The 55,331-nt window shown below is 68.8% G+C and carries 53 protein-coding genes, 1 pseudogene and 2 riboswitches (1 of these 56 running past the window's edge); of the genes and pseudogenes, 21 read left to right on the top strand and 33 right to left on the bottom strand.

Translation table 11 applies throughout. From position 1 onward, the window contains the following. The 7 genes from I8J34_RS15505 to I8J34_RS15475 form a co-directional block, all read left to right on the top strand. Positions 1-583: the 3' portion of a branched-chain amino acid transaminase gene (locus I8J34_RS15505; RefSeq protein WP_214362536.1), read on the top strand. Its footprint begins 338 nt before the window's first position; 583 of the gene's 921 nt are visible here — the last part of the coding sequence; its start codon lies beyond the left edge, outside the window; its stop codon occupies positions 581-583. 18 nt (positions 584-601) lie between these two features. Further along, a complete protein-coding gene (locus tag I8J34_RS15500) occupies positions 602-802 on the top strand; it encodes a zinc-finger domain-containing protein (RefSeq protein ID WP_214362535.1) in 201 nt (66 codons plus the stop codon). 59 nt (positions 803-861) lie between these two features. Then, a complete protein-coding gene (locus I8J34_RS15495; protein WP_214362534.1) occupies positions 862-1,290 on the top strand; it encodes a YybH family protein in 429 nt (142 codons plus the stop codon). A gap of 24 nt (positions 1,291-1,314) precedes the next feature. Continuing rightward, on the top strand, positions 1,315-2,286 hold the full coding sequence (locus tag I8J34_RS15490) for a YheT family hydrolase (RefSeq protein ID WP_214362533.1): 972 nt from the start codon (positions 1,315-1,317) through the stop codon (positions 2,284-2,286). A gap of 81 nt (positions 2,287-2,367) precedes the next feature. Continuing rightward, a complete protein-coding gene (locus tag I8J34_RS15485; RefSeq protein WP_214362532.1) occupies positions 2,368-3,744 on the top strand; it encodes a phosphomannomutase/phosphoglucomutase in 1,377 nt (458 codons plus the stop codon). 112 nt (positions 3,745-3,856) lie between these two features. Beyond that, positions 3,857-4,672: an HDOD domain-containing protein gene (locus tag I8J34_RS15480; protein ID WP_214362531.1), complete on the top strand. Its 816-nt coding sequence runs from the start codon at positions 3,857-3,859 to the stop codon at positions 4,670-4,672. A 70-nt stretch (positions 4,673-4,742) separates the two neighbouring features. Beyond that, positions 4,743-4,936: riboswitch (cobalamin riboswitch) on the top strand. 131 nt (positions 4,937-5,067) lie between these two features. Next, the gene (locus I8J34_RS15475) at positions 5,068-6,378 is read left to right on the top strand and encodes a cobyrinic acid a,c-diamide synthase CobB (RefSeq protein ID WP_214362530.1); all 1,311 of its coding nucleotides are present in this window, start codon (positions 5,068-5,070) and stop codon (positions 6,376-6,378) included. Positions 6,379-6,418: 40 nt separating this feature from the next. Here I8J34_RS15475 and I8J34_RS15470 read toward each other — a convergent pair whose 3' ends face one another. The 12 genes from I8J34_RS15470 to I8J34_RS15415 form a co-directional block, all read right to left on the bottom strand. Then, positions 6,419-7,099, bottom strand: coding sequence for an energy-coupling factor ABC transporter permease (locus tag I8J34_RS15470; protein ID WP_214362529.1), 681 nt, complete (start codon positions 7,097-7,099; stop codon positions 6,419-6,421). Between the two features lie 34 nt (positions 7,100-7,133). Further along, complete coding sequence (locus I8J34_RS15465; protein ID WP_230411861.1) at positions 7,134-7,733, bottom strand: VWA domain-containing protein; 600 nt, start codon at positions 7,731-7,733, stop codon at positions 7,134-7,136. Positions 7,734-7,798: 65 nt separating this feature from the next. Next, a complete protein-coding gene (locus tag I8J34_RS15460; RefSeq protein ID WP_214362527.1) occupies positions 7,799-8,806 on the bottom strand; it encodes a magnesium chelatase ATPase subunit I in 1,008 nt (335 codons plus the stop codon). Next, on the bottom strand, positions 8,803-12,567 hold the full coding sequence (gene cobN / locus I8J34_RS15455) for a cobaltochelatase subunit CobN (RefSeq protein ID WP_214362526.1): 3,765 nt from the start codon (positions 12,565-12,567) through the stop codon (positions 8,803-8,805). Before cobN ends, I8J34_RS15460 begins: the two co-directional genes overlap by 4 nt. Continuing rightward, complete coding sequence (gene cobW / locus I8J34_RS15450; RefSeq protein WP_214362525.1) at positions 12,567-13,637, bottom strand: cobalamin biosynthesis protein CobW; 1,071 nt, start codon at positions 13,635-13,637, stop codon at positions 12,567-12,569. The genes cobN and cobW overlap by 1 nt, the downstream gene beginning before the upstream one ends. 29 nt (positions 13,638-13,666) lie before the next feature. Then, positions 13,667-14,038, bottom strand: coding sequence for a DUF1636 family protein (locus I8J34_RS15445; protein WP_214362524.1), 372 nt, complete (start codon positions 14,036-14,038; stop codon positions 13,667-13,669). Beyond that, positions 14,035-14,835, bottom strand: a complete 801-nt coding sequence (locus tag I8J34_RS15440) for an ABC transporter ATP-binding protein (protein WP_214362523.1) — start codon at positions 14,833-14,835, stop codon at positions 14,035-14,037. The genes I8J34_RS15445 and I8J34_RS15440 overlap by 4 nt, the downstream gene beginning before the upstream one ends. Beyond that, on the bottom strand, positions 14,832-15,842 hold the full coding sequence (locus I8J34_RS15435; RefSeq protein ID WP_214362522.1) for a FecCD family ABC transporter permease: 1,011 nt from the start codon (positions 15,840-15,842) through the stop codon (positions 14,832-14,834). The genes I8J34_RS15440 and I8J34_RS15435 overlap by 4 nt, the downstream gene beginning before the upstream one ends. Continuing rightward, positions 15,839-16,702, bottom strand: a complete 864-nt coding sequence (locus tag I8J34_RS15430; RefSeq protein ID WP_214362521.1) for an ABC transporter substrate-binding protein — start codon at positions 16,700-16,702, stop codon at positions 15,839-15,841. Before I8J34_RS15430 ends, I8J34_RS15435 begins: the two co-directional genes overlap by 4 nt. Next, positions 16,702-17,313, bottom strand: coding sequence for a cob(I)yrinic acid a,c-diamide adenosyltransferase (gene cobO / locus I8J34_RS15425; protein WP_214362520.1), 612 nt, complete (start codon positions 17,311-17,313; stop codon positions 16,702-16,704). The genes I8J34_RS15430 and cobO overlap by 1 nt, the downstream gene beginning before the upstream one ends. Positions 17,314-17,463: 150 nt before the next feature. Continuing rightward, a riboswitch (cobalamin riboswitch) is annotated at positions 17,464-17,682 on the bottom strand. A gap of 56 nt (positions 17,683-17,738) precedes the next feature. Further along, positions 17,739-18,437, bottom strand: a complete 699-nt coding sequence (locus I8J34_RS15420) for an alpha/beta fold hydrolase (RefSeq protein WP_214362519.1) — start codon at positions 18,435-18,437, stop codon at positions 17,739-17,741. 71 nt (positions 18,438-18,508) lie between these two features. Then, positions 18,509-18,739 carry a TIGR02647 family protein gene (locus tag I8J34_RS15415; protein WP_214362518.1) on the bottom strand — a complete coding sequence of 77 codons (231 nt, stop codon included), beginning with the start codon at positions 18,737-18,739 and terminating at the stop codon, positions 18,509-18,511. A gap of 317 nt (positions 18,740-19,056) precedes the next feature. Between I8J34_RS15415 and I8J34_RS15410 the strand changes: the two genes are divergently transcribed. Both I8J34_RS15410 and I8J34_RS15405 read left to right on the top strand, forming a co-directional pair. After that, on the top strand, positions 19,057-20,058 hold the full coding sequence (locus tag I8J34_RS15410; protein ID WP_214362517.1) for a cytochrome-c peroxidase: 1,002 nt from the start codon (positions 19,057-19,059) through the stop codon (positions 20,056-20,058). Between the two features lie 133 nt (positions 20,059-20,191). Further along, positions 20,192-20,608: a Fur family transcriptional regulator gene (locus I8J34_RS15405; RefSeq protein WP_214362516.1), complete on the top strand. Its 417-nt coding sequence runs from the start codon at positions 20,192-20,194 to the stop codon at positions 20,606-20,608. 56 nt (positions 20,609-20,664) lie between these two features. On the opposite strand, the gene I8J34_RS15400 is transcribed toward I8J34_RS15405, so the two are convergent. Then, a complete protein-coding gene (locus I8J34_RS15400; RefSeq protein WP_214362515.1) occupies positions 20,665-20,886 on the bottom strand; it encodes a hypothetical protein in 222 nt (73 codons plus the stop codon). A 93-nt stretch (positions 20,887-20,979) separates the two neighbouring features. After that, the gene (locus tag I8J34_RS15395; RefSeq protein ID WP_214362514.1) at positions 20,980-21,573 is read right to left on the bottom strand and encodes a helix-turn-helix domain-containing protein; all 594 of its coding nucleotides are present in this window, start codon (positions 21,571-21,573) and stop codon (positions 20,980-20,982) included. Positions 21,574-21,692: 119 nt separating this feature from the next. On the opposite strand from I8J34_RS15395, the gene I8J34_RS15390 reads away from it, so the two are divergent. Continuing rightward, entirely contained in the window at positions 21,693-22,892 is a 1,200-nt protein-coding gene (locus I8J34_RS15390) for a benzoate/H(+) symporter BenE family transporter (RefSeq protein ID WP_214362513.1), read from the top strand. Between the two features lie 4 nt (positions 22,893-22,896). On the opposite strand, the gene I8J34_RS15385 is transcribed toward I8J34_RS15390, so the two are convergent. The 4 genes from I8J34_RS15385 to I8J34_RS15370 all read right to left on the bottom strand — a co-directional run bounded on the left by I8J34_RS15385 (position 22,897) and on the right by I8J34_RS15370 (position 27,844). After that, on the bottom strand, positions 22,897-23,415 hold the full coding sequence (locus tag I8J34_RS15385; RefSeq protein ID WP_214362512.1) for an NUDIX domain-containing protein: 519 nt from the start codon (positions 23,413-23,415) through the stop codon (positions 22,897-22,899). Next, positions 23,399-24,445 carry a threonine aldolase family protein gene (locus I8J34_RS15380; protein ID WP_214362511.1) on the bottom strand — a complete coding sequence of 349 codons (1,047 nt, stop codon included), beginning with the start codon at positions 24,443-24,445 and terminating at the stop codon, positions 23,399-23,401. The genes I8J34_RS15385 and I8J34_RS15380 overlap by 17 nt, the downstream gene beginning before the upstream one ends. 98 nt (positions 24,446-24,543) lie before the next feature. Continuing rightward, a complete protein-coding gene (gene alaS, locus I8J34_RS15375) occupies positions 24,544-27,174 on the bottom strand; it encodes an alanine--tRNA ligase (protein ID WP_214362510.1) in 2,631 nt (876 codons plus the stop codon). A gap of 202 nt (positions 27,175-27,376) precedes the next feature. After that, positions 27,377-27,844, bottom strand: coding sequence for a hypothetical protein (locus I8J34_RS15370; protein WP_214362509.1), 468 nt, complete (start codon positions 27,842-27,844; stop codon positions 27,377-27,379). A gap of 145 nt (positions 27,845-27,989) precedes the next feature. Between I8J34_RS15370 and I8J34_RS15365 the strand changes: the two genes are divergently transcribed. Beyond that, a complete protein-coding gene (locus I8J34_RS15365; protein WP_214362508.1) occupies positions 27,990-28,541 on the top strand; it encodes a cob(I)yrinic acid a,c-diamide adenosyltransferase in 552 nt (183 codons plus the stop codon). A 136-nt stretch (positions 28,542-28,677) separates the two neighbouring features. Here the strand turns inward: I8J34_RS15365 and I8J34_RS15360 are convergent, their stop codons facing one another. Further along, on the bottom strand, positions 28,678-30,705 hold the full coding sequence (locus I8J34_RS15360) for a methyl-accepting chemotaxis protein (RefSeq protein WP_214362507.1): 2,028 nt from the start codon (positions 30,703-30,705) through the stop codon (positions 28,678-28,680). A gap of 206 nt (positions 30,706-30,911) precedes the next feature. On the opposite strand from I8J34_RS15360, the gene msrA reads away from it, so the two are divergent. Continuing rightward, a complete protein-coding gene (gene msrA, locus I8J34_RS15355) occupies positions 30,912-31,514 on the top strand; it encodes a peptide-methionine (S)-S-oxide reductase MsrA (protein ID WP_214362506.1) in 603 nt (200 codons plus the stop codon). A gap of 13 nt (positions 31,515-31,527) precedes the next feature. On the opposite strand, the gene I8J34_RS15350 is transcribed toward msrA, so the two are convergent. Then, on the bottom strand, positions 31,528-32,451 hold the full coding sequence (locus I8J34_RS15350; protein ID WP_214362505.1) for a pyridoxal-phosphate dependent enzyme: 924 nt from the start codon (positions 32,449-32,451) through the stop codon (positions 31,528-31,530). A gap of 302 nt (positions 32,452-32,753) precedes the next feature. On the opposite strand from I8J34_RS15350, the gene I8J34_RS15345 reads away from it, so the two are divergent. From I8J34_RS15345 to I8J34_RS15335, 3 genes are all read left to right on the top strand, one after another. Beyond that, positions 32,754-33,356, top strand: a complete 603-nt coding sequence (locus tag I8J34_RS15345) for a hypothetical protein (protein WP_214362504.1) — start codon at positions 32,754-32,756, stop codon at positions 33,354-33,356. Positions 33,357-33,642: 286 nt separating this feature from the next. Beyond that, positions 33,643-34,692: an RNA methyltransferase gene (locus tag I8J34_RS15340; protein WP_214362503.1), complete on the top strand. Its 1,050-nt coding sequence runs from the start codon at positions 33,643-33,645 to the stop codon at positions 34,690-34,692. Positions 34,693-34,869: 177 nt separating this feature from the next. Further along, positions 34,870-35,784, top strand: a complete 915-nt coding sequence (locus I8J34_RS15335; RefSeq protein WP_214362502.1) for a PEP-CTERM sorting domain-containing protein — start codon at positions 34,870-34,872, stop codon at positions 35,782-35,784. A 204-nt stretch (positions 35,785-35,988) separates the two neighbouring features. Here I8J34_RS15335 and I8J34_RS15330 read toward each other — a convergent pair whose 3' ends face one another. The 4 genes from I8J34_RS15330 to I8J34_RS15315 are packed head-to-tail and all read right to left on the bottom strand — an operon-like array spanning position 35,989 to position 41,399. Further along, the gene (locus I8J34_RS15330) at positions 35,989-37,080 is read right to left on the bottom strand and encodes a lipocalin-like domain-containing protein (RefSeq protein WP_214362501.1); all 1,092 of its coding nucleotides are present in this window, start codon (positions 37,078-37,080) and stop codon (positions 35,989-35,991) included. After that, positions 37,077-39,578 (bottom strand): ABC transporter permease, encoded by a 2,502-nt coding sequence (locus tag I8J34_RS15325; protein ID WP_214362500.1) that lies wholly within the window; start codon positions 39,576-39,578, stop codon positions 37,077-37,079. The genes I8J34_RS15330 and I8J34_RS15325 overlap by 4 nt, the downstream gene beginning before the upstream one ends. Further along, the gene (locus tag I8J34_RS15320) at positions 39,565-40,230 is read right to left on the bottom strand and encodes an ABC transporter ATP-binding protein (RefSeq protein WP_214362499.1); all 666 of its coding nucleotides are present in this window, start codon (positions 40,228-40,230) and stop codon (positions 39,565-39,567) included. Before I8J34_RS15320 ends, I8J34_RS15325 begins: the two co-directional genes overlap by 14 nt. Positions 40,231-40,238: 8 nt before the next feature. Further along, the gene (locus I8J34_RS15315; protein ID WP_214362498.1) at positions 40,239-41,399 is read right to left on the bottom strand and encodes a ChaN family lipoprotein; all 1,161 of its coding nucleotides are present in this window, start codon (positions 41,397-41,399) and stop codon (positions 40,239-40,241) included. A gap of 1 nt (position 41,400) precedes the next feature. Between I8J34_RS15315 and I8J34_RS15310 the strand changes: the two genes are divergently transcribed. After that, complete coding sequence (locus tag I8J34_RS15310) at positions 41,401-43,530, top strand: M1 family aminopeptidase (RefSeq protein ID WP_214362497.1); 2,130 nt, start codon at positions 41,401-41,403, stop codon at positions 43,528-43,530. Positions 43,531-43,549: 19 nt separating this feature from the next. Here I8J34_RS15310 and I8J34_RS15305 read toward each other — a convergent pair whose 3' ends face one another. Continuing rightward, positions 43,550-44,449: a LysR family transcriptional regulator gene (locus I8J34_RS15305; protein WP_214362496.1), complete on the bottom strand. Its 900-nt coding sequence runs from the start codon at positions 44,447-44,449 to the stop codon at positions 43,550-43,552. 131 nt (positions 44,450-44,580) lie between these two features. On the opposite strand from I8J34_RS15305, the gene I8J34_RS15300 reads away from it, so the two are divergent. Both I8J34_RS15300 and I8J34_RS15295 read left to right on the top strand, forming a co-directional pair. Further along, entirely contained in the window at positions 44,581-45,129 is a 549-nt protein-coding gene (locus I8J34_RS15300; protein ID WP_214362495.1) for a carboxymuconolactone decarboxylase family protein, read from the top strand. A gap of 57 nt (positions 45,130-45,186) precedes the next feature. Next, on the top strand, positions 45,187-46,482 hold the full coding sequence (locus I8J34_RS15295; RefSeq protein ID WP_214362494.1) for a pyridoxamine 5'-phosphate oxidase family protein: 1,296 nt from the start codon (positions 45,187-45,189) through the stop codon (positions 46,480-46,482). 137 nt (positions 46,483-46,619) lie between these two features. On the opposite strand, the gene nrtS is transcribed toward I8J34_RS15295, so the two are convergent. From nrtS to I8J34_RS15275, 4 genes are all read right to left on the bottom strand, one after another. Next, entirely contained in the window at positions 46,620-46,844 is a 225-nt protein-coding gene (gene nrtS / locus I8J34_RS15290; RefSeq protein WP_214362493.1) for a nitrate/nitrite transporter NrtS, read from the bottom strand. Between the two features lie 91 nt (positions 46,845-46,935). Beyond that, a complete protein-coding gene (locus I8J34_RS15285; RefSeq protein WP_214362492.1) occupies positions 46,936-47,397 on the bottom strand; it encodes a nuclear transport factor 2 family protein in 462 nt (153 codons plus the stop codon). A gap of 51 nt (positions 47,398-47,448) precedes the next feature. After that, positions 47,449-47,715, bottom strand: coding sequence for a glutaredoxin 3 (grxC, locus tag I8J34_RS15280; RefSeq protein ID WP_214362491.1), 267 nt, complete (start codon positions 47,713-47,715; stop codon positions 47,449-47,451). 96 nt (positions 47,716-47,811) lie between these two features. Next, positions 47,812-48,654, bottom strand: a complete 843-nt coding sequence (locus I8J34_RS15275; RefSeq protein ID WP_214362490.1) for a cysteine hydrolase family protein — start codon at positions 48,652-48,654, stop codon at positions 47,812-47,814. A 106-nt stretch (positions 48,655-48,760) separates the two neighbouring features. Between I8J34_RS15275 and I8J34_RS15270 the strand changes: the two genes are divergently transcribed. Continuing rightward, a complete protein-coding gene (locus I8J34_RS15270) occupies positions 48,761-49,588 on the top strand; it encodes an AraC family transcriptional regulator (RefSeq protein ID WP_214362489.1) in 828 nt (275 codons plus the stop codon). A 64-nt stretch (positions 49,589-49,652) separates the two neighbouring features. Here the strand turns inward: I8J34_RS15270 and I8J34_RS15265 are convergent, their stop codons facing one another. Beyond that, positions 49,653-50,420 (bottom strand): SDR family NAD(P)-dependent oxidoreductase, encoded by a 768-nt coding sequence (locus I8J34_RS15265; RefSeq protein ID WP_214362488.1) that lies wholly within the window; start codon positions 50,418-50,420, stop codon positions 49,653-49,655. A gap of 152 nt (positions 50,421-50,572) precedes the next feature. Between I8J34_RS15265 and I8J34_RS15260 the strand changes: the two genes are divergently transcribed. Then, entirely contained in the window at positions 50,573-50,875 is a 303-nt protein-coding gene (locus I8J34_RS15260) for a winged helix-turn-helix transcriptional regulator (protein ID WP_214362487.1), read from the top strand. Between the two features lie 485 nt (positions 50,876-51,360). Beyond that, entirely contained in the window at positions 51,361-52,071 is a 711-nt protein-coding gene (locus I8J34_RS15255) for a hypothetical protein (protein ID WP_214362486.1), read from the top strand. On the opposite strand, the gene I8J34_RS15250 is transcribed toward I8J34_RS15255, so the two are convergent. The 3 genes and pseudogenes from I8J34_RS15250 to I8J34_RS15240 form a co-directional block, all read right to left on the bottom strand. After that, on the bottom strand, positions 52,056-53,699 hold the full coding sequence (locus I8J34_RS15250; protein WP_214362485.1) for an electron transfer flavoprotein-ubiquinone oxidoreductase: 1,644 nt from the start codon (positions 53,697-53,699) through the stop codon (positions 52,056-52,058). The two genes, I8J34_RS15255 and I8J34_RS15250, sit on opposite strands and share 16 nt — an antisense overlap. A gap of 22 nt (positions 53,700-53,721) precedes the next feature. Beyond that, positions 53,722-55,155, bottom strand: a complete 1,434-nt coding sequence (locus I8J34_RS15245; RefSeq protein ID WP_214362484.1) for a DHA2 family efflux MFS transporter permease subunit — start codon at positions 55,153-55,155, stop codon at positions 53,722-53,724. A 27-nt stretch (positions 55,156-55,182) separates the two neighbouring features. Continuing rightward, positions 55,183-55,331, bottom strand: a pseudogene (locus I8J34_RS15240) (electron transfer flavoprotein subunit alpha/FixB family protein); the annotation flags it as partial.

Genomic DNA, 55,331 nt, shown 5'->3' with positions numbered 1-55,331 from the left:
CCGCGGCGCCACGGTGCACGTGGCCGTCGCCGCCTGGCCGTGGGGCGCCTACCTGGGCGAGGAAGGCCTGGAGAAAGGCATCCGCGTCAAGACCTCGTCCTACCAGCGCCACCATGTGAACGTCACCATGCCGCGCGCCAAGGTGGCCAGCACCTACGCCAACTCGATCCTCGCCAACCTTGAAGCCACGCAGGACGGCTACGACGAGGCGCTGCTGCTCGACGTGCAGGGCTTCGTGGCCGAAGGCGCCGGCGAGAACCTCTTCGTCATCAAGGACGGCAAGATCTACGAGCCCGAGATCGCCTCGGCGCTGACCGGCATCACCCGTGACTCGGTGATCCAGGTCGCCCGCGAGTTCGGCCTCGAAGTCACCGCCCGTCGCCTGACGCGCGACGACATCTACATCGCCGACGAAGCCTTCTTCACCGGCACCGCCGCCGAAGTCACCCCGATCCGCGAGCTCGACAACCGTGTCATCGGCGAAGGCAAGCGCGGCCCGGTCACCGAGAAGCTGCAGGCCCGCTTCTTCGAGATCGTCAACGGCCGCGCGCCCGAGTACGACCACTGGCTCACTTACGTCTGATTTCACGAGAGACCCATCATGGCTGACAACAAGGACGCCTTCCGCCGCATCGACGTCACCGCCAAGGACCTGCCGCTGCACTGCCCGCAACCCGGCGCGCCGCTGTGGGCCCGCCACCCGCGGGTCTTCCTCGACGTGCTGACCGAAGGCGAAGTGAGCTGCCCCTACTGCAGCGCCACCTACGTGTTCACCGGCGAGCGCCCCAAGGGCCACCACTGATCGACCGCGCCGCCGGGCACCGTACCCGGCGTGGCGCCTCGTTCCCCAAGGAATCCGACGTGTCCGACATCGCGTTTACCTCGCCCCATGAGGTCGAGGTCGCCTTCTATGCCGCGCTCGCGCGTGCCGACCTGGAGGCCATGATGGCCGTCTGGTCGGAAGACGAAGACATCGTCTGCGTCCATCCCGGTGCGCCCCGCGTGGTCGGCTTGGCCGCCGTGCGCAACACCTGGCAGCAACTGTTCGCCAGCGGCCCGCGCCTGAAGATCGAGATCTCTCAGCAAGTCATCTCGGCCGGCTCGGTGATGGCCATGCACAGCGTGCTCCAGCATGTGCACCTGGAGGGCGACGACGAGCTTCACCCGCCCATCGTCGCCACCAACATCTTCGTGCTCGGCGCCCGCGGCTGGCGCATGGTGGCCCATCACGCCTCGCCGACCCCCGACCTGCATGCGGGCGATCCCGATGCCCCGATGCTGGTGCACTGACGGCGCCGCGCCGGACGGCACTGCATGACCGACACCCCCTACCGCGCCCCCGCCTGGCTACCCGGCGGCCATCTGCAAACCATCTGGCCGCTGGCGCGCAGGCCCGGCGTGCCCGGCTACACCCGGGTGCGCTGGGAAACCCCCGACGACGACTTCATCCACGCCGACTGGCTGCCGCGCACGCGTGGCGCCCCCTTGGTGGTGCTGTTTCACGGGCTCGAAGGCAGCAGCGACTCGCATTACGCACGCGCCATCATGGGCGCGCTCGCCGCCATCGGCTGGAACGGCGTGGTGCCCAACTTTCGCGGCTGCTCCGGGCGGCCCAACCGCCTGCTGCGCGCCTACCACTCCGGCGACAGCGCCGAGATCGGCTGGATCCTGGCACGCATCGGCGCGCGCTACCGCGAGGCCCCGGTATATGCCGTCGGCGTCTCGCTGGGCGGCAACGCCCTGCTCAAATGGCTCGGCGAACAGGGCGAGGACGCGCGCCGGCACATCGCCGGCGCCGCCGCGATCTGCCCGCCGCTCGACCTGACCGTCTCGGGCACCGCGCTCGGCCAAGGCTTCAACCGCATCTACACCCAACGCTTCCTGCGCACACTCAAGGCCAAGGCGCTCGACAAGATCGCCATCCACAAGGCCGCGCTCGACGCCGATCGCATCCGGCGGGCGCGCACCCTGTATGACTTCGACGACGCCTTCACCGCGCCGGTGCACGGTTTCGACGGCGTGCTCGACTACTGGCAGCGCGCCTCCAGCCGGCCCTGGCTCAAGCACATCGCCACGCCCACCTTGTTGCTCAACGCCGCCAACGACCCTTTCGTGCCGCCGGCCGCCCTGCCGCAGCAGGGCGACTGCTCGCCCGCGATCACGCAGGAATTACCGGCCGGCGGCGGCCATGTCGGCTTTCTGTCGGGGCGCTTTCCGGGCAGGCTCGACTGGCTGCCGGCACGGTTGATCGCGCACTTCGACTCGCTGACTCGCCGCAAGGGCTAAGCCACGCGTCACACGAAGTGCGCACAAATCCGGGATAATCACGCCCGTCCTGTCCATTCGTTCAGCATTCCTGGAAATCCCATGCAACTCGCACCCGAAATCTTCAAGGCCTACGACATCCGCGGCATCATCGACAAAACCCTGACCCCCGAGGTGGCCCGCGCCATCGGCCACGCCCTGGGCTCCGAAGCCCGCGCCCGCCAACTCAAGACCATCGCCGTCGGCCGCGACGGCCGCCTCTCCGGCCCCAGCCTGGCCGGCGCCCTGGCCGAAGGCATCTGCGCCGCCGGCGTCGACGTGATCGACATCGGTTGCGTGCCCACCCCGCTCACCTACTTCGCCGCCTACCAGCTCGAGGCCGACGGCTGCGTCAGCGTCACCGGCAGCCACAACCCGCCCGACTACAACGGCTTCAAGATGGTCCTCGGCGGCCAGACCCTGTTCGGCGAGCTGATCCAGGACCTGCGCCAGCGCATCGAGACCGGCAATCTCACCCATGGCCAGGGCACCGTCACCCGCCACGAAGGCATCATCGACGCCTACCTCGAGCGCGTGCTCGGCGACATCCGCCTCGCCCGCCCGATGAAGATCGTCATCGACTGCGGCAACGGCGTGGCCGGTGCCGTCGCGCCGCAGCTGTTCCGCCGCCTCGGCTGCGAGACGGTCGAGCTGTTCTGCGAGGTCGACGGCAACTTCCCCAACCATCATCCCGATCCGTCCAAGCCTGAGAACCTGCAAGACGTCATCCGCGCCCTGCGCGACACCGACGCCGAACTCGGTCTGGCCTTCGACGGCGACGGCGACCGCCTCGGCGTGGTCACCAAGGACGGGCAGATCATCTACCCCGACCGCCAGCTCATGCTCTTCGCCGCCGACGTGCTCTCGCGCGTGCCGGGCGGGCAGATCATCTACGACGTCAAATGCACCCGCAATCTGGCCGGCTGGATCCGCCAGCACGGCGGCGAGCCAGTGATGTGGAACACCGGCCATGCGCTGGTCAAGGCCAAGCTCAAGGAAACCGGCGCCCCGCTGGCCGGCGAAATGAGCGGCCATGTGTTCTTCAAGGAGCGCTGGTACGGCTTCGACGACGGCCTCTACACCGGCGCGCGCCTGCTCGAGATCCTCTCCGCCCGGCCCGACGCCAACGCCGCTCTCACCGCGCTGCCCGACGCCACCAGCACCCCCGAGCTGAACCTCAAGATGGCCGAGGGCGAGCCCTTCGAGCTGGTGCGCCGCCTGCGCGAGCAAGCCGCCTTCGACGGTGCCGACGAGATCATCACCATCGACGGGGTGCGCGTCGAATACCCCGACGGCTTCGGCCTGGCCCGCCCGTCGAACACCACGCCGGTGGTCGTCTTGCGCTTCGAGGCCGATTCGCAGGCCGCCATCGAGCGCATCCAGGGCGCCTTCCGGCGCGCCATCGAGGCCGTGTGGCCAGGGCTCGCTCTGCCGTTCTGAATCGCGGATTTATTCCCCGAGGTTGAAACGGCGGTAGCTATAATGTGTGTGGCATGCCGCGATGCAGCACCTGCATCGCGGCCCTCAGCCGAGCATGCATCGGAGCCCCGCCATGTCGACCGCCCTCGACGATCTGTTCCAGCATCTTCCGCCGCTGCCCAGCCTGCCGAAGGTGGTCGCCGACCTGATCGACAGCCTCGGCCGGGACGACGTCAATCTCGAACGCATCGTCGACGACCTGCGCCATGACCCCCACCTCGGCGCCCGCGTGCTGCGCATGGCCAACTCCACCTTCTACGGCGCCAGCCGCAAGGTCGGCGCCATCGACGACGCCATCGCCCTGATCGGGCTCAACACCCTGCGCTCGCTGGTCATCGCCTCGGGCATCACCGGCACCTTCCACGACATCCCCCAATTCGACCTCAAGGCCTTCTGGCATGACGCCCTGGTGGTCGCCGCGCTGGCCCGGCGCATTGCGCGGCGCACCCGCGGCAAGGCCAACCCCGAGTTCGCCTATACCGCCGGCCTGATGTACCGCATGGGCGTGCTGCTGATCCACGCCGCCTTCCCCGACGCCGCCGCCCGCATCGCCCAGGCCTGCCACGACACCACCGTCGGCGAACGCAGCGCCATCGAGCGCGCCGAGCTCCAGCTCTGTCATGCCGAGGTCGGCGAGCAGCTGGCCATCCGCTGGCACTTTCCCGACGAGATCGCCACCGCGCTGCGCTGGTATGCCGAGCCCGACGCCGCCGAGGCCTCCCACACCGCCCGCGTGCTCACCCTGGCGGCCCAGATCACCCTCGACCACGCACACGGCGCAGAGCTGCCAGCCACGACCATGGACGCCCTCGGCCTGCCGCCGGACGCGCTCGACGACGACATCGCCGCCGTCCCCGACATCGAGCGCGACGCCGCCACCTTCCTCTGAGCCGGAAACATCCGACGCGGGTAGTCGCTCGCCCCCGTCGTCGATGTATGGCATGATCCGCCGCATGCGATCTGGTGTTCCCCGGCGACGACCCGGGGAATCAACGGGAAGTCGGTGAGCGGCGCGCCTCTGGGCAACCGCGATCCCGACACTGCCCCCGCAACGGTAAACGAGTCAAACATCGCCACATGCCACTGTGCCTGCGCACGGGAAGGCGCGATGCCGGCGCAACACTGCCACTCGTGAGTCCGGAGACCGGCCCGACGCACACGAGCGGCATCGCGGTGGGCGATCCGGCGGGCTGGCGGAACCTCGCTTCCGGCCACGGCCGACGGACCTTTCCCTGCATGTCGCAACAATCCACTTTGCACGCGGGTGAGCGTGCGGAGAAATGCATGACGCCTGCCAATTCGCCGGCCGCCAGCCATCGCTGCCCGGCCCTCCTCATCAGCGCCCCGGCCTCCGGCCAGGGCAAGACCACCGCCACCGCTGCGCTGGCCCGCTGGCACACCCGGCAGGGCCGCCGCGTGCGCGTCTTCAAGACCGGCCCCGATTTCCTCGACCCGACCATCCTGGCCCAGGCCAGCGGTCATCCGGTGTATCAGCTCGATCTGTGGATGGGCGGCGAAGCCCATTGCCGCGCCCTGCTGCATGCCGCAGCGGCCGATGCCGACTTGATCCTCGTCGAAGGCGTGATGGGCCTGCATGACGGCATCGCCTCCAGCGCCGCATTGGCCGAGACGCTCGGCCTGCCGGTGCTGGCGGTCATCGACGCCGCGGCCATGGCCCAGACCTTCGGCGCCATCGCCCTCGGTCTGGCCAGCTATCGCCCCGGGCTGAATTTCTACGGCGTGCTCGCCAATGGCGTCGGCAGTCCGGGCCATGCCCAGATGCTGCGCGAGAGCCTGCCGGCCGACATGGCCTGGCTCGGTGCCCTGCCGCGCAATGCCGAGGCGGCCCTGCCCTCGCGTCACCTCGGCCTGCTGCAGGCCGATGAAATCACCGACCTGACGCAGCGCATCGACCGCGCTGCGGATGCCCTCGATGCGGTCAATCCGCCGCTGCCCGCGCCCGTCGACTTTTCCGCGCCGCGCAGCGAACCGATCCCGCGGCGGCTCGACGGCGTCACCATCGCCGTCGCCCGCGATGCCGCCTTCGCCTTTCTCTATCCGGCCAATCTCGACACCCTGCGCGCACTCGGCGCCGAGTTGCGCTTCTTCTCACCGCTGGCCGAACCCAGCCTGCCGCGGGCCGACGCGCTCTACCTGCCTGGCGGCTATCCCGAGCTGCACCTGCATGCCCTCGCCGGCAACGACGGCCTGCGTCAGGCCCTGCATGCCCATCACCGTGCCGGCAAACCGATCGTTGCCGAATGCGGCGGCATGCTCGCCCTGCTCGACACGCTAACCGATCACGACGGCCACTGCGCCGCCCTGTTCGGCCTGCTGCCGGGCGAAGCGGCGATGGCCGGCAGCCTGGTCAATCTGGGCATGCACAGCGTGCTCACCGCCGAGGGCGAGGTCCGCGGCCACACCTTCCACCACGCGCGCGTCCAGTGCCAGCGCGAACCGGCCGCCCACAGCATCGCCCAGCGCCACAGCGGCACGCCGGAAGCGATCTGGCGCGACGGCCGGCTGTTCGCCTCGTTCATGCATCTGTACTTCCCGTCGAACCCGACCGCCACCGCGGCCCTGTTCCTGCCCTGACCCGCGGTGCACGGGCCGGGGCAGCGGGTGGCGCCCGGTCTCAGGCGTGGGCGTGGTACAAACGCTTGTCGACCGCGATGCTGCCCTTGAGGCGATGCAGTTGCTTGGCGATGGCCAACACGGCCAGATCGACCAGCGGTTCGAGCAACACCACGCTCATGTAGGCGGCACCGAAACTGCTCACGCTGGCCAGCGTATCGGCACCGACGCCCTGACCGTAGAACGCCCAGAACGCCACCCAGGCGACGATGCCGCCCTGGTAGGCGAGCGACAGCTTGAGCGCCTGGCCATAGCTCACATCCACATACGCGGTGCTCGCCGGAATGATGCGCCGCGCCAGTGCTGCGGTGGCGAACAGCGGCACCAGCAGCGTGGTCACGTTGATGCCGTACTGCGGCAGATCGAAGGGCGCGAACAACACCCCCTGAATCAACAGCCCGCCGGCCAAGCCCAGCGCCGCGGGCGCCGTGCCGAACAGCAACATCAGCGTGGTGCCCAGGATGAGGTGCACTTCGGAGACGCCGACCGGATGGTGCGGCAACACCTCGAAGAAGCTGAACACCAGCGCCGTTGTGAGCAGCGAGCGCAACAGCAGCGAGGCGGCACCGTCCCGGCGGACGGTGTCGATCGCCAGTTTCAGGCTTACGCCGGCGGCCGCGGCCGCGGTGCCGTAGCCCAGCAGCAGTTTGGATCCTTCAACGATACCCGGTTCGATATGCATGTTTTGTTCCTCCTTGTTGAACACACAAACACATTCACGCGCCCCGCGCACCGAGCAGTGCGCGGACATGAACACAGTCGGCCTGCCAGTGGCGGGCCAGTTGCGCCGCGCGGCCAAGCCGCACGGCACCTTCCTCGAAATCGACCACGGTCACGCCGTCGGTGCGACGCGGCCGAGGCGGTTGCGCGGCAAAGCGTCCGTCGGTGAGCACCCACAGCGCGATCACCTGATCGGGCGCCATCCGTCGTTGCTGGGCGATCAGCCGCTCGGCCTGCGCGATCGCCGCCGCCGCGGGCGTGCCGCCACCGCCGCCGATCGCCGCGATCCAGGCGTCGTTGAAGGCCACGGCCCGGGTCGGCGCCCGCAGCACGCCCGCCCGATCGCCCGAGAAGCCGATCACGGCCAGGCGCTCGCGGCGGCGGTACATCTGCGCCGTCCAGCGCGACAGCAAGCCCTTGGCCAGCGCCAACCGCCGTCCGGCCAGCATCGAGGCCGAGCAGTCGAGCACGATGCAGTGCAAGGTGGCGCTGCCCGCCGGTTGCGGGCGATAGCGCAGATGGGCGCGCTGCAGGCGCCGGTCGGCCTTGGCCGACAGGGTCTTGAGCCAGTCGATGCGCGTGCCGGCGCGGCGCACGCGCCCCTTGCGGGACGAATCGGGTGCGCGCCCGCCGACCGCCCGCCCGGCGGCCCGCGGACGCGTCAGAACTTTTTTGCCTGGAGGGGCCTCACCGTCTTCACCGCGTCGATCGGCACCGGCTGCGGGGGCAACTCGCCCCATGGCGGCTCGGCAGCGGGTGTGTCGGCTGCCGCGCCCTGGGGCGCCTGCCCCGCCGCCGGTGGCTCGGCGGGCTGGCGACGCCGATGGGCGAGCACCAGTTCGCTCACCGCGTCGATGTCCGCGGCGCTCAGCGCGTCGCGCCCCTCGAAAGCCGCATGCGCCCGCGCCGCGCGCAGCATCACCAGATCGGCGCGCACGCCCTCGACATCGGCCTCATGGCACAGCGCAGCCACCCGCGCGTGATCCGCATCGCTGAAGCGGATCGCTTCGACACGCGCCCGCGCACCGGCCAAGCGCTCGGCCAGCGCCCGCTGCTCGGCGGCGATGCCCGCGACGAAGCCGGCGGGGTCGGCATCGAAGGCCAGGCGAGTGCGCACGATGCGCTCGCGCTCGGCCGGCGAGGGGGTGTCGTCGAGTTGCACGAAGAGGCCGAAGCGGTCGAGCAGTTGCGGACGCAACTCGCCTTCCTCGGGGTTCATGGTGCCGACCAGCACGATGCGGGCGGCATGGCTGTGGCTGATGCCGTCGCGTTCGATACGGTTGATGCCGCTGGCGCAGACGTCGAGCAGCAGGTCGACCAGGGCATCGGCCAGCAGATTGACCTCGTCGACATACAGCACGCCCGCGTGGGCGCGTGCCAGCAGACCGGGGCGAAAATCCACCCGGCCCTGCTGCAGGGCGGCTTCGAGGTCGAGCGAGCCGACCAGCTGCTCTTCGCTCGCGCCCAGCGGCAGGTTGACGAAGCGCCCACCGGGCAGCAGTTCGGCCAGGGCCCGCGCACTGGTCGATTTGGCCGTGCCGCGCGGCCCGGACACCAGCACGCCGCCGATCAGCGGATCGATGGTGGTCAGCAGCAGGCTGCGCTTGAGGCGCGACTGGCCGTGCACGGCGGTGAAGGGAAAGACGGGGGCGATCGGGCGGTCGGTCATCGGCGCTCCAGGTGGTGTTCGGCGGCGAGCAGGTGGGCCTCGATCCGCTCGCGGTAGTCTCCGGGCGACTGCCACAGGCCGCGCTGCATCGCTTCGAGCAGGCGTTCGCACATCTCGTGCAGGGCATCCGGGTTGTGTTGCTGGAGAAAGGCGCGGGTGGCGTCATCCTCCAGATAGGCGTCGGTGACGCGCTGGTACTGGTCGTCGCGCACCACGCGGGCGGTGGCGTCGAAGGCGAACAGGTAGTCGACGGTGGCGGCCATCTCGAAAGCGCCCTTGTAGCCGTGCCGCTTGACGCCCTCGATCCACTTCGGGTTGGTGACCCGGCTGCGCACCACGCGGCTGATCTCCTCTTCGAGCGAGCGCACCTTGGGCGACTGCGGGTTGCTGTGGTCGCCGAACAGCACCGTCGGCTGGCTGCCGGCGAAGTGGCGCACCGCGGCCGTCATGCCGCCCTGGAACTGGTAGTAGTCGTCGGAATCGAGCAGATCGTGTTCGCGGTTGTCCTGGTTGTGCATCACCAGGTCGATGCCGGCCAGGCGGCGGGCGAAGGTCTCGTGGGCCGCGCTGCCGTCATCATGCTGGCCATAGGCATGGCCGCCCCATTCGAGATAGGCGCGCGCCAGGTCGGCGTCGTCGTTCCAGTGGCGGCCGTCGATCAGGCCCTGCAGCCCGGCACCGTAGGCGCCGGGCTTGGCACCGAAGACGCGATGGCCGGCGGCGCGACGGGCGCTGTCAGCATCCAGCCCGGCCTCGCTCAACGCGGCGGCCTCGCGCAGAATGCGCGCGCGGATCGGGTTGATGTCCTCGGGCTCGTCGAGGGCGGCGACCGCCTGCACGGCGGCATCGAACAGGCGGATGACGTTGGTGAAGGCATCGCGGAAGAAGCCCGACACCCGCAGCGTCACGTCGATGCGCGGCCGGTCGAACAGCGCCATGGGGAGGATCTCGAAATCGCCGACCCGGTGGCTGCCGTCGGCCCATTTCGGTCGCACGCCGATCAGCGCGAAGGCCTGCGCGATATCGTCGCCGCCGGTGCGCATGGTGGCCGTGCCCCATACCGAGAGGCCGATGGCACGCGGGTAGTCGCCATGCGCCTGCAGGTAGCGCTCGATCAGCCGCTTGGCCGAGCGCAAACCGAGCGTCCAGCTCGTCGGGGTGGGAATCGCCCGGGTGTCGACCGAGTAGAAATTGCGCCCGGTGGGCAGCACGTCGGGGCGCCCGCGGGTCGGCGCCCCGCTCGGCCCGGCCGGCACGAAGCGGCCGGCCAGGCCGCGCATGAGTTGGTGCATTTCCTGGGCGCCGCAGACATCCAGATGCGGTTTCAGGGTCTCGTCGATGCGTCCGAGCACGGCGCCGGTCGCCGGCCACTGCGCCGTCGGCGGCAGCGCGCCGGCCAGCACCTGCAGCGCGAACAGTTCGAGGCGCTCGCGGGTGTCGCCGGTGTTGCGCCACGGCCCCTCCGCCAGCGTAGCCAGCGCCTCGGGCCGAGGGCCGCACCACGGCGCGGCCCAGTCCGCATCGAGCGGATCGAAGTCGCTCCCGAGGCCGAGGTCGGCCGCCAGCGCGCGCACCAGGCTTTGCCGCGGGCCCTTGCCGTCGCCGACCGGATGACGCGCCAGCGCCAGCAGCGTGTCCTGGCGCAGACGCCCCTGCGGCGACTGGCCGAAGATGTGCAGCCCGTCGCGGATCTGCGCCTCTTTGAGCTCGCACAGGTAGGCATCGGTGTGGCGGAGCAGCGCCTGCGCGTCGTCTTCGCTTTGCGGCGCGCCGAGGCCGAGGTCGCGATGCAGATCGTGGGCCACGATATGCGCAAGAATCTGGCCGCGCAGCAGCGCCGCCCGGCTCGGGTCTAGCGTGGCCGCCTCGTAGTACTCGTCCACCATGCGTTCGAGATCGCGTGTCGGCCCGTAGCTTTCGGCCCGGGTGAGCGGCGGCATGAGGTGATCGACGATCACCGCCTGGGCGCGGCGCTTGGCCTGGGTGCCCTCGCCCGGGTCGTTGACGATGAAGGGGTACAGGTGCGGCATCGGGCCGAACACCAGGTCGGGCCAGCATTCGCCCGACAGCGCCACGCTCTTGCCGGGCAGCCATTCGAGGTTGCCATGCTTGCCCACGTGCACGATCGCATCGCCGGCCCACGGCCCGCGCAGCCACAGGTAGAAGGCCAGGTAGTGGTGCGGCGGCACCAGGTCCGGATCGTGGTAGCTCGCCATCGGGTCGAGGTGGTAGCCGCGCGCCGGCTGGATGCCGACGAACACGTTACCGCAGCGCAGCCCGGCGATCATGAAGCGCCCCTGGCGCAGCATCGGGTCGGCCTCGGGTGCGCCCCAGCGCGTGAGGATGGCCGTGCGGGCCGGGGCCGGTAGGCCCTCGAACCATGCCAGGTAGTCGGCCAGGGCCAGGCTTTGCCGCGCCGGGCGAAGCGCCCACTGCGACGGGTCGTTGGTGACGCCCGCCTTGAGCTCGGTCATCAGTGTGTCGCCGTCGGCCGGCAGCGCGTCGACCCGGTAGCCTTCGTCGCGCAGGCGTTCGAGGATGCCGATCACCGAGGCCGGGGTGTCGAGCCCCACGCCGTTGCCGAGCCGCCCTTCGCGTGTCGGATAGTTGGCCAGGATCAGCGCCAGGCGCTTGTCGGCATTGGGCAGCCGGCGCAGGCGGCACCAGCGCTGCGCCAGTTCGGCGACGAAGCGCATGCGCTCTTCGTGCGCCTGGTAGTGCACCACGTCGGTCTGGGTGCGCGCGCAATGGTGCGCCAGCCCCTTGAAGCTCACCGCCCGCGTGATGATGCGCCCGTCCACTTCCGGCATGGCCACGTGCATGGCGATATCGCGGGGGTTCAGCCCGTGCGGGTCGGCCTGCCAGGCTGCCTCGTTGCCGCCCGAGAGCACCACCTGCAGCACCGGCACATCGCCGGCCAGGGCATGCTCGCCGGGGTCGTCGAGCGCGCTTTGGGCAAAGGCGGTGGTGTTGAGGATGAGCGACACCTGGTGATCGGCGCACAGGCGCCGCAGGGTGTCGACGCACACCGCGTCCTTGAGCGACGCCAGGGCCAGCGGCAGCGGGTTGAGCCCCTGCGCCAGCAGGGTCCGGCACAGGTCGGCGAACACCGGCGTGTTGCCCGACTGCAGGTGTGCGCGGTAGAAGACGATCATGACGCAGGGCGCGCCGGGCAGCCACTCGGCCTGCCAGTCGTCCACGGTGGCCACGCTGTGCGCCGGGTGGAACACCGCCGCCACCGGCAGGGCACGCGGCGGCGGCACCTCGCCGGGCAGCGCGAAGAAAGTGCTGCCGAGCGCCAGGAAGAAATGGCGCGCGTTCACCGGCCCGCCCTCGCGCAGGTAACGCCACAGGCGGCGGCCGACGGCCGGGTCCACCGTGCTCTTCATGAGCAGGTTGAGATCCTCGGTGGTATCGCCCGAGAACATCGCCAGGGCGATCCCGCGGGCACGGCACAGCTCGCCGACACGCTCGGTGCCGTAGGGCCAGTAGCGCTCGCCGCCGAGGTGGTCGATGACGATCACGCGGGCATGCTGGAGCACCTCGTCGATGTACAGGTCGATCGACGCGTTCTGGCGCAGGTGCAGCAGGTTGGCCAGACGCACGCTGGGGTAGCCGGCCTCGGGGCAGGCCGCAGCCAGCAGCGCGAGCGTGCTGTCCGCCGCGCTCAGCACGACGATATCGGCCGGATCCTGCGCGATGCGCGCGATCCCGTCGGCGTCGTCGACGAAGCCGCCCGGCTGCGTGGCGAGCAGATGCATCAGGCCGCCTCGGCCAGCAGCGCGCGCTCAAGCGCCTGCTGCATATCGGCTGCATCGAGCCCCTGGCCGATCAGCACCAGCTGGGTGCGCGGCATCTCGCCGGCCGCCCAGCGCCGATCGTAGTAGCGCTCGAAGCGGTTGCCGACCCCATGCAGCACCAGCCGCATCGGCTTGCCCGGCACGGCGACGAAGCCCTTGACCCGATACACCGTGTGCGCCTGCACCAGCGCATGGAGCGCCTCTTCGAGGCGGGCCGGGTCCGTCGGCGGCAGGTTCACCACGACCGAGTCGAACAGGTCGTGATCATGGTCATGCGCGGTGTCGTCGCCATGGTCGTGATGGCTGGGGCGCTGCGCGATACCCTCCTCGGCCGCCGACCCGAGGCCCAGCAGCACCTCCAGATCCACCTGCCCGCGCTCGCAGGCCACGAGCTTGACGGCGGGCGGCACCTCGGCGCGCACCAAGGCCTCGACGGCGGCGCGGTCCGATGCACTGGCCAGATCGCACTTGGACAGCAGCACCAGATCGGCCGCCGACAGCTGGTCTTCGAACAATTCGTGCAGCGGCGACTCGTGGTCCAGGTTCGGGTCGGCGCGGCGCTGGGCGTCCACCGCCTGCGGATGGGCAGCGAACTGCCCGGCCGCGGCCGCCGGCACATCCACCACGGTGATCACCGCGTCCACCGTGCAGGCGTTGCGGATCTCCGGCCAGTTGAAGGCCTGCACCAGCGGCTTGGGCAGCGCCAGGCCGCTGGTCTCGATCAGGATGTGGTCGATCTGCTCGCGCCGCTCGATCAGCCGGCGCATCACCGGATAGAACTCCTCCTGCACGGTGCAGCACAGGCAGCCGTTGGCCAGCTCGATCAGCTCGCCGCCCGGCTCGTCGGTCTCGCAGCCGATACCGCAGCCGCGCAACAGCTCGCCGTCGATGCCCAGCTCGCCGAATTCGTTGACGATGACGGCAATGCGCCGGCCCCCGGCATGGTCCAGGATATGGCGCAGCAGCGTGGTTTTGCCGCTGCCGAGGAAGCCGGTGACGATGGTGGCGGGGATCTTGTTTGCGGCAGACATAGCGGGTCTCCGGAGTGAGCAGGGTTCGGTCAGTCGCCGTTCAGCGGCGGAATGCGGGCAATGAAATGCCCCTTGATGCCGTCCGGCCATGCCTTGTAGGGCACGAGGCCGTCGGTCGACAGGCGGTAGCCGGCGATGTAGTCGAGCAGCGCCTGCACCGACGCGGCGTCGGGTTGCAGGTCGCCGATGACATAGCCGATCTTGCCCGGCGCGCGCAGCAGCGCCGTGCAGCGTCGCTGGCAGGCCATCAGGCAGGCGGTGCGTTCGAGTCGCAGCAGGCTGTCGCCGCACTCGGCGAGCGCCGCCTCGAGACTGCGTGCCAGCCGCTCGCCGGGCCGGATCGCCTCGGGGCGGGCCGGATCATTGCCGCAGGTGGCGCAAACGGTCAGGGTGGGGGTCATGCAGGGATCTCCGAGGGCGTCAACGGGCGGCACTGCCAGGGCAGCACATAAGACTGGTCATCATGCTCGCCATGCATCGCCTGCACCTGGTACACCCGCTGCAGGTTGCCCGGCGTCAGGACCTGGCGCGGGGTGCCCGCGGCCACGGCGCAGCCCTGGTGCATGAGCAACACCCGGTCGCAGAAACGGCTCGCCAGGGTGAGGTCGTGCAGGACCACCACGATGCTGCCGCCGCGCGCGCAGTGCTCGCGCAGCAGATTCATGACGCTGAGTTGATGGAAGGGGTCGAGCGCGGCGATCGGTTCGTCTGCCAGCAGCAGCGGCGCCTGCACCGCCAGCGCGCGGGCCAGCCGGGCACGGGTCCGCTCACCGCCCGACAGCTGGTCGAGGCGCCGGCCGGCCAGTGCGCCCAGGCGCATGGCAGCCATCGCCGCCTGCACCGCCGCGGTGTCCGCCGCACTCGGGCCGCGCGCCCAGGCCCGGCGATGGGGCAGACGGCCCAGGGCCACGAAATCGGCCACGGACATGGGCCATGCGGCGCGGTCGTCCTGCCCCAGATAGGCCAAGCGGGTGGCCCGCTGCGCGGGCGACAAGGCGGCGAACCAGGCGCCGCCGACACGCACCTCGCCCTCGTGCGGGGTCAGTTGCGCCACCGCGCGCAGCAGGCTGGTCTTGCCGGCTCCGTTCGGCCCGATCAGGCCGAACAGCTCGCCGCGCGCCACCGACAGCGACACCGCATCGACCCGCCGGCACCCGCCGCGCCCGACGCTGACGCCCGTCACATCGAGCGCGTTCATGCCGGCACCTCGCCGCGTGCGCGCATCACCAGCACGAAGAAGAACGGCGCGCCGATGAGCGCAGTCACCACGCCCAGCATCAATTCGGTATTACCGCTGACCAGGCGCGACACCCCGTCGGCGGCGAGCAGCAGCAAGGCGCCGCCGAGTGCGCTGGCCGGCAGCAGCCGCGCCGGATGACTGCCCACGGCATGGCGCAGCATGTGCGGCACCACCAGACCGACGAAGCCGATCGAGCCGGTCACCGCCACGCTGGCGCCGACACACAGCGCCGTGCCCAGAATGACGCGCGCGCGCAACCGGGCCAGATGCACGCCCAGGCTGGCCGCCTCGTCCTCGCCGAGGGTCAGCGCATCGAGGCTGCGCCCGCAACTGAGCAGCACGCCGAGGCCGGTCAGCACGAAGGGCAGGCACAGGCGCACGTCGTCGAAGCTGCGATCGGCCAGCGAACCGAGCAACCACAGCACGATGTCCTGCACATCGGCCGGATTGGGTGCCAGGTTGATGGCCAGCGAGGTCAGCGCCCCGGCCAGCGACGACAGTGCGATGCCGGCCAGAATCAGCGTCAGGTTGCCGGCCCCGCGCCGGGCCACCAGGTAAAGCACGGCCGTGGCCACGGTGGCGGCGAACATCGCGGCGGCCGGCAGCCACCACACGCTGAGCGCGGTGAGGCCGAAATACAGACAGACGACGGCGCCGAGCGAGGCGCTCGCGCTCACCCCCAGCAAGCCGGGCTCGGCCAGCGGATTGCGCAACAGGCCCTGCAGCGCCGCGCCGGACATGCCCAGCGCCGCCCCTACCAGCACCGCGAGCAGCACCCGCGGCAGGCGGATGTCCCACACGATGGCCTGGTGGCGCTGCCCGAGCGCATCGCCGGCCTCGCCGCCCCCGAGCAGCGCCGGCACGAGCGTGTCGGCATCGAGCGCCACCGGGCCGAGGCTCAGGGACACCAGCGCCAGCAGCAGCACCGCCGCGCCCAGCGCGCCGTTGAGCGTGGCCGGCCTCATGGCCTGTGCCCCGCCGGCGCGCCGGCCAGCTGCCACTGTGTTGCCAGCGCTTCGGCGGCCTGCGCCAGCTGCAGGTTGCTGCAGCCCCAATCGTTCTGCGTCATCTGCAACACCGGCCGTTCGGCGAGCAGGCGACGGATCTGCGGATGACGCGCGAATCCGTTGCGCGCGTAGGTCGCATCGCGCTGCAGGTTGCTGACCACGATCACCGCCGGCGGGTCGTTCACCAGGGCTTCGAGCGACAGGGTTCCCCAGCCGTCGAGTCCGAGCGCGGTGGCGTGGTTGCGAAAACCGGCGGCCTCCAGCACGGCATCCACATGCGTGCCCCGGCCGGCGCTGCCGCCGTTCGGGCGCAGATACAGCGCACTGACCGGCTGCGCGTCACGGTGCAGCCCAGCCAGCCGTTGGCGCGCCGTGTCGACCAACGCCTGCGCGGCGTCGGCCCGCCCGATCTGGGCGCCGACCTGTCGGGTGGTGGCGAAAATCTCCGCCCACGTGCGCGGGAACGGAACGCGAACCACCCGGATGCCATGGCGGGCGAACAGGGTCGCGTCCTGGCGCGACAGCCAGCGGCGGGAGGTGAGGAGGATGTCGGGCGCCAGGGCGATCACCTCCTCGGCCGTGGCCCGGTTGCCAGGATAGGCGGCCGCGCGCTCGGCCATCGACGACTGGCGCGGGTCCTGGCTCTTGTATGACACCGAGACGATCTGCGCCGGATCGGCCAGGCTCAGCAGCAGGACATCGGCGCACAGATTGGTCGACATCACCCGCGGCAGCGTCTCGGCCGCCGCCAGGCCGGACAGGCACAGACCGATGACCGCCGCCAGGCAGCGCCCGGCCGGAGGACAACGCCGACGCATCAGAAGTCGATGCCCGCCTGCGCCTTCACGCCCGCGCGGAAGGCATGTTTGCGATCGTCGATCTCGCTCACCGTGTCGGCCAGCTCGACCAGTTCGGGCTTGGCGGCCCGACCGGTAAGGATCACCGTCTGCGTGGCCGGCCGCGCGCGGATCGCCGCGACGACACGCTCGGTGTCGAGATAGTTGTACTTGAGCATGTAGGTGAGCTCGTCGAGCAGCACCAACTGGATGGACGGATCGCGCAGCAGACGCTCGGCCTGCGCCCAGGCGATATCGGCCGCCTGCTTGTCGGCCTCCCAGTCCTGGGTGTTCCAGGTGAAGCCGGTGGCCATCGCGTGATAGTCCACCGCCGCGCCGGCACCGCCCTGTTGCAGGAAGATCACCTCGCCAGTGGCCTGGGTGCCCTTGATGAACTGCACCACGCCGACCCGGTGGCCATGGCCGAGCGCGCGAAACAAGGTGCCGAAGGCCGAGGTGGTTTTGCCCTTGCCGTTGCCGGTGATCAGGATGACGATGCCGCGCTCGTCCTGCGCGCGCTCGATGGCCGCATCGACCACCGCCTTCTTGCGCTGCATGCGCGCATTGTGATTTTGCTTCTTGCCTTCATCCATGACTTTCCCGCCTCCGTATCGAATGGACATCGGCACCGGCGGGGGTCTGCATGCATGTTGAACGCATCGGCAACGATGCACATGCGAAGGCTGGCGGAAGACAGGCGGCTAGGCCTGATACCAGTCGATCTGCCCACACCCCGGGGCGCCTGACGTGTCATTGCTCGGGTCGGTCTTCTGGCTCACCGTCATCCGGAACTGCGCCGCCTTCCCGATCCGGCCGATACAGCGGCCGGCAGTCAGTGGCATCGAGGCGCTTCCGTCAGGCTTACAGCAGCGGGGGCTGCGCCGGAATGGCTGAAGCTTCAGCATCACCGGACTTCCCGTGTTCGCATCGCGCGCGAACGTACCCGATCAATTGCGACGAAATGGTATCACGCTTCGACGGGCGATCAATCACCCCGTCATGGCGCCCGCGCGGGTCATCAGGCCGACCAGCGAGCCACCAGTCGGGCCAGCGCCTGCGGCGCTTCCAGCGGCAGCATGTGCCCCGCGCCCGGCACCTCGTGCACCACCGTACGAGGGGCGCGGACTTGCAGATCCTGCACCCAGCGCCGGTCGACCAACGCATCCTCCGCACCGAAGGCCATCCAGACGGGAATCGACAAGGCCGACAGCGCCGAGCACAGATCGGGCCGCTCAGTCGTGGCGCGCAACTGCTGCTCGAGCACCGCCAGGCCCAGGCTGGCGTCCATGGCCTTCATGCACTGGCCGATGGCCGGATCGGCCAGGCTGGCCGGGGACACCATCTGCGCCACCTTGTGATCGCTCAGGCCTTGGTAGCCGCCCCGCTTGAGCCAGGCCAGCAACTGCTGACGCTGGCGCAACTCGCGCTCCGGCAGCGCGCACGGGCTGTTGGCGCAGATGAACAGGCTGCCGATGCGCCCCGGCAGCCGACAGGCCAGCGCCGCCGCCAGATAGCCACCCAGTGAAAAGCCGAACAGATTCACCGGCCCCGCCGGCAAGGACTCGGCAAGCGCTGACACGAGATGGTCGATATCCGGCCCGTCCGGGATGGGCAGATGCTGCCAGGCGACACCCGGCAGATGCGGCAGCAACCGGTGCCACAGGCGCGCGTCGCACATGGTGCCCGGCAAGGCGACGATCGGAATGGGCGGGCTCACGGTCTGCCTGGCGGCGGGACGGCGCCGCCCCTCGGCGGGCGGGCCGGCCGAAACGGCACGCACAATCGCGGTTAGCCGACGATCCGGCGTACCAGTTGCAGATGCTCGGCGGCCTCGTGCCCCAGCTTGGTCAGATAGCCGCCGTCATGCTGGCTAACCAGCCCCTTGTCGAACAGGCGCTGGGCCGCGGCAATCGTCTCGGGCGCGGCATCGTGGTGCACCTTGAGGCCGGTTTGCGAATCGCTCACATCGTATTGGGCGAGCAGGCTGAGTTCGTGGACAAGATCGGCGGGCAGCGTCATGAAAACCTCGCGATGGCGCCACCGGTGCGGTGGCCATCGGCACTTTACCGCCGCGCGGGCCGGGAGGGCAATTCACGCGTTGTGCGCACGAAGGCCACGCCGGCCCCCCGAGCGCCGACACCGGCGCCGGGGCTGCTCGCGCCTCGCGTCGCATCACATCGCAGCGGACGCTCGTCCGACGCATCGACGCCCCCGAATCAGTGATTCATATCAATATCCATGCCAACGGTATGGTTTTTAATCTCACCATGATTTAGACAGCGTCTAACACCGATACCCGAAATCGATCTCATCGATACCACGTGGAGGAAGTCATCATGAAAGCACTTCGACTGAACGCACTGGCCATTGCCCTCGGGCTTGGTGCCCTGTTGCCCGGCACGACCATGGCCGCATCCGACGAACCCATCTCGGTCATCCAGCCGCCGCAGAGCATCAACATCGGCATGGCGGAACTGGGCAAGAAGCTGTATTTCGATCCGCGCCTGTCCAAATCGGGTTTCATCTCGTGCAACTCCTGTCACAACCTGTCGATGGGCGGCACCGACAATCTGCCCACCTCCATCGGCGACAAGTGGCAGCAAGGGCCGATCAATGCGCCGACGGTGCTCAATTCCAGCCTGAACGTCGCCCAGTTCTGGGACGGCCGGGCGGCCGACCTCAAGGCGCAGGCCGGTGGCCCGATCGCCAACCCGGGCGAGATGGCCTTCACGCACACCCTGGCGGTGGACGTGCTCCAGTCCATTCCGGGCTATGTGCGGGAGTTCAAGATGGTCTTCGGCAAGGACAAGATCGACATCGATGAAGTGACCCTGGCCATCGCCGAATTCGAGAAAACCCTGGTAACGCCCAACGCGCGCTTCGACCAGTGGCTGCTCGGCAAGCAGGATGCCCTGAGCGCCAAGGAAAAAGCCGGCTACGCCTTGTTCAAGGACAGCGGCTGTATCGCCTGCCACAACGGCGAAGCGGTCGGCGGCAACTCCTTCCAGAAGATGGGCGTGGTCGAGCCGTACCAGGCCAAGAGCCCGGCCGAAGGGCGTTCGGCCGTCACCGGCAAGGACGCCGACCGTTTCAACTTCAAGGTGCCGACGCTGCGCAACGTGGAGATGACCTATCCGTACTTCCATGACGGCGCCGCCAACACCCTGACCGAAGCGGTCGACATCATGGGCCGCCTGCAGCTGGGCCGGACCTTCAGTGCCGAAGAGAATGCGAACATCGTCGCCTTCCTCAAGACGCTGACCGGCGACCAGCCCGCCTTCACGCTGCCGATACTGCCGCCTTCGACCGACGCGACCCCGCGTCCCAAGCCCTTCTGAACGTCCCGAACCGGGCGCGGCGCGGGCAAGATCCCGCGCCGCCGGTTTCCAACGCGGCGGCTGGCCCTTACACTGGGCGGCAACCGGCAACGTTGAACAGACCGGACCGACCGCCCACCAAGGAGACCCCCTCATGACCCCCTCGACGATGCGAGAAATGGCGGACATCCTGCGAAACGCGGGTATTCCCGTCACGCTGCAGCGCGTCGAGATTGCGCGCGTCATGCTCTCGCAGCATACGCACCTGTCCGCCGATCAGGTATTGGCCAAGGTTCAACAAAGCGTGCCGGAGACCTCCCGCGCCACGGTCTACAACACGCTTAGGCTGTTCAGGGAAAAGAAATTGGTACGCGAACTGATTGTCGATCCGGAACGCATCGTGTTCGACTCGAACACCGATCCCCACTACCACCTCTACAACGCGGAGCAGGGCACGCTCATCGACGTGTCGGCCGATGAGCTGCAGGTCGTCGGCCTGCCCGACCTGCCGCCCGGCCTGCAACTGGACGAGGTGGACGTCATCATCCGCGTGCGCGACCGCAAGCCCTGACCGGTCCGGCCGCGGTGGCATCATCCGCCACCGCACCGCCCACCGCCGCGACGCCGTCAGAACGGCAAGCGCCGCTTCCTCGCGGGTTCGTCCTTCGCCTTCTTTTCCGCCTCGACCGGCCTTGCCCGACGCGGCTTTCTCGACAGGTTCATCTCATCGCGCGCAAAGCGCACCTTGCCTTCCAGTTCGCAGCCGCGCATGCCGGGCGAGCAGATGGCGCCCTTGACGCGCTGGCAGATACCGTTGAGATCGTGCGGACAGCTCCAGGCAGATGACATGGCGGGGCTCCGGTAGCTCAGGAATTCAGTGCGGCCAGTCTAACCGACGGCCTGGGCGGTGCCACGCCCGACCGTTGCGCGTCGCCCGCGACACTACCCGCCATTCGGCGGGGCGATCCCCCAGCGGTGGGCGTAGTGGATCAGGTTATGAAAGACGACCGGCACCTCGCCCGGGTTGCGATAGCCGTGCGGCTGGTCGGCGGCGAAGCGCACCGCCTCCGACGCGCCCAGCGCCACCCAGCGCCCCGCCACCAGCACCTCCATGGCGCCACGCACCACCAGCACATGCTCGGTGACGCCAGCTTCGTGCGGCTCGGAGCGGCGCTCGTAGCCCGGCAGCAGGGTCAGCTCGAACACCTCGAAACCGAAGCGCGGCTCGTAGGGAAACAGCGGCGCCACCAGCATGCCCTCGTTCGCCGGCTGCATCCGCAGCGTGTCGGCATGGCGGAACACTGGCGCGCAATCGGCCTCCACGGGCGCCGGTTCGAGAAAGGTGGAGAGCGATTCATGAAAGCCGCTGGCGATCTTCCACAGGGTGGCCACCGTGGGGCTGGACTCGCCGCGTTCGATCTGCCCCAGCATGGCCTTGCTGACGCCGGTTTCCGCGGCGGCCTGGTCCAGGCTCCAGTGGCGCTGCCGGCGCAGGGATCGCAAGGTGTCGGCGAGGTATTGGCTGGTGTGTTCCATGGCGGCCCGGACGTGTTGAGGTGATGGCAGATCGCGCTTGTGCGTTTTAGCGCACGTCTGCTAGGCTTCGCTGTGCGCTAAAACGCACACGATGCTACACCATCCGATCAGGAACGCCCATGTTCAAGCACCTCAGCCCCTCACACCTCGTCGCCGGTTTCGTCGCCGTGCTGGTGGGCTACACCAGCTCCGCCGCCATCATCTTCCAGGCCGCCTCGGCCGCCGGCGCCACGGCGGCGCAGCTCGGCTCCTGGATGTGGGCACTCGGGCTCGGCATGGGCGTGACCTGCATCGGCCTGTCGCTGGCCTACCGCACCCCGGTGCTCACCGCCTGGTCGACCCCGGGCGCCGCCCTGCTGGTGACCGCGCTGGCCGGCCTGAGCATGGGCGAAGCGGTGGGCGCCTTCCTCTTCTCCTCGCTCTTGATCACGCTGTGCGGCGTCTTCGGCCTGTTCGACCGCATCATGCGCCATGTGCCGCGCGCGCTGGCCGGGGCCATGCTGGCCGGCATCCTACTGCGCTTCGGCCTGCAGGTGTTCACCGCGATGGGTAGCGAGCTGGCGCTGGTGGCGCTGATGCTGCTCACCTACCTGCTCGCCCGCCGCCTGTTGCCGCGCTTCGCCGTGCCGCTGACCCTGCTCGCCGGGCTGGCGCTGGCCGCCGCCCAGGGCGGGATCCGTTTCGATGCGGTCGACATCGCCCTGGCCCGGCCGGTGTTCACGATGCCGGAGTTTTCCTTCCCGGCCCTGATCGGCGTCGGCCTGCCGCTGTTCATCGTCACCATGGCCTCGCAAAACCTGCCCGGCCTCGCCGTGCTGCGCGCCAACGGCTACGACACTCCGGCCTCGCCGCTGATCGGCTGGACCGGTGCCACCGGCCTGGTGCTGGCGCCCTTCGGCGGCTTCGCCTTCAACCTGGCGGCCATCACCGCGGCCATCTGCATGAGCCGCGATGCCGACCCCGACCCGGCGCGCCGCTACCTGGCCTCGATGTGGGCCGGCGGCTTCTACCTGCTCACCGGTGTTTTCGGCGCCACCGTCGCCGGGCTGTTCGACGCCCTGCCCGCCGCGCTGGTGGTGGCCATCGCCGGCATCGCCCTGCTGGGCACCATCGGCAACAGCCTGGCCGGCGCCCTGGCCGGCGAGCGCGAACGCGAGGCGGCGCTGGTCTGCTTCCTCGTCACCGCCTCGGGGCTCACCCTGTTCGACCTGGGCAGCGCCTTCTGGGGGCTGGTGCTGGGGCTGGCGGCGCTGCATCTGGGCACTGCCCGCGAGGCCGCGCCGCGCGCCGCAGCGGCCGACACCGCGCGCGCCCGGTGAGCGCCTAATCGCCCTCGATCGAGCGGGTCGCCAGCCACTCCATCACGGCGTAACCGGTGCCCCGCTCCCAGCCCTTGAGCTTGTCCTTGGGGATCAGCTTCACCTCGGCCAGCTCTTCGTTGAGCGCAATTTCGCCCGTCGCCTGCACGTGGTACACCAGCAGCACCTGGTTGGCGTCGGCAAAGTTGTAGTTGCCGATCCAATGCACCGCCTGGGTGTCTAGGCCGGTCTCCTCCTTGACCTCGCGGGCGACGGCAACATCCGGCGCCTCGTCGCGCTCCAGGAAGCCGGTGACCAGCGCGAACTTGCCCTCCGGCCAGGCCGCGTTGCGTGCCAGCAGCATGTGGCCGTCGCGGTCGACACACTCGATGAGCGCGCACACCACCGGCACCGGATTGCCCCAGGCGATGAAGCCGCAGGCAGCGTCGGGGCAGACGCGGCGCGGCAGCTCGCCGATGTGGGCGTCGGTCAGGCCCGAGCCGCAGCGCGGGCAGAAGCGCCATTCGTCAGGATCGAATCGCATCGCTCGCTCCGGTGAGGTGGCGGATGTCGGCCAGGATGGCGTCGACCGTGGCCGGCAGCGTGTCCCAGCCACACATGAAGCGCGCGCCGCCCGCGCCGATGAAGGTGTAGAAACGCCACCCCTTGGCGCGCAGGCCGGCCTCGACCGCCGCCGGCAGGCGGGCGAAGACGCCATTGGCTTCTGTCGGGAACAGCAGTTCGATACCCGCCGCCACCAGCCCCGCGCTCAGGCGCTGTGCCATGGCGTTGGCGTGGCGTGCATGCTTGAGCCAGACCTCGTCAGTCAGCATGCCCAGCCACGGCGCGGACAGAAAGCGCATCTTGGAGGCCAGCTGGCCGGCCTGCTTGCAGCGCCAGGCGAAATCCTCGGACAGCTTGCGGTCGAAGAACACCACCGCCTCGCCCACCGGCAGGCCCATCTTGGTGCCGCCGAAGCACAGCACATCGACGCCGGCGCGCCAGGTGATGTCGGCCGGCGCCACGTCGAGCGCCGCCACCGCGTTGGCGAAACGGGCGCCATCCATGTGCACCCGCAGGCCGAGGCGGCGGGCGGTGTCGGCAATGGTGGCGACCTGGTCGGGCCGGTAGAGCGTGCCGACCTCGGTGGTCTGGGTCAGCGTGAGGCCGCGCGGCTTGGGAAAGTGCAGGTCGCTGCGCCGGGTTGCCACCTCGGTGATCGCCTCCGGCGTGAGCCGCCCCTGCTCGCCGGCGGCGGTCAGCAGCTTGGCGCCGTTGGAAAAGAACTCCGGCGCGCCGCATTCATCGGTTTCCACATGCGCCAGCGGATGGCAGATCACGCTGTGGTAGGACTGGCAGAGTGTGGCCAGCGCCAGCGAGTTGGCGGCCGTGCCGTTGAACACGAAATACACGTCGCAGTCGGTCTCGAAGACTTCGCGCAGGCGGTCGGAGACCTGGCGGGTGTAGTCGTCATCGCCATAGGCCGGGGCGTGGCCGGTGTTGGCCTCCAGCAGAGCGGCGGTGGCCTCGGGGCAGATGCCGGCGTAGTTGTCGCTGGCGAAATGTTGTTGCATGGCAGGTCTCCGTTGGATTCACTTTTGGTGAAATCTTAGCGCTGAAATAGAAACGGGCCGGTTGTGCCGGCCCGTGGGTGTTGCAGGATGTGCGCGTGTTACAGGCGCTCACCCACCCACTCGGACACACGCATGAGTGCACCGGGGAGGTTTTCGGGTTGGGTGCCGCCAGCCTGGGCCATGTCCGGCCGGCCGCCGCCCTTGCCGCCGACCTGCTGGGCAACAAAGTTGACCAGCTCGCCGGCCTTGACCTTGGCGGTCAGATCGGCGGTGACGCCGGCGATGAGCGTGACCTTGCCCTCGGCGGCCGAGGCCAGCACGATGGCGGCCGAGCCGAGCTTGTCCTTGAGCTTGTCCATGGTCTCGCGCAGCGCTTTCACGTCGGCGCCGTCGAGGCTCACGGCCAGCACCTTGGCACCCTTCACGTCCGCCGCCTGGCTGGCCAGATCGGCGCCGGCACTGGCGGCGAGTTTGGACTTGAGGCGCGCCAGCTCCTTTTCGAGCGACTTGACGCTGTCCTGCATCTGGCCGATGCGCTCGGGCAGCTCGGTGGCCGGGGCGCGCAATGCGGCCGCGGCGCTGGCGAGCAGGCCTTGCTGGGCTTGCACCCACGCCACCGCGCCCTCGCCGGTCACCGCCTCGACCCGCCGCACGCCGGCGGCCACGCCGCCTTCGGAGACGATCTTGAACAGGCCGATGTCGCCGGTGCGGGCCACATGGGTGCCGCCGCACAGTTCCTTCGTCGAGCCGATGGTCAGCACACGCACCTCGTCGCCGTATTTCTCGCCGAAGAGCATCATGGCGCCGGTTTTCTGGGCATCGTCGAGCGCCATCACCGAGGCGTCGGTGGCGGCGTTGGCGAGGATCTCGCGGTTGACGCGGCGCTCGACCTCGGCGATCTCATCGGCCGTCATCGGCTGGTTGTGGGCGAAGTCGAAGCGGGTTTTGTCGGGGTCGACCAGCGAACCCTTCTGCAGCACGTGCTCGCCGAGCACTTCGCGCAGCGCCTTGTGCATCAGGTGTGTCGCCGAGTGGTTGCGCATGGTGCGGCCACGGGCGGCCTCGTCCACCTGCGCGGCCACGGTGTCGCCCACTGCCAGCTCGCCATTGAAGACCTCGCCATGATGGCCGAAGACATCGGCCTGGATCTTTTGCGTGTCCTCGACCTTGAACAGCGTGAGGCAGGCACCGCCCTTGGACAATTCGCCCCGGTCGCCGACCTGGCCGCCGGATTCGGCATAGAACGGGGTGTGATCGAGCACCACCACGCCCTGCTCGCCCGGCATCAGGCGGTCGACCGGCGCGCCGTCGCGGTAGAGCGCGGTGACGCGGCCCTCGTGCGAGAGCGTGTCGTAGCCGTGGAACTGCGTCTTGATGCCGGTGTACTCCAGCCCCGCCGCCATCTTGAACTTGCCGGCGGCGCGCGCCTGCGCCTTCTGGCGCGCCATGGCGGCGTCGAAGGCGTCGGCATCGACGGTCACGCCGCGCTCGCGGCAGACGTCGGCGGTGAGGTCGAGCGGGAAACCGTAGGTGTCATGCAGCTTGAAGGCGGTTTCGCCGTCGAACTGGTTCACGCCCTGCTCGATCATGGCGGCCAGTTCGTCTTCGAGAATCGCCATGCCGTGCTCGATGGTCTCGAAGAAACGGCTCTCTTCCTGGCGCAGCACCTCCATGATGCGCGCCTGGTCGGTCACCAGCTGCGGGTAGGCCTCGCCCATCTCGCGGGCCAGATCGGGCACCAGCTTGTGGAAGAAGGCGGCGCGGGCGCCCAGCTTGTAGCCGTGGCGGATGGCACGGCGGATGATCCGGCGCAGCACATAGCCGCGGCCCTCGTTACCGGGGATGATGCCGTCGGCGACCAGGAAGGCGCAGGCGCGGATGTGGTCGGCAATCACCTTCAGCGAGGGGCTGTCCATGTTCGCATCAGACGTTTCGCGCGCCGCGGCGGCGATCAGGTTCACGAACAGGTCGATTTCGTAGTTGGCGTGCACGCCCTGCAGCACGGCGGCCACGCGCTCAAGGCCCATGCCGGTGTCGACCGAGGGCTTGGGCAGCGGATGCATCACGCCCTTGTCGTCCCGGTTGAACTGCATGAACACGTTGTTCCAGATCTCGATGTAGCGGTCGCCGTCTTCCTCGGGCGAGCCCGGAGGGCCGCCGGGGATCTCGGGGCCGTGGTCGTAGAAGATCTCGGTACAGGGGCCGCAGGGGCCGGTGTCGCCCATCATCCAGAAGTTGTCGGAGGCGTAGCGCGCGCCCTTGTTGTCGCCGATGCGGATGATGCGCTCGGCCGGCACGCCCACTTCCTTCTGCCAGATGTCGTAGGCCTCGTCGTCTTCGGCGTAGACGGTGACCCACAGCTTGTCGGTGGGCAGACCGAACTTCTCGGTCAGCAGCTCCCACGCGTACTGGATGGCGTCGCGCTTGAAGTAGTCGCCGAAGCTGAAGTTGCCCAGCATTTCGAAGAAGGTGTGATGGCGCGCGGTGTAGCCGACGTTTTCGAGGTCGTTGTGCTTGCCGCCGGCGCGCACGCACTTCTGCGAGGTGGTGGCGCGGGTGTAGGGCCGCTTGTCGAAACCGAGGAACACGTCCTTGAACTGGTTCATGCCCGCGTTGGTGAACAGCAGCGTCGGGTCGTCATGCGGCACCAGCGAACTGGAGGCGACGATTTCGTGCCCCTTGGACTGGAAGAATTCAAGGAAAGTACGGCGGATCTGGGCGCTTTTCATGGTGGCGATTCGGGCTCTGCCGGCGGCGCGCGCCGGTGTGAAATCAAAGCGGGCATCTTAGCATGGCGCTTTGCACAATCGGGACGCCCGCCGGCACCGATATCCGCCCGCGATCCCGCCGCCACGCCGCCTCCGGGCGCGATCGACCCGCAGCACCGGACGGACCGATGGGCGGGTCGCGGAGAGGCCGGCGCAGGCCGGCTTACGGGAGATTGAGGATCAGGGAAATGCTCGGTTCGCGATCGACGATGACACGACGGTGCACCGGCACATGGCGCACCACCGGCCGGTAGCCGTAGTAGCCATAGGCGGGCGCATGCGCGTGGCCGCGATGCCAGCCGCGATCGCCATGCCGCGCGACTTGGCGGTCATGGCGCTCGCGGTAAATGTGGCGATCCTGACGTTTCACTTCCTGATGAATGCGCGCCCGCTCGCGCGGCGTCACACGGCCATCGGCATAGGCCCGGTGCTGCAGGCGGTCGATGCGATCCTGCCCGCGTTCGAGGCGGCGCGCCTCGGGACGGGTCAAATCGCCCGAACGCAGGCCACGCTCGATACGATGCTGCTGGCGATCCTGGCGAGCATCCACCCGGTCACCGCGATCCGCCATCGCCGGCACGGAGAACGTGCATGCAGCGAGAATGGCGCCCAGCGTGATGATTCGTTTCATGGTCAGACTCCTTGTCGTGTTGTGTGAGTGGGGCCCACACCCGCAACAACGCCGACCCACCGCAAACGGAAGACACCCCGGTTGTAAGCATTGGTAAGCCACCCCCGCTACAATCGGACGACTTCAACCAACACACGACACCGCCATGGGACACCGCCTCTCCAAGATCTATACCCGCACCGGCGACGCCGGCACCACCGGCCTCGGCGACGGCAACCGCGTCTCCAAGAACAGCCTGCGCATCCACTCGCTGGGCGAGGTCGACGAGCTCAACGCCTGCGTCGGCCTGCTGCTCACCGAAACCCTGCCCGACGACGTGCGCGCCCTGCTCACCGACGTGCAGCACGACCTCTTCGATCTGGGCGGCGAAGTGTGCATCCCCGGCATGAGCATGATTTCCACCAAGCAGGTCGACAAACTCGAAGCCGCGCTCGACGCCTGGAACGAATCGCTGTCACCGCTCAAGGACTTCATCCTCCCCGGCGGCTCCCGCGCCGCCGCCCAGGCCCACCTCTGCCGCACCGTCTGCCGCCGCGCCGAACGCATGCTGGTCGGCCTGGCGCAGGAAGAAGCGGTGAACGACGGCCCGCGCCAATACCTCAACCGCCTGTCCGACCTGCTCTTCGTGCTCGGCCGTCACCTCAACAAGGTGGACGGGCATGGGGATGTGCTGTGGCAGAAAGGGAAGAATGCCTGAGCGGTGCAAGGCGTGATTCGTAGCCCGGATGCAGGCCGCAGGCCGGAATCCGGGGCCATCGCCTGAGCCACCACCGCCCCTGGATTCCGCTGCGCTGCATCCGGCCTACGGGCCTCAGGAGATCGTGAACAGTCTCTTACACCCGGAAGCGCGCCACATTCCCCTGCAACTGCGAGGCCAGGCCTTCGAGGCGGTTGGCGGTGCTGGCCGTTTCGCTGACGGCGGCGTTGTTTTCTTCGGCCATCTGGGCGATGCGCTCGACGTTGCGGGCGATCTCGGTGCTGGCGGCGCTTTGTTCGCGCAGGGCCAGCGAGATGTCGCTGACCGAGGCCACCACCTGGCGTGCGCCGTCGCGGATCTGTTCCATCGAGCCGCCGGCACGCGAGGTCAGTTCGACGCCGTTGCGCACCCGCGCCACGCCGTGATGCATGGAGGCGACCGCGTCGCTGGTGCCCTGTTGCACGGCGCTGACCATGGTGGAGATTTCTTCGGTGGCACGACCGGTGCGTTCGGCCAGCTTGCGCACTTCGTCGGCCACCACGGCAAAGCCGCGTCCGGTCTCGCCGGCGCGGGCCGCTTCGATGGCGGCGTTGAGCGCCAGCAGGTTGGTCTGGTCGGCGATTTCCTTGATGGCCTTGACGATCGAGGATATCTGCTCGGAGGCGGCGCCGAGTTTTTCGATGACATCGGCGGCGTCATTCACGCCGCGGGCGATCTGTTCCATCTCGGCCACGGTTTCGGACACCACATGCGCACCGTCGTCGGACAGTGCGCCGGAGCGCGTCGAGATGTCCTCGGCCACGCCGGCATGGCGGCTGATCTCGTCGATACCGACGGTCATCTCCTCCACGGCCGCGGCCATGCTGGACGCAGCATCGCTTTGCTGCTCGGAACTGTGTGCCACCTGGGCCGACGATTGCGCCAACGCCGTCGAGGCCTGGCTGACCTGCGCGGCACCGGACTGAACCTGGCGGATCACGTCGGCGAAGGCGTTGGCCATGCCGTTGAACTGGTCGGCCACTTCGCGTAGCTCGTCGCGCGCTGTGAAGGCGATGCGTGCGGTCAGGTCGCCACCGGCGAGGGCCCGGGCACCGGCGCTCAGTTCGCGCACCGAGCCGAGAATCGCCAGATAGGCCGCGGTGGCGACATAGAGCAGCATCAGCACCGCGAACAGCGACACGCCCATGGCGACGACGAAGTCCTGCCGCGCATGGGCATAGCGGGTCTCGAGCAGTTGCTGCACGGTGGGCAGCATCACTTGCGTGGCCTGGCCGAAGACCAGGTCCATGGCTTTGGTGCCGATCTCGAAGAAGGCCGCCGGAGCGGTATCGAAATTGTTTTCGAGAATGCGGGTCAGCTCGCCGCGCATCTGCGCCACGGCCGTGGTCAGCTCCTGGCGCATGCCGCCGATCGCCGCGGTGAGCGCGGGGTTGGCCTCGGCGGCGCGCGCAAGGTTTTCGTCCAGGTCGTCGAGGGTCTTGTTCAGTTCGCCGATCTGGACACTCAGCTGGAAGCTGGTGTCGGCATTGATCAGCATCGCCGACAGCGCACCCGAGCCGATTGCGCGCAGGCGGCCGAGGCGCTCGCCGGTGTCCGGCATGCCGCGCAGCAGGGCGCCGATGAGTATCGACGAATCGGCCGAGGCGTCGGTGGTCAGGCCCAACTCGTCGCCCATCCGGCGCACTCCCTCGAGGGCATGCGCCACCAGCTGCGAATGCGCGGCCCGGTTGTCCACCTGCGCCATCGACATGCCGTTGTCGGCAATGCTCTGCCACTGGGCCTTGCTCTTCGCCCACAGCGCCATCACGCCGTCACTGGCGCCGGCCTGGGCATAGGCGGTGTCGACGGCGGCGATGGCGCTCGCCACCGACTCCCGCGTACTCGCCAGCCGCGCTTCGAGCGCCGCATCCCGCCCGCCCAGCACGGCCGCCGACAGGCCGCCGTGCTGCTGGGCCACCTGTACGAAGTCCATCACTTTGGCCAGCGCCCCCACGGCCACCGTCTCGTTCTGCAAGGCGCGCATTTCGGTGCGCTTGGCGTCGATCAGGCCGGCCAGCAAGAAACCGATGGCAAGCATCGACACCAGGGCCAGGGAAGCGAACTTCCATGGGTAGCGCAGCCGGTTGAGCAGCGCAACGGCAGGAGAGAAAAGAAAGGTCATCATGTGTCCTCGTCCATCTGCGGCACCGGAAGGTCGGGGGTATTCCACACGTCCGGCCCGCCGCACGATGGGAATGCGGTCAAAGGTGTGCCCTATGATCGTCACATTCGGGGGCGAACTTGAGAAATATCAAGTACGCCCCCCTGGCCGCATGGAACGCGCCGAGCGCGGCGCGGTCTTCACTCAAGGTTTGGGATCGGGAGATCTGCATGCACGCTTCGCGACGCATCCGGCGCCTGACCGGCATCCTGGCCGCCCTGTCGCTCGGCGCAGCCCTGCCTGCATGGGCCGCCGACGAGGCCGTGGCCACCTTCGCCGGCGGTTGCTTCTGGTCGCTCGAAGCCGCTTTCGACAAGGTGCCGGGCGTGCTCGACACCACCACCGGCTACATCGGCGGCAGCGACACGGCCCCCACCTACGAGAGCGTCACCTACGGCAACAGCGGCCATCGCGAGGCGGTGCAGGTGCGCTATGACCCGGCCCGGGTCGACTACGAGACGCTGCTCATCGCCTACTGGCACAGCATCAACCCGGTCGACCGCCGGGGGCAGTTCTGTGACGTGGGGCCGTCCTACACCACCGCCATCTACACCCACTCACCGCAGCAGCGGCGCCTGGCCGAAGAGTCGCGCATGGTGCTCGAACAGCTCAAGTTCCGCCGCAAGCTGGCCACCGAGGTGCACGACGCCACGCCCTTCCATCCGGCCGAAGCCGCGCACCAGGACTTCGCCCGCCAGCACCCCGAGGCCTATGCGCGCTACCGCCGCCAGTGCGGCACGGATGCCGCGCTGGCGGCGATCTGGGGGCGCTAGGGGCTGTGGACCTCTAGCCGGGCAGCTCGGCCGACCAGCGCGCCAGCTGTTCGGCGGTGGCCGTGGCGCCGCCGCAGACGATCACCAGCACGCGCTTGAAGTCGGCCAGCGCCGGCAAGGCGTCGTACACCACCGCCAACGCCGCGCCGCAGGCCGGCTCCACCAGCAGACGGTGGTCGTCCAGAAAGCGGCGGCAGGCGCGCACCGCGGCGGCGTCGGACACCTGCACCGGCCGCACCGGATGGCGCTGCGACAGCGCAAAGGCCTGATCGCACACCTGCTTGGCGCCCAGCGAGGTGGCAATGCTGGTGATGGCCTCGATGGCCACCGGCTTGCCGGCAGCCATGGCCGCCTGCAGCGAGGCCGCGCCGTGAGTCTCCACCGCCAGCACCGGCACCTCGTCCCAACCGGCGCGTTGCAGCCCCTCGATCACGCCGGACATCAGCCCGCCGCCGCCGACCGACAGCACCACCGCATCGGGGCGCAGCCCGGCCGCGGCGACCTCGTCGATCATGCTGGCATGCCCCTGCCACAGCAGCGGATCGTCGAAGGGGTGGATGAAGGCATCGCTTGCCTCGACCATCGACTGCGCCAGCGCATTGGCTTCCACCCAGCTGCTGCCATGGACGATCACCTCGGCATCGGCCTCGCGCAACAGCTCGATGGCGCGCGCCGAGGTCGTCTGCGGCACCACGACCACCACCGGCACCGACAGGCTGCGCCCGGCATGCGCCACCGCCAGCCCGGCATTGCCACCCGACGAGGACACGAAACGCATCGCGCCGCGCTGCCGATGGTGCTCGCAGGCCAGCCCAACCCCACGCAGCTTGAACGAGCCGGGCGGCTGCAGCGCCTCCAGCTTGAGCCACACCTGCGTGCCGGCGGCGCGCGACAGGGCCAGGGATTCGAGCAAGGGGGTTTGAATATGGAGGGGCATGGCGGCGTGCATCTCGCAGGATATCGGGAAGACCCGGAGCCTATCACTTCCCTCAGCGATGCCGCACATTGCAGCCCGGCGCCCAAGTCTCACCCCCGCGCCGGCCATGGCTCCCGGACGCATGGGTGACATTACCCCTTACGGTTTATCCGGCAGCCGCGGGCACCTGTCGACAACAACCCTATTCACATATGCACCATTCCTACGTACACTCCCCCGCGGCATGCTTTCCAGACCCGCTTGAGCATGCTCTCAGATGTCATACGAAAGTCGCATTCACAACCTGTTTTTCGGGAGCTCCGATGAATTTCCTTCGCATTCTGCTGATTGCCTCCACCCTCGCACTGGTCGGCTGCGCGTCGACGCCGATGAAAGTGGCCGAGACCCAGACCGTCCCGCAGGCCCGCGCCGACGAATCGCAAGTGGTGTTCATGCGCTCGTCCTTCCTTGGCAGCGCCATCAGCGCATCGCTCTACGATGTGAGCAAGGGCGAGCCGAAGTTCATCGGCATCATCGACAACGGCACCAAGATCGCCTACCCCTCCGAGCCGGGCAAGCGGGTGTTCATGGTGGTGTCCGAAGCGGCCGACTTCATGGAAGCCAACCTGCAGCCGGGCAAGACCTACTACAGCCTGGTCACCCCGCGCATGGGCATGTGGAAGGCGCGCTTCTCGCTGTGGCCGATCCGCAACGACGGCACCACCGAGTACAACACCGGCACCGACGCCTTCAACGGCTGGCTGACCGGCACCAAGCTGGTCGAAAATTCGCACGAAACCCTGGCCTGGAACACCGCCAACATCGACAGCATCAAGTCGAAGTACGCCGAGTACTGGGCCGTGTGGAAGGAAAAATCGGCCGAAGACCTGGCCGCCCGCACGCTGAACGCCAGCGACGGCAAGTAAGCCGGCATCCCCGAAAGAGCGCCCCCGAGCGGGCGCTCTTTTTTTGTCCACCGCCGGCGGCCGGCCAGTCGGTCTACAATCGCGCCCTGCCCTCCCCCGGCATCCGACAGTGCGTAGCCCGGATGCAGGCCGAGGGCCGGAATCCGGGAGCGTCGCTTGAGCCACCACCGCTCCCGGATTCCGCCGCGCTGCATCCGGGCTACGGACCTGTGGCCGATCCGCAATGACGACGCCGGCCACTCGGACTACAATCGCGCCCGACCTTTTCGTCTCATTCGTCCGCCCCATGCGTATCGACACCCTCCGCCAGCAATTACGCGACCTCGGCGCCAAGCCCTGCCACGAGGCGAGGCTGATGCGCGCCTGGACGCAGCGCCTGCCGCTCGATGGCGGGCCGCGTCCGGCCGAGCATTTCCTGCCGCAGGCGGTGCGCGACGCGCTGGGCACCATCACCCCGATGCTCGACGGCCTGGCCACGCTCAAGTCCGAGCATCCCGGCGAGGACGGCGCCTCGCGCCTGTTGGTCGCGCTGGCCGACGGCCAGACGGTGGAGAGCGTGCTGCTGCCGCGCGGCGGGCTGTGTGTGTCCACCCAACTGGGCTGTGCGGTCGGCTGCGTGTTCTGCATGACCGGGCGCGAGGGGCTGATCCGCCAGCTCGGCAGCGCCGAGATCGTCGCCCAGGTGGTGCTGGCGCGGCGCCTGCGGGCGGTCAAGAAGGTGGTGTTCATGGGCATGGGCGAGCCGGCCCACAACCTCGACAACGTGCTTGAGGCCATCGACCTGCTCGGCAGCGAGGGCGCCATCGGTCACAAGAACCTGGTGTTCTCCACCGTCGGCGATCCGCGCGTGTTCGACGCCCTGCCGCGCCAGCGCATCAAGCCGGCGCTGGCGCTGTCGCTGCACACCACCGACGCCGCGCTGCGCGAGCGGCTGCTGCCACGTGCACCGCGCATCACCCCCGAAGACCTCGTCGAGGCCGGCGAACACTACGCCCGCGCCACCGGCTACCCCATCCAGTACCAATGGACACTGATCGAGGGCGTCAACGACAGCCAGGCCGAAATGGACGGCATCGTTCGCCTGCTCAAGGGCAAGTTCGCGCTGATGAACCTGATCCCCTACAACAGCATCGACGGCCTCGGCTTCCGCCGGCCGAGCTGGGAGGCGGCCGCCGCCCATGCGCGCTTCCTGCACCGCGCGGGCATCCTCACCAAGCTGCGCCATTCGGCCGGCCAGGAGGTCGACGGCGGCTGCGGCCAGCTGCGGGCGCGCCAGGTGACGCGGGTGCGCCCGCCCATCCGCCAAGCGCAAAAACAGACCGCTTCCAGCGCCTGAGCGCCCCGCCGTCCGGCCTTTGCGGGCATTTGTCACACTGCCCGGAAAACGCCCTGCCAAACCCGTCACACCCCGCTTTCGGATGCCGCCCCGAGGCCTCTGTCCGCCTCTATCCTCGCGCCGTGTGTATTTCCCGCGCCGCTATGCGGGATGCCGAATTCCGAATCGAGGTGTGTTTTGAAACGACGTACGCGCAAGCGTCTGATGCTCTGCGGCGCGGCCATTGCCGGTCTCGCCGTCCCCGTGTGCACGGCACTGGCCCTGCTCCTGCTCAATCACGGCAAGTCCGCACCGTCGGCCGACGAGGGTGCGCCGGCCGCGAGCGACACGCTGCCCACCGGCTACGCCTTGGCGCCGGCGGCCCGCCCGGCCCTGCCGATGCCGCCACGGCTTCTCATGCTGCCGGCCGAGGACGGCAGCCACCAGCTCGCCGCCCTTGGCATGCCGGATATCGGCAGCCCCGCCGGCCGGCCTCCGGCACCGGCCGGTGCCGCGCCGGCCGTGCCGCCGGGCGCTGCACCGGGGGCGTCCTCGGGCAAGCGTCGCAACGGCACGCCGGGCAAGCTGCCGGGCAGCACGCCGGGCTATCTCACCGCCGGCGGCAACCCACCGGCTGGCAACGGCACCCCCGCGGAGGGCAATGGCAACCCCCCAGCCGGCAATGGCGAAAACACACCCCCGGGTGCCGGGAATCCGCCGTCCGGCGGCAATCCGCCCGGAAACGGTGCGCCCCAAAACGGCGCCCCCGGGAACGGCCCGGGCGGCAACACGCCGCCGCAAACACCCCCCAACACACCGCTTGCCGACGCTGGCAATCCGCCCGGCCCGCAGGGTGACGCGCCGCCCGCCGGCGACGGCCCCGGCCAGTCGCCGACGCCGCCGTCCGATGGCACACCGCCGGAAACCCCGGCCGACGGGCCGAGCTTCACCCCCGACCCGGCACCGGAACCTTTCCAGGATCTGCCGCTGGAGACCATCGGGCTGCCGGTCGAAGGCGAGCAGCCGCTCAACACCGTACCCGAACCCGGCGTGCCGGCGCTGCTGGTCACCGCCCTGGCGGCATTGGGGCTGGCGCGGCGGCGTCAGGTTTGAAGCGGGCGGCCCGGTCGGCGACCGGGCTCTGCTTCTCAACTGTCGTCGCCCCTGTAGGGCGGGTTTCAACCCGCCATGGTCGGCTAAAGGCGACCCTACGCAGCGTCGAGTCTTTGCGGGCGCTGCGCCCGATTGACGGCCCCCACGTTTCCTGGCCCCCTCGGGGGGCCTGACGCAACGCCGCAGGTCTGGGGCACTCGGCATTCAGCGCCCGTAGCCGGTCAGCTCCATGTAGCCCATGCCGCCGGCACCCCCGTCGACCTGCACCACCCCTTCCCAGTAAGGCACGCGCCCGCCCATCCACTGATCGTCGATGAGCGCGCGCACCGTCCACTCGCGCCCCAGCCCCGGCAGTCGCACCCGCCAGACGAGCGGCAGCTCACGGACGGCCTTGGGGTCGGCCGCGGTCGGCGTGCGCACGCGGCGGGTGTCGAGCACCGTGAGCGCGATGTCGTCGGCGCCGAGGGTGCGCGCCGTGCCGTCCGGGGCCACCCAGCTACCGCTCAGCCAATGCTTTCCGTCATCGTGGCGCAGGCGGTACACCATCAGCGCATGGCCGTCAGCCAGGTGCAGCGAGAACCAGTCCCAGCCTTGCTGGTTGTCGGCCAGTGGCTGCGAGCTCCATTCGCGGTCGAGCCAGCCGGTGCCGGTGAGCGCCACCGGGCGCCCGCCCTGCACGATCTGCCCGCGCACCGCGATATGCGGCTGGCTGTAGTAGTAGCTGGCCTGTCCCTGGGCGGACTTGCGGCTGTAGCCGCCCTCGCCCTGCAGCACCGGCGGCGTGTCGCTGCCCAGCTGCATGTCGACCGTCGCCTCGCCGACGCTGAAGCGCAGCCGGCCGGGCAGCACCGACGGCCCCTCGCCGGTCAGCGACCAGTCGTCCAGCCAGGCGGCGAAAGCACCGTTGTCGAGGCGCACATCGGCCTGCCCCACCCCGCCGCGGGCAAAGCGCTGTTCATGCCGGTGGCCCTCGGGCGTGGTGATGGCCGCATGCGCCATCCACATCTGGTTGCTGTCCCAGCCCTCGGTGTCGGTGGCCGGGCTCATGGCCTGGCGGAACAGCGTCCACTGCAGGCCCCAGTCACGACCCTCGGCATCCTTGAGGTTGGCGGTGAGATACCACCACTCGATGCGGTAATCCGGATGCGGCAGATGATCGGCCGGGAAGCTGAAGGCGCGGCCAGGCTCCACCGCCGCATAACCCTCGCCGGTGCTGCGTAGCACCTGGTAGGGGTCGTCCTGCGCGGCGGCCGGGCCGGCGAACAGCATCAGCAACACGAGCCACAGCCGTTTCATGACGCACTCCCCAGCTGCGCCATCGCCTGCGGCAGTTTGCGGGTCAGCTGGGTCAGCACGATCGCCAGCACCAGCGCGACGATGCCGGCGCTGAGCAGGCCGAGCTTGAGCGCCGGCAGCGGCGACCACAGCATGGGCATGCTCCAGCCGAAGGCCATCACGTTGAGGTCATGGATCAGCAGCCATGAGAGCAGCGCGCCGAGCGGGATCGCCAAAAGCCAGGTGAGGCCGACGAAGAGGCCGAGCGGCAGCGCGATCACCCGCAGCAGTTCGCGCCGTGTCACACCGAGCGCGCGCCACTGGGCGAATTCGGGCAGACGCTCGTGCAGGATCGCCAGCAACGCGGTCAGCAGCGCGGCGCCGGCCACCAGCAAGGTGAGCGTGTTCATGGCGGCCGTCATGGCGAAGGTGCGGTCGAAGATCTTGAGCGACAGGCGCTTGATGTCGCCCTGGGCGGACCACTCGCCCGGCTGCACGCCGGCCGCCTGCAAGGCCGCCTCGGCCGCCGCCTCGCTCGCACCGGGCGTGAGCCACAGCGCCAGCCCGGTCGGCTGCACCGCGTGCCAGCGGCGCTCCAGCGCCTCGCGCGGCAGGTAGAACTGGTAGTAGGGATTGCCATAGTCATGGAAGAAGCCGACCACGGTGTAGTCGGCCGGCCCGTCGTCGGCCGGCAGCGTGACTGTCTGCCCCAGTTGCAGGCCGCCCAGATAGTGCGCCTGCTCGTTGGCGAGGATCGGCGGCGGCATGCCCGCACCTGCCGACCAGCGCGCCAGCGCCTGCGGCGCGGCCGTGGCCAGCGGCAGGCGGTGCGTGTCGGGCGTGGTGGTGTCGAGGCCATACACCTTGGCCGGTCGGCCCTGCCAGCGCAGGGTCACGCCTGTGCGCGCATGGCCGGCCGCCAACCACCCGGCATTGGCCGGATCGGCGACGAAGCGCGGCGCATCGAGCCGGGGGCTGTTCACATAGAGATCGGCGCCGAGGCGCTGGTCCAGCCAATCGGCCAGCGCGGTGCGAAAGCTGCCGATCAGCGTCTCGACGCCGAGGTTGGCTGTCAGCGCCAGCAACAGCGCCATCATCGCCGTGCGCAGCGCCGGCAACTGGGCGCGGCCGTCGCTGACGATCCAGCGCCGGGCCAGCGGCGCGCCCGCCAGCGCCCGCCCGAGCCCCCGTTGCGCCGCAGCCAGCAGCGCCGGCAAGGCCCAGGCGGCGGCGAACAGCACCAGTGCCAGCAGCACGAAGCCGCCCACCACGGTGCGCATATGCCAATACACCGCCACGGCAAGCAGCACCATGCCCGCCGCGCCGACGAGCAGCACCCGCCGCGCACGCGCGTCGTCACGCCAGGCGGCGGCCGCCGTGTTGGCGGCGATCACCGGGCCGCGCAGTTGCAGCAGCAGGGGCCAGGCCAGCGCCAGCGCCAGGCCGGCCAGCGTCAGCGCCCAGGCGAGCGCCACGGTGCGCACATCGAGCAGCACCTCGCTGCCGACCACCGCGCCGTAGAGATTCTGCAGGGTGGCGCTCATGCCGGGCAGCAAGGCAAGGCTGATGCCGTAGCCGGCGGCCAGGCCGAGCGCGCAGCCGATCACGCTCCACACCAGGGTTTCGGCCAGCACCGCGAGCGTCAGCGCACGCATGCTGACGCCCATCAGGCGCAAGGTGCGCAGCGTCGGGCGGCGATACCACAGCGAGAAGCGCACCGCGTTGAAGACGATGAACAGGCCGACCGCGAAGGACAGCAGGCTCATGGCCGTGAGCTGGGTGTGCAGGCTGGCGGTGAGCTCGGTGAGGTCGACCCGCTGCTGGTTGGCTTCGAGCTGCAGATCGGCCGGCAGCGCATCGACCAGCCGGGCCGCCTCGGCGGGGGTGATCGCCCCGACCGCCAGGGCGGTGAAATGCTCGCGCCCGAGCAGCGACAGCGCCGCGCCGACATCCATCAGGATCTGCCGCCCCTGCTGTTCGCGCGCGGCGATGACGGCCGGCGGCAGACGGCGGCCGTCGTGCAGGGCCAGCCGGTCGCCGGCGGCGACACCCAGCTCCTGCGCCAGCGCGGCCGGGTACCAGGCCTGGTAAGGCGGCTGGATGAAGGCCAGCCAGTCGAGATCGGCCTCGTCGAGCGCCTCGCCGCCGTCGCCCGTCGGCAGCGCCAGCAGATCGGTGGCGACGATCGCCAGCGGCGCATTGTCGGCAGTGGCCACGCGCGCCTGCACCACCGGGAACACCTGCCGGAAACCGGCCCGGCGCAGCGCGATGTAGTCGGCCGGCGCCACCCCGGCGCCGCTGCGGCTGCGGATCCAGTGCGTGGCCTGCGCGCCGAGCATGTAGTCCGCCTCGGCATAGCTGGCCCGCGCATGGCTGTTGATGACCTGCACCGCCGACCACAGCGCGACGCCGGCCACCAGCCCCGCGAGCAGGAACAGCGCTTGCCACGGGTGGCGCCGGTAGTGGCTGAGCAGCGCGCGCAGGACGCCGCCGAGCCGCTCCGGTTCAGCCGGGCGCATGCTGCAGCCGGCCGTCGTGCAGCCACAGGCGGCGGTCGAGGTAGTCGGCCATGCCGTGGCTGTGGGTGACCATCAGCAAGGCGCTGCCGGCCGCCTGCACCAGCTCGCGAAACAGCGCCATCACCGCCCCGCTGCTGCGCTCGTCGAGGTTGCCGGTGGGCTCGTCGGCGAGCACCAGCGGCGGGCGATGCAGCAGCGCGCGGGCGATCGCCACGCGCTGCTGCTGGCCGCCGGAGAGTTGGTGCGGGTATTTGTCGAGCTGAGCGCCAAGGCCGAGGCGCTCGACCAGTTCGGCCTCGAAGGCCGGGTCGAGCCGGTCGCACAGCGCGGCCTGGAAGCGGATGTTGTCGGCCACCGTCAGGGTGCCGATGAGATGGAACTGCTGGAACACCAGGCTCACGGTGCCGCGGCGCAGCGCCGCCAGCGCGCGCTCGTCAAGCATCGAGAGCGTCTGCCCGCCGACCTCGATACGGCCGGCGTCGGGCGCGTCGAGCCCGGCGGCCAGGTGCAGCAAGGTGCTCTTGCCGCTGCCGCTCTCGCCCAGCAGGGCCACCGCCTCGCCGGGCGCGATGGCCAGGTCGACGCCGGCCAGCACGGTGACCTCGCCCTCGGGCTGGGCATAGCGCTTGACCACCCCGTCGAAGCGCAGCATGGGCGCGCTCACTGCGGCCGGCGCGGCGGCGATTCGCCGTCCAGCATGACCATCACGGTCGATTCGCTGGCGCTGCCGAACCAGTTGCGATGGCGGTAGCGGACCATCACCTTGTCGCCCGGCTTCTTGTCGAGCAGCGCCATCTTGACGGCGGCAAAGCCGGCGGTGGGCGCCCCGTCGATGGCCAGCAGGATGTCGTCCTTGGCAATGCCGGCCATGCCCAACGCACTCTCCTCGGTCAGCGCACCGACACGCACGCCCTCCGGCGTGTTCTCCAGGAAGGCGCCGAGCAGGCCGGCGGGCGGCAGCTCGCGTGGGGCCGAGAGCACGAAGAAATCGGCGATGCCCGGCTCGGCGGTGTGCTCGCCGGCCACCAGCACGGTACGCACCGGCCGCCCGATGCGCCGCTCCAGCCGCGCCGGGATGCCGTCACGAAAGGCGATGTGACCGCTGCCGGCGAAGATGAGCATGCGCCGGCCCGGGTGCGCCGCCATGTAGCGGGCGGCGGAGTCGGCCATGGTTTCGTCCCAGGTCAGCATCACGTCGAGGAAGTGCGCGAAGTTGGCCCCCTCCATCGGGTGCATATTGAAGGCGGTGCGTACCCGCGCCTCGTAGGCCGCGTTGCCGCGCACATAGTCGGCCGGCAGCGTGGCGCGCTCATCGGGCGACAGCGCCGCCAGCCCCTTCTGGCCGATCTTGCGGGTCAGCTCGGCCGGCGCGTTGAGCGCGACGATGGGGATGCGGTTGGCGCGCGCGTATTCGATCACCGGCCGATAGAGCCGATAATCGAAGCGCCAGCGGTCGAAATAGCCGGTGCGCTCGAGCATCTCGGTTTCATCGATGCGCCCGGCCAGGTAGTCGTCCAGCGGTTGCTGGTAGGGCGTCTGGAACCACTCCACGCCAATCGCCAGGTCCGGCGTGCGTGCATGGAGGAACTTCAGCGTTTCGAGCTGGACCAGATGATGGTCGTAGCGCGTGTGGGTTTCGCCGACCAGCACCGTGGCATCATCGGGCAGTGCCGCCAGGGTCTGCTGCAAGCTCGGCGCGCTGTCCAGCGCCAGCACCGGCGGGTTGAAGGGCGGCTCGGCCGACGCCACGGGCAGCGCCCACAGCACGGCAGCGGCCATGAGGGCGCGGCGCAACATCGGCAGAACGTGAGGTTTGATCATCGTGCATTTCCTGAAGCGGACACATTCCTGGCGCATGGCGGCGCTCGGTTGCGGCCTGATTGTAGCGGCTCTGCTGGCCCGCCCGGCGATGGCGCAAACGCCCATCGACCATGAACTGACGGTCCGCCTGCAGCCGGACAGCGGACGGATCGCCGTCACCGACCGGCTCACCCTGCCCGCCGATGCCGGCGGCGCCCTCGACTTCAGGCTCGCCGCCGAGCTGCAGCCCGTCGCCGAGGGCGCGCGTCTCGAGCGGTTGGACGACGCGGCCGACGGACGGTTCCAGCGCTATCGCCTGACGCCGGCCATCGCCGGCGCCCCCGTCACCCTGCGCTATGCCGGCCACATCGCCCCCGGCCCCGCGCGCGCCGACCACGGCATGCCACGCGCGGTAGTCGATGGCGACGGCGTGTTCCTCGACGGCGCCAGCGGGTGGTACCCCCGTACCGATGACCGGCCGATGCGCTTCAGGCTTACCGTCGAAGCGCCCGAAGGCTGGTCCGCCATCAGCCAGGGCCGGCGCGAGAGCGCGCTGCAATGGACCGCCGCCACGCCGCAGGACGACATCTACCTGCTCGCCGGCCCCTACCGGCGCCACGCCGCCGCCCATGGCGACATCACACTCGAGGTCTACCTGCGCAGCGACGAGCCCGCGCTGGCCGGCCGCTACCTGGCGGTGATGGGCCAATACCTCGACCTCTACGGCACGCTGATCGGCCCCTACCCCTATCCCAAGTTCGCCGTCGTCGAAAACCGCTGGCCCACCGGCTACGGCATGCCCTCCTTCACCTTGCTCGGCGCGCAGGTGATGCGCCTGCCCTTCATCCTGCATTCCTCGCTGCCACACGAGATCCTGCACAATTGGTGGGGCAACGGGGTGTGGGTGGATGTGCGCGGCGGCAACTGGTCCGAGGGGCTCACCGCTTACCTGGCCGACCATCTGATCCAGGAAGCCCGCGGCGCGGGCGCCGAATACCGCCGCAAGCTGCTCGAACGCTACGCCGCCTTCGCCGCCGACGGACGCGATCTGCCGCTGCGCGATTTCGTCAGCCGCCATAGCGACGCCAGCCAGGCGGTTGGCTACGGCAAGACGCTGATGCTCTTCCACATGCTGCGCCGGCACATGGGCGATGCCGCCTTCGTCGCCGCGCTGCGCACGCTGTGGCAGCAGCACCGCTTCACGGCGGTCGACTTCGACAGCGTGCGCCGCGTCTTCGCCGCCACCTCGCCGGCCGGACACCTCGACGACCTGTGGCTCGATCGCGCTGGCGCCCCGGCGCTCAAGATCACGCAGCTGGCCGTCACGCCCGGCGCCGACGGCCATCACGTGCTGCACCTGAGCGTGCGCCAGACCCAGCCCGGCCCGGCCTATCCGCTGCGCGTGCCGGTGGCCGTGCAGCTGGCCGGCTCGCCCGCCGTGCAACGCTTCGACCTCGTCTTCACCGGCCGCGAGGCGCGCCTGCGCCAGAGCTTTTCCGCCGCCCCGCTGCGTATCGACATCGACCCGGACTACGACGTCTTTCGCCGGCTCGACGCCGCCGAGCGCCCCGCCTCGCTGGCCAGCCTGTTCGGCGCGCGCCGCCAGTGGCTGGTCCTCCCCGCCGCCGCACCGGCCGCGGCACGCGCCGCCTGGCAGGCGCTGGCCGAGGCCTGGGCGCAGCGCTACGACAATGTCGACGTGGTGATGGACGACGCCCTAGACGCCCTGCCCAGCAAGGACGCCGTGTGGCTGCTCGGCTGGGACAACCGCTGGCGCGATGCCGTCGCCGAGCGGCTCGCGGGCGCCGGGCAACGCGTCGACACCGAGGCGGTGCACGTCGGCGATCAGACCTACCCGCGCGCCGACCACACCACCGTGCTACTCGACGTCGACACCGCCCGCGCCCCGCTTGGCTGGATCGGCGCCGACGCCCCGGCCGACATCGCCGCCCTGGCGCGCAAGCTGCCGCACTACGGCAGCGCCGGCCGGCTGGTGTTCGCCCGAGGCAGCGCCGCCAACCAGCGCCAGGACGCCCTGCCGGTGGCCCGCTCACCGCTGCGCCGGGTGCTCGGCGAACACGACCCCGGCCCACCGCCCGCGCATGGCAGCGCGCTGATCGACGTCACCGGGATGCGGCGGGATATCGACTGAAGCGCCGATCGATTCGACGTCAGTTCAGCGCCTTATTCGCACGCAGCCGATCCACCGCCAGGTCAACGAAACTGCGCACCTTCGCTGGCCCGTTGCGTCCCTCGCGGTGAATGACGTGAACCGGCAAGCCATCCCCCTCGTAATCGGTGAGGACCGTTTTCAACTCACCCGACGCCAGCTGCGGCGCTGCCTGATAGGACAGCACGCGCGTCAAACCATAGCCTTGGCATGCGGCCGCCAGCGCACCGTCGTTGGTGTTCACCGTGATGCACGGCTGCACGCGCACTCTCACCGTTTCACCGGCGCGGTGGAATGACCAGTCGTTCGTCGGAGACAAGCCGCTGGCCGCGACAAGCCGGTGGCCGGCAAGATCGTTGGGCGTTTGCGGGATGCCGTAGCGCTCAAGATAGGCGGGCGCGCCGACCACAACCCGGCGAACCCGTCCGACGCGGATGGCACGCAGCGACGAATCGGGGAGCTGCCCGATGCGGATACCCACATCCATGCCTTCGTCGAGAAAACTCACCACGCGGTCGACAAACAGCGCCGACACGCTCGTCTGCTCGAAAGCGGCCTGATACTCGGCAATGACGGGCATGACGTACAAGCGCCCGAACAGCACCGGCGCCGTCACCGACAACTGCCCGCGCGGCGCGGCGTTGATGCCGGCGGCGGCGGCTTCGGCCTCGGCCATCTCGGCGATGATGCGCCGGGCATCCTCCAGATAACGGGCACCGGCATCGGTTACCCGAACGACTCGCGTGGTGCGGGTGAACAAGCGCACCCCCAGGCGCTCCTCGAGGGCAGACACGGCACGCGTCACCGCGGGCGGCGACATCTTCAGACGGCGGGCGCCGCCGGCAAAGCTCTCGGCTTCGGCAACGGCGACGAAGACCGTCATCGCATGGAAGGCATCCACTTATTATTCCTCAATACGGAATAATTGATTCTATTCGATGAGTATTCTTGTTTTCAATGTGCTTTGGCACAGTGGTGGCCGTCGGAAACACAACGACAAACCTCTCTAAAACCCAACCACGGAGTACTCCCATGGCCCGCATCAACATCGTCACCCACGAAACCGCCAATGCCGATCAGAAAGCGCTGTTCGACGCGATCCAGTCGCAGCTTGGCATGGTCCCGAACTTCCTCAAGGTGTTCGCCAATTCGACCGAGGCGCTCAAGGCCTTTCTCGGTCTGCACGGCATCGCCAACGGCGGTCATCTGGATCTGCAGACCCGCGAACGGATCGCACTCACGCTGGCGCAACAGAACGCCTGCCAGTACTGCCTGTCGGCACACACGGCCATCGGCCGCAAGGCCGGTCTCAACGGCGCGGAAATCGAAGCCAATCGTGCCGGCACCAGTCAGGACGCGAAGGCCGCAGCCGCAGTGAAGTTCGCACGGGCACTGGCCACGCACAGTGGCGACGTCACCAACGCCGAACTGGCTGAGGTGCGCGCTGCGGGCTACGCCGATGCCGAGATCGTCGAGATGATCACCCATGTGGGCATGAACATTCTCACCAACATCCTCGGCAAGGCCAGTCAGGTCGATATCGACTTCCCGAAGGTCGAGCTCAAGGCTGCCGCAGCCTGATCGTCCGGTCACCGGAGAAGGGGCCCCCCCTTCTCCCATTCGCCAAAGGAGACTCTCATGACCGATGCCTTCGCCCGGATTGCCTTCACTCCCAATGTGCAGGCGGTGCAGACGCGGATGGGCAGCCGCGAGGCCTACGCCCGTCACATGGAGGCGCCCCCCACAGCCCCCCGGCTCGGCCCGTACGAGATTGCGTTCATCGCATCTCGGGACAGTTGCTATATGGGCACGGTCAGCGAAACCGGTTGGCCCTATGTCCAGCATCGCGGTGGTCCGGCCGGCTTTCTCAAAGTGCTGGATGACCGAACGATCGGCTACGCCGACTTTAGTGGAAACCGGCAATACGTCTCCGTGGGCAACCTTGTGGGCGATGACCGGGTGAGCCTGTTCCTCATGGACTACCCCCAGCAGGCCCGACTGAAGATCTTCGGCCGGGCGCGGGTGATCGACGAGGATAGCGAACCGGAGTTGCTGACCCGGCTCGACAATCCCCACTACCGTGCTCGCGTCGAGCGCGGCATCGTCATCCGGATTGAAGGTTTCGACTGGAACTGCCCCAAGTACATCACCCCCCGCTACACCGAAGCGCAGATGGCCGAGCGGATGGCGCAGACCATCGCGGCCCGGGCGGCGGAGGTGGTGGAGATATCGCCGCCACCCGAGACCCCCATCGGCGAAGGCACGCTCACACTCACGGTCAGCGGGATGCGACAGATGACGCCGCGCATTCGTGCCTATGAACTGCGCGCCGACGCCCCGGGCACACTGCCACCTGCCGAGCCCGGCGCCCACCTCGAGGTGCCGGTGCGCCTTGCGGATGGCGCCATCGTCACGCGCCAGTATTCCCTGGTGGCGGACCCTGAGCATCCGGATCGGTACGAGATTGCGGTGTTGCACGAGGATGACGGTCGCGGCGGCTCGAGCGCGATCCACGACGCCTGGGGACTCGGGACGACATTGCGTGTCGCCCCACCCATCAATCATTTTCCCTTGCACACCGACAACCGCCCCGCCGTGCTGATCGCCGGCGGCATCGGCATCACCCCGATCCTGTCCATGGCGCACGCCTTGAAGCACCGTGGCGTGCCGTTCGAACTGCACTACAGCGGCCGGACAGCCGCCGACATGGCCTACCATGATCAAATCGTGCGCGAACTGGCGGCGGAAGCCTTCATTTATTTGACTCGAGTTCCCGGTCACCGCCGCCTTGATGTGGACGCTGTGCTGCTGCACGCCGCGAGCGATGCCGTGTTCTATGTCTGCGGTCCGGGCCGTCTCATCGACACGGTAACCGCGGCGGCCAGGCGGCAGAGCATCACGCCCGAGCGTATCCAGCACGAGTCCTTCGATTGATTCGCGGACCGGAGAACTCCGATGAGCCGACGCCACGGCATGTTTCTGCCGATGCCCGAACGGCCCAATGAGAGAGCTCCCCCGCCAGACCGACCGCACTGTGCCTGCACCGTCAGGCGCGACGACCGTCCATCCCGCTACGCATCCCCGCGCGGCGGGTGGCTGGCCGCGCTGTAGCTCGACACGCAGAAGGGCACGAGGAAATTGAGCACAAGCTGGAACCAGGACGGCGACAATCCATCGATCAAGACGGCCTCGCCCTGGTTGACCAGATTGAGCGTGCAGCCCACGACGAAGGACACTTTCAGCGCCCCCGCGACGATCTCCCTGCGGCACATCCGTCTCATCACCGTTTTAGACATGGCACACCTCCCGGGACGGCCGGCCCGCGAGGCGCCAACCCGACGCATGGTGTCGGATCGTGCGCCGGGGTCGGGTTTGCTCGGGCGCGACTCACAATCCCAATTCGGTCAACGACGGGCTATCGCTCGGCCGGGTACCAAGCGGCCAATGGAATTTGCGCTCTTCCGGCGCGATCTTCAGGTCATTGATGCTGGCGATGCGCTCCCGCATCAGTCCGTTTTCGTCGAAGGCCCAGTTTTCGTTGCCGTAGCTGCGATACCACTGTCCATCAGCATCGTGCCATTCGTAGGCAAAGCGCACGGCGATGCGGTCGCCTTGCCACGCCCAGACCTCCTTGACCAGGCGGTAATCGAGTTCGCGCTGCCATTTCCGGGTCAGGAAGAGCACGATCTCATCGCGCCCATGGATGAATTCGGCGCGATTTCGCCAGCGACTGTCGGGGGTATAAGCCAGGGAAACGCGCGCGGGGTCGCGGCTGTTCCAAGCGTCTTCAGCGAGACGGGCTTTCTGGGCCGCACTTTCGGCGGTAAATGGGGGCAAGGGGGGGCGCATACAGGGGCTCCTCGTGATATCGATCGAAAGAATGGGAAACGGGTTTGCCGTTCAGGGTGCCGGCGGCGCAGCCAGCAGCATGTCGAGCTCGCTGCCGGGGATGCGCGAGAGGTCGTCATAGCCTCCGATGTGGCGCGGCCCGATGAAAATCTGCGGCACCGTGCGTCGACCGGTGCGGGCCATCATCTCGGCCAGCGGTTGCGGGTCTCGATCGACCATGATCTTGTTGATGGTGTGGCATCCGCGGCTGCGCAACAGGAGCTCAGCACGAACGCAGTACGGGCAGTGATCGCTGCCATACAGGGTGACTTCAGCCATGGTTTTTTCTCCTTGAGACAAACCGGGGGGAACTTGTCGAACATCGGGATGCCGATGCCAGCGCGCGCCGGCATCGGCATCCCGTCGGCCAAGGTGTCAGGCCGGGCGGCGGAAGCGCTCGACGGCTTCCGAGGTGGTCCACACCGCGTTCGCGATGAAGCGGAAGTTGGTCAGCGCGGCCAGGTAGCCGTCGCCCTCGGGCAGGATGGCCGCCGCGGTGGCGTCCTTCACCACCGCGACTTCGAAGCCCAGCTCGAGCAATTCGCGCATGTGCGACTCGACACACAGGTTGGCCGACATGCCAGCCAGCACCACCTGCTCGATGCGCTGCTTGCGCAACTGCAACGCAAGGTCATTCTGTTCTGGCCCATAGACCTTGTGCGGAGAGGCAATGAGTGTCTTTCCGTCGAAGATGTACTGCTTGTACTCGGGCATGAAGTCCGCGCCCGAACCGTCGAAGCCGTTCATCGAATAAGCACTGCCACGGTCGAACATGTGGATGTTGTGCATCAGTTTTTCGAGCGCGCCCTCGAACTTCCAGCCCTTGTCGGTCGGGTAGTAGTAGTGGGGCGAAACGGCCACCGTCATCCCGGCCGCCTTGGCAGCCGCGAACAGACGGCCGATGTTGTTGACGACATCGTGCTCCTGCACGCTGGCCCCGACCGCCCCCCATGCAACCCCTTTCGGACGGAGGAAATCCACCTGCGGGTCGATGACCACGAGCGCGGTGCGCGACAGATCCAGCGTCATGTTGGAGGGCGGCAACATCGGCTTGTCGGGCTCGGCGTACTTGTCGCCCCCGGCCTTGGCGGCATGGGCCGGGCCGGGCACCGCCGTGGCGGCCAGTGCGGCGGCGGCCACTGCGGCACTGCCGGTCATGAATTGACGTCGCCCCAGATGCGAGGTGTCGTCGGTCGAAACGGGTCTGTCTTTGGACATGCTGATCTCCAGGTACTTGATTTGAACGAGAGCGCCCTTGCGCTGGAGACATATTCCGATACTACTAGCAAACAAATGTCTCGATATAGGTGCAAAAAGTATCGACATGGACGCTCTTAGCCCAATCTTCGAACGCATTTCCCTGAGCACCCGGATCTTCTTCTCGGGCCAGCTGTGCCTGTTGACGGACTTCGACGCATCAGGGGGCATGGGCCATCTGCATCTGCTCAAGACCGGACGCGTATCCGTCCACACGGGCACCGACAAGGTCTGCATGGTCGACCGTCCCTCGGCCATCCTCATCCCCCGCCCGCAAAGACACCGGCTGGAACCCCTCGACGACGGGGGCATCGACCTGGTATGCGCCCTGCTGGATCTCGGGGCCGGCGTACGCAGCCCCATCGCGATGGCACTGCCCGACTGTCTCGTCCTGCCGATCGAAGCCGCACAGCCAGTCGCTCCCGTGCTGGATCTGCTCTTCAGGGAGGCTTTCGGAAGCCGATACGGTCGCCAGCCAGCCCTTGACCGATTGGCTGAATATTTCATGATTCTGGTGTTGCGGCAGGTGATCGATTCCGGTGCAACCCCCAAGGGGCTGTTTGCCGGGCTCGCAGATCCGCGACTGGCCCGTGCAATCACCGCCATGCACGAGAAGCCGGCCCATCCTTGGTCGCTTGAGCAGTTGGCCGACCTGGCCGGCATGTCGCGCGCGCGCTTCGTGGTCAATTTTCGCGACACGCTCGGCGAGACGCCCCATGCCTACCTCACGGACTGGCGGCTGTCGATCGCCCAGAACAGAATGCGTGCTGGTCGCCCCCTCAAACAGGTGGCGGCCGAGGTCGGCTATCCGAACGTGGCGGCCCTGGCCCGGGTATTCACCCGGCGTTTCGGCAAGTCACCAACCGCCTGGCTGAACGAGCGTGCGCCGTCTTGAGTCCTCGGCCGGTCAACGCTTTCGGCGCAGGACGGGCCGCAACCCGCCCTGCTTTGCCCGAATGCTAGTTGCGGCCCGCGATGACACCGCCGTCCACGTCCCAGACAGCGCCGGTCACCCAACTCGCCTGGTCGCTGAGCAGGAATTCGATCGACTGCGCTACATCGTCCGCGGTGCCAATCCGACCGATGGGATGGAAGTCATCGAAGCTCGCCAGCGCTTCGTCGAGCACGTCCGGGCGGATGAACGCCTCGTAGATCGGCGTCTTCACCACTGCCGGCGAGACGGCGTTGACCCGAATGTTGTGCTCCGCCAGTTCCATGGCCATGTGCTGGGTCAGTGCATGCAGACCCGCCTTGGCCATCGAATAGGCGGACGAAGGCGTTGCCTTGATCGCCTGCTTGGCCCACATCGAACCGATATGGACGATCGAGCCGCCGCCGTGTGCCACCATGTGCCTAGCCACGGCCTGAGAGACGAAGAACGCGGCGCGGTTCAGATCCAGATAGGCATCGTAGTCGGCCTGCGTGTGATCGAGGAATCCGGTCGGCTTGAAGCAGCCGGCGGCATTGACGAAGTACTGGATATGACGGGCCTCGCCCTCGACGGCTTCGACGATGCGCCGGACATCGTCCGGCACGTAGAGATCCGCCTGGAGGATGTCCGCAGCCCCCCGAGACGACAGCAGCGCTTTCGCCGCCTCCAGTTTTGCCGCGGATTTGCCTACAACGACGATATTAATGTTGCGTTCGGCGAGCCGCTTGGCGATGGCCAGGCCCATGCCGCTCGAGCCACCAAGGACCAGTGCGACGGGATTGACGATCTTTTCCATGGAAATACCTCCTTGAGTCTTGACAGATTGGGAAACCACTGTAAGAAGCTTCGCCGGAGGTTGAAAAGCGAGCACTTTGCGGTGTTCTACTTACAAATTGGTGCATCTTCATGAATTTCCATCAGAAAAATTTTTCACGAAAATCGCCGCCGATGCGAAGCGCACGCATGGTCGAAACCATCTACGGTTGCAAGTGGTCATTGACGGTGTATCAGCTCCTGGTCAACGGCATCAATCGCCCCGGTGAAATGGTGCGAAGCGTCGAGGGACTGACCACCAAGGTACTCAACGAATGCCTGCGCAAGAACCTGGAATTCGGCATCCTCGAGCGCACTGCCTACCCGGAAATCCCGCCCCGCGTCGAATACGCCGTCACGCCCTTCGGCGCACGCTTCATTCACATCCTCGACGAACTCGAAAAGCTTCAGGACGAGTGTAGTGACGCGGAGAAATGAATTCCCGGCCGGTGGCGATACATCTCGCCAGCTCGCCCACCGAGCAGCGCTTCGGCCTCGTCTTCACCGGTCGCGAGGCGCAGCTGCGCCAGAGCTTTGCCGCCGCCCCGCTGCGAGTCGACATCGCCCCGGATACGACGTCTTCCGCCGGCGCGACGCCGCCGAGCGCCCCACGTCGCTGGGCAGTGGCTGGTCCTCCCCACTGCTGCACCGGCCGAGGCCCGCGCCGCCTGGCAGGCGCTGGCCGCAGGCTGGGCGCGGCGCTACGACAACATCGAGGTGGTGATGGATGACGCCCTCGACGCCTTGCCCAGCAAGGACGCCGCTGCGCCGCGTGCTCGGCGAGCGCGACCCCGGCCCGCCGCCCGCCTCCGGCAGCCCCCTGCTCGACATCACCAGGATGCGGCTGAAGTTCGACTGACCGCGCGCCGGGCGTTGACTAGACTGGCATCAACACGACACCACCTCGAGGAGCGTCGATCCGCATGGGCATGGGGCCGGAATGGCTGCTGGGGGGCCTGCTGGGCATGGTGCTCACGCTGGTGATCGTCGGTGCACTTGCCGGCGTGCGCCGGGCGCGGTCCCAGGCGCCCGCGGCTGTCACCGTCCCTGCCGATTTCCTCACCCACCGGATCGCCGATGGCAGCTGCGAGTGGGTGCCTCGCCACCTCGCAGACAGCCGCCGGATGCACGATGCCTACGGGTTCTATCCCCACCCGGTGAGCGGCACCCCCTGCCAGCGCATCGGCCCACAGGGCGTGATGGAAGTGCTGATGATCCGCCCCGGCACCACCGCCGCCCACCTGCCCGGGCCGAGCGGCGAGACGGTCTTCCAGGAACTGATGGCCCACGCCCGCACCGGCAGCGCCTTGCGCTTCACCATGCTCACCGTCTACCTGACCGCCACCGCCGCGCTGCTCACCGGCTTCGGCAGCAGCGAAGCCGAGGCCCGGCGGCTGATCGCCGCAGGCGGCCTGGCCTTGACCGCCGTCTTCCTCACGCTGGAGGTGGTGCTGTCCTTCAACCTGGCCGCACTCAACGAAACCGCCCGCCGCCTCGCCCGCCCCCGCCACGGCGACATCATGACCCACCGCCGCGCCCTGCCGCTGTGGACCGTGCGCATCGTGCTGGTGATGCTCTTCGTCGCCATCGCCGGCTTCTGGGCGCAGGCGCTCATCCACTACATGCCGGCGTAGATCGGCCCCTCGCCGCCCTGCGGCACCACCCAGTCGATGTTCTGGGTCGGGTCCTTGATGTCGCAGGTCTTGCAGTGCACGCAGTTCTGCGCGTTGATCTGCAGGCGCGGGTTCTGGCCTGTTTCGTCGCGCACGATCTCGTACACCCCGGCCGGGCAATAGCGTTGCTCGGGCGCGTCGTATTTCGCGAGGTTGACGGCGATCGGCACCGCGGCGTCCTTGAGCCGCAGGTGGCAGGGCTGGTCCTCTTCGTGATGGGTGTTCGACAGGAACACCGAGGACAGCCGGTCGAAGCTGAGCACGCCGTCGGGTTTGGGATAGTCGATCGGCGGGCACTCGGCGGCCGGCTTGAGCGTGTCGTGGTCGGCGCGGTTGTGCAGCGTCCACGGCGCCTTGCCGCGCAGCAGTTGCTGGTCGATGCCGAACAGCACCGAGCCCAGCCACAACCCGCGCTTCATGTAGGGCTTGAAGTTGCGCGTGCGGTGCAGTTCCTCGTGCAGCCAGCTGGCGCGGAAGGCCGCCGGGAATTCGTTCAATTCATCGCCGCCGCGCCCGGCGGCCAGCGCGTCGAAGGCGGCCTCGGCGGCCAGCATGCCGCTCTTGATCGCCGCATGGCTGCCCTTGATGCGCGCCGCGTTGAGAAAGCCGGCGTCGTCGCCGATCAGCGCACCGCCGGGGAACACCAGCTTCGGCTGGCTCTGCAGCCCGCCCGCGGCGATCGCCCGCGCGCCATAGGCCAGGCGCTTGCCGCCTTCGAGGTACTGGCGGATTTCGGGATGCGTCTTGTAGCGCTGGAATTCCTCGAAGGGCGACAGATGCGGATTGCTGTAGTTGAGGCCGACCACATAGCCGACCGCAACCAGAGTGTCCGCCAGGTGATAGACGAAGCCGCCGCCGTAGGTGTCCGCGGGCAGCGGCCAGCCGGCGGTGTGTACCACCAGGCCGGGCCGGTAACACTCGGCGGGCACTTCCCACAATTCCTTGAGGCCGATGCCGTAGGTCTGCGGATCGACGCCCTGGCGCAGGTCAAAGCGCGCCTCCAGCTGCTTGCCCAGATGGCCGCGACAACCTTCGGCGAAGAGCGTGTATTTCGCCAGCAGCGCCATGCCCGGCTGATGGTTCGGGCCGGGCTCGCCGTCGCGCGTCAGGCCCATGTCGCCGGTGGCCACGCCCGCCACCGCACCGGATGCGTCATACAGGATCTCGGCGCCGGCAAAGCCCGGGTAGACCTCGACGCCCAGCGCCTCGGCCTGCTCGCCGAGCCATTTGACGACATGGCCCAGGCGCACGATGTAGTTGCCGTGGTTGAGGAAGCAGGTCGGCAGCAAGGCGTTGGGGATCCTGCGCCCGCCGGTGGGGTTGAGGAAGAGCACCCGGTCTTCGGAGACCGGGGTGTCGAGCGGTGCGCCCTGCGCCTTCCAGTCGGGGATCAGCTCGTCGAGCGCGCGCGGGTCCATCACCGCGCCGGAGAGAATGTGTGCGCCGACCTCGGCCGCCTTCTCGATCACGCACACCGACAGCTCGCGCCCGGCCTCGCCGGCGCGCTGCTTGAGACGGATCGCCGCCGCCAGCCCGGCCGGGCCGGCGCCGACGATCAGCACGTCGAATTCCATCGATTCACGTTCCATTCGTAGTGTCCTCAGAGTGAAATCATGCGCGGCGGATGTGCCAGCCCGGCCACAGCGCGGACAGGAACACCAGCCCCACCGCGATGAAGCTGTCGTCGAAGGCCTCGGTGGACGCTGCGAGCGCCGCGGCCGCGGTATCCACCGCCGCCGCCAGATCGTGTTGATGCACGCCGAGGCGCCACTGCAGCAGCAGCGACAGCGCGCTGGTACCGAAGGCGCCGCCGAGCTGGCGCACGAAATTGAGTGCGCCGGCGCCCTGCGCGATCTGCCACGGCGGCAGCCCCTGCACCGCCCCGGCGTTGAGCGCCGGGATCATCAGCGCCAGTCCCAGCCGGCCCAGCGCGATCCACAGCGCCAGCGTCCAGAACCCGGTCTGCGCCGACGAATGCGCAAACAGCAGGAAGGACAGCGCAAAGCAGGCCAGCCCGGCGCAGACGATGAAATGCGGCGAATGCCGGTCGGTCAGCCGCCCGGCGGGCGGAATGCACAGCGCCAGCAGCAGGCCGCCGGGCAACAGCAGCAGGCCGGCCTTGAGCACCGAAAAACCCGAGATGGTCTGCACGAAGATCGGCACCAGGAAGGTCGAACCGTACAGCCCCATGCCGTAGGCGAAGCCGACCACCGAGGCGGCAGCGAACACCGGGTTGCGGAACACCCGCGGGTCGAACATCGGGCTGCGGTGGCGCACCTCCCAGGCGACGAAGGCCGCGCCGCACACCAGCGTGCCCACCACCGCCATCGCCAGCCCGCCCACCGACAACCCGGCGCGCTGCGCATGGGCGAGCCCGCCGAGCACGAACAGCAAAAAGGCACACAGCAGCAAAAAGCCCAGGGTGTCGAAGGCCGGCCGCGGCGCGCGCTCCTGCTCGAAACAGGTCAGCGTCTTCGGCGCCAGCGCCAGGCCGGCCAGGCACAGCGGCAGCGTGACGAAGAACACCGCGCGCCAGCCGAAGGCCTCGCCGAGCAACCCGCCCAGCGCCGGGCCGATCGCCGGCGACAGCACCACGCCGAGGCCGTAGGCCGCCATGGCGCTGCCGCGCTCCTCGGCCGGATAGACCTCGAACAGCGCGATCATCGCCAGCGGCTGGATCACCCCGGCGATGGCGCCCTGCACGATGCGCGACAGGATCAGCGCATCGATCGAAGTGCTCAGCCCGCCCACCACCGACACGATCACGAACACCGCCAGCGCCACGCCGTAGGTGCGCCGCAGCCCGTAGGCGCGCACCCACCAGGCGGTGCTCAACATGGTCGCCGCCATGGCCGACAGAAAGCCGGTGGCCAGCCACTGCACGCGCCCCTGGTCGACCGCGAAGTCGCGCATGATGTCGGGCAGCACGACGTTGATGATGGTGGTGGCGAGGATCACCGAGGTGGTCCCCAGCATGATCGTCAGCACCACCGCCCGCCGCGCCGCGGCGCTGTGGACCCGCACGGCGGGGAACTGTGCCGACACCCCCGGCTTTCCCGCGCGACGGCCGACTCAGCCCAGCGCTTCGGTCAGCGCCGGCACGGCCTCGAACAGGTCGGCCACCAGGCCGTAGTCGGCCACCTGGAAGATCGGTGCCTCTTCGTCCTTGTTGATGGCGACGATCACCTTCGACTCCTTCATGCCTGCCAGGTGCTGGATGG

It is taken from the genome of Denitromonas iodatirespirans (assembly GCF_018524365.1).
Taxonomy (GTDB): Bacteria; Pseudomonadota; Gammaproteobacteria; order Burkholderiales; family Rhodocyclaceae; genus Nitrogeniibacter; species Nitrogeniibacter iodatirespirans.
This window is presented reverse-complemented; position numbering and strand designations above follow the sequence as displayed.

What these genes read in the sequence shown, in the direction of transcription:
- I8J34_RS15370 (WP_214362509.1), bottom strand. Translation starts at nt 27,844, where the DNA reads ATGAAACGAATCATCACGCTGGGCGCCATTCTCGCTGCATGCACGTTC.
- I8J34_RS15275 (WP_214362490.1), bottom strand. Translation starts at nt 48,654, where the DNA reads ATGTCCAAAGACAGACCCGTTTCGACCGACGACACCTCGCATCTGGGG.
- alaS (WP_214362510.1), bottom strand. Translation starts at nt 27,174, where the DNA reads ATGAAAAGCGCCCAGATCCGCCGTACTTTCCTTGAATTCTTCCAGTCC.
- I8J34_RS15440 (WP_214362523.1), bottom strand. Translation starts at nt 14,835, where the DNA reads ATGAACGCGCTCGATGTGACGGGCGTCAGCGTCGGGCGCGGCGGGTGC.
- I8J34_RS15360 (WP_214362507.1), bottom strand. Translation starts at nt 30,705, where the DNA reads ATGATGACCTTTCTTTTCTCTCCTGCCGTTGCGCTGCTCAACCGGCTG.
- I8J34_RS15270 (WP_214362489.1), top strand. Translation starts at nt 48,761, where the DNA reads ATGGACGCTCTTAGCCCAATCTTCGAACGCATTTCCCTGAGCACCCGG.
- I8J34_RS15460 (WP_214362527.1), bottom strand. Translation starts at nt 8,806, where the DNA reads ATGACCGACCGCCCGATCGCCCCCGTCTTTCCCTTCACCGCCGTGCAC.
- I8J34_RS15330 (WP_214362501.1), bottom strand. Translation starts at nt 37,080, where the DNA reads ATGAAACGGCTGTGGCTCGTGTTGCTGATGCTGTTCGCCGGCCCGGCC.
- I8J34_RS15250 (WP_214362485.1), bottom strand. Translation starts at nt 53,699, where the DNA reads ATGGAACGTGAATCGATGGAATTCGACGTGCTGATCGTCGGCGCCGGC.
- I8J34_RS15295 (WP_214362494.1), top strand. Translation starts at nt 45,187, where the DNA reads ATGACCGATGCCTTCGCCCGGATTGCCTTCACTCCCAATGTGCAGGCG.
- I8J34_RS15415 (WP_214362518.1), bottom strand. Translation starts at nt 18,739, where the DNA reads ATGACGCTGCCCGCCGATCTTGTCCACGAACTCAGCCTGCTCGCCCAA.
- I8J34_RS15480 (WP_214362531.1), top strand. Translation starts at nt 3,857, where the DNA reads ATGTCGACCGCCCTCGACGATCTGTTCCAGCATCTTCCGCCGCTGCCC.
- I8J34_RS15350 (WP_214362505.1), bottom strand. Translation starts at nt 32,451, where the DNA reads ATGCCCCTCCATATTCAAACCCCCTTGCTCGAATCCCTGGCCCTGTCG.
- I8J34_RS15490 (WP_214362533.1), top strand. Translation starts at nt 1,315, where the DNA reads ATGACCGACACCCCCTACCGCGCCCCCGCCTGGCTACCCGGCGGCCAT.
- I8J34_RS15390 (WP_214362513.1), top strand. Translation starts at nt 21,693, where the DNA reads ATGTTCAAGCACCTCAGCCCCTCACACCTCGTCGCCGGTTTCGTCGCC.
- msrA (WP_214362506.1), top strand. Translation starts at nt 30,912, where the DNA reads ATGCACGCTTCGCGACGCATCCGGCGCCTGACCGGCATCCTGGCCGCC.
- I8J34_RS15340 (WP_214362503.1), top strand. Translation starts at nt 33,643, where the DNA reads ATGCGTATCGACACCCTCCGCCAGCAATTACGCGACCTCGGCGCCAAG.
- I8J34_RS15500 (WP_214362535.1), top strand. Translation starts at nt 602, where the DNA reads ATGGCTGACAACAAGGACGCCTTCCGCCGCATCGACGTCACCGCCAAG.
- I8J34_RS15255 (WP_214362486.1), top strand. Translation starts at nt 51,361, where the DNA reads ATGGGCATGGGGCCGGAATGGCTGCTGGGGGGCCTGCTGGGCATGGTG.
- I8J34_RS15380 (WP_214362511.1), bottom strand. Translation starts at nt 24,445, where the DNA reads ATGCAACAACATTTCGCCAGCGACAACTACGCCGGCATCTGCCCCGAG.
- I8J34_RS15285 (WP_214362492.1), bottom strand. Translation starts at nt 47,397, where the DNA reads ATGCGCCCCCCCTTGCCCCCATTTACCGCCGAAAGTGCGGCCCAGAAA.
- grxC (WP_214362491.1), bottom strand. Translation starts at nt 47,715, where the DNA reads ATGGCTGAAGTCACCCTGTATGGCAGCGATCACTGCCCGTACTGCGTT.
- cobN (WP_214362526.1), bottom strand. Translation starts at nt 12,567, where the DNA reads ATGCATCTGCTCGCCACGCAGCCGGGCGGCTTCGTCGACGACGCCGAC.
- I8J34_RS15470 (WP_214362529.1), bottom strand. Translation starts at nt 7,099, where the DNA reads ATGCATATCGAACCGGGTATCGTTGAAGGATCCAAACTGCTGCTGGGC.
- I8J34_RS15485 (WP_214362532.1), top strand. Translation starts at nt 2,368, where the DNA reads ATGCAACTCGCACCCGAAATCTTCAAGGCCTACGACATCCGCGGCATC.
- I8J34_RS15430 (WP_214362521.1), bottom strand. Translation starts at nt 16,702, where the DNA reads ATGCGTCGGCGTTGTCCTCCGGCCGGGCGCTGCCTGGCGGCGGTCATC.
- I8J34_RS15400 (WP_214362515.1), bottom strand. Translation starts at nt 20,886, where the DNA reads ATGTCATCTGCCTGGAGCTGTCCGCACGATCTCAACGGTATCTGCCAG.
- I8J34_RS15395 (WP_214362514.1), bottom strand. Translation starts at nt 21,573, where the DNA reads ATGGAACACACCAGCCAATACCTCGCCGACACCTTGCGATCCCTGCGC.
- cobW (WP_214362525.1), bottom strand. Translation starts at nt 13,637, where the DNA reads ATGTCTGCCGCAAACAAGATCCCCGCCACCATCGTCACCGGCTTCCTC.
- I8J34_RS15260 (WP_214362487.1), top strand. Translation starts at nt 50,573, where the DNA reads ATGCGAAGCGCACGCATGGTCGAAACCATCTACGGTTGCAAGTGGTCA.
- I8J34_RS15445 (WP_214362524.1), bottom strand. Translation starts at nt 14,038, where the DNA reads ATGACCCCCACCCTGACCGTTTGCGCCACCTGCGGCAATGATCCGGCC.
- I8J34_RS15325 (WP_214362500.1), bottom strand. Translation starts at nt 39,578, where the DNA reads ATGCGCCCGGCTGAACCGGAGCGGCTCGGCGGCGTCCTGCGCGCGCTG.
- I8J34_RS15405 (WP_214362516.1), top strand. Translation starts at nt 20,192, where the DNA reads ATGACCCCCTCGACGATGCGAGAAATGGCGGACATCCTGCGAAACGCG.
- I8J34_RS15345 (WP_214362504.1), top strand. Translation starts at nt 32,754, where the DNA reads ATGAATTTCCTTCGCATTCTGCTGATTGCCTCCACCCTCGCACTGGTC.
- nrtS (WP_214362493.1), bottom strand. Translation starts at nt 46,844, where the DNA reads ATGTCTAAAACGGTGATGAGACGGATGTGCCGCAGGGAGATCGTCGCG.
- I8J34_RS15435 (WP_214362522.1), bottom strand. Translation starts at nt 15,842, where the DNA reads ATGAGGCCGGCCACGCTCAACGGCGCGCTGGGCGCGGCGGTGCTGCTG.
- I8J34_RS15385 (WP_214362512.1), bottom strand. Translation starts at nt 23,415, where the DNA reads ATGCGATTCGATCCTGACGAATGGCGCTTCTGCCCGCGCTGCGGCTCG.
- I8J34_RS15300 (WP_214362495.1), top strand. Translation starts at nt 44,581, where the DNA reads ATGGCCCGCATCAACATCGTCACCCACGAAACCGCCAATGCCGATCAG.
- I8J34_RS15410 (WP_214362517.1), top strand. Translation starts at nt 19,057, where the DNA reads ATGAAAGCACTTCGACTGAACGCACTGGCCATTGCCCTCGGGCTTGGT.
- I8J34_RS15365 (WP_214362508.1), top strand. Translation starts at nt 27,990, where the DNA reads ATGGGACACCGCCTCTCCAAGATCTATACCCGCACCGGCGACGCCGGC.
- I8J34_RS15265 (WP_214362488.1), bottom strand. Translation starts at nt 50,420, where the DNA reads ATGGAAAAGATCGTCAATCCCGTCGCACTGGTCCTTGGTGGCTCGAGC.
- I8J34_RS15315 (WP_214362498.1), bottom strand. Translation starts at nt 41,399, where the DNA reads ATGATCAAACCTCACGTTCTGCCGATGTTGCGCCGCGCCCTCATGGCC.
- cobO (WP_214362520.1), bottom strand. Translation starts at nt 17,313, where the DNA reads ATGGATGAAGGCAAGAAGCAAAATCACAATGCGCGCATGCAGCGCAAG.
- I8J34_RS15320 (WP_214362499.1), bottom strand. Translation starts at nt 40,230, where the DNA reads ATGCTGCGCTTCGACGGGGTGGTCAAGCGCTATGCCCAGCCCGAGGGC.
- I8J34_RS15475 (WP_214362530.1), top strand. Translation starts at nt 5,068, where the DNA reads ATGACGCCTGCCAATTCGCCGGCCGCCAGCCATCGCTGCCCGGCCCTC.